The organism is uncultured Sphingomonas sp. (genome assembly GCF_964235535.1).
Classification (GTDB): Bacteria; Pseudomonadota; Alphaproteobacteria; order Sphingomonadales; family Sphingomonadaceae; genus Sphingomonas.
On sequence record NZ_CAXSBH010000009.1, the window covers coordinates 1 to 57017 of the forward strand.

At 69.0% G+C, this 57017-nt stretch carries 50 protein-coding genes and 1 pseudogene (1 of these 51 running past the window's edge); 24 read left to right on the plus strand and 27 right to left on the minus strand.

The annotated features are described in order from the left end of the window. Positions 1-183: 183 nt before the first annotated feature. The 5 genes from ACFE7F_RS04645 to ACFE7F_RS04665 all read right to left on the minus strand — a co-directional run bounded on the left by ACFE7F_RS04645 (position 184) and on the right by ACFE7F_RS04665 (position 4191). Positions 184-432, minus strand: coding sequence for a hypothetical protein (locus ACFE7F_RS04645; protein ID WP_375402674.1), 249 nt, complete (start codon positions 430-432; stop codon positions 184-186). 121 nt (positions 433-553) lie between these two features. Then, a complete protein-coding gene (locus ACFE7F_RS04650; RefSeq protein ID WP_375402675.1) occupies positions 554-814 on the minus strand; it encodes a hypothetical protein in 261 nt (86 codons plus the stop codon). After that, entirely contained in the window at positions 811-1236 is a 426-nt protein-coding gene (locus ACFE7F_RS04655) for a hypothetical protein (RefSeq protein ID WP_375402676.1), read from the minus strand. Before ACFE7F_RS04655 ends, ACFE7F_RS04650 begins: the two co-directional genes overlap by 4 nt. Further along, the gene (locus ACFE7F_RS04660) at positions 1233-2636 is read right to left on the minus strand and encodes a DNA/RNA non-specific endonuclease (protein WP_375402677.1); all 1404 of its coding nucleotides are present in this window, start codon (positions 2634-2636) and stop codon (positions 1233-1235) included. Before ACFE7F_RS04660 ends, ACFE7F_RS04655 begins: the two co-directional genes overlap by 4 nt. Positions 2637-2781: 145 nt before the next feature. Then, the gene (locus ACFE7F_RS04665; RefSeq protein ID WP_375402678.1) at positions 2782-4191 is read right to left on the minus strand and encodes an MATE family efflux transporter; all 1410 of its coding nucleotides are present in this window, start codon (positions 4189-4191) and stop codon (positions 2782-2784) included. A gap of 167 nt (positions 4192-4358) precedes the next feature. Here ACFE7F_RS04665 and sppA point away from each other — a divergent pair, with 167 nt between their 5' ends. The 3 genes from sppA (at position 4359) to ACFE7F_RS04680 (ending at position 7204) form a co-directional block, all read left to right on the plus strand. Further along, positions 4359-6242 carry a signal peptide peptidase SppA gene (sppA, locus tag ACFE7F_RS04670; protein WP_375402679.1) on the plus strand — a complete coding sequence of 628 codons (1884 nt, stop codon included), beginning with the start codon at positions 4359-4361 and terminating at the stop codon, positions 6240-6242. Between the two features lie 16 nt (positions 6243-6258). Then, positions 6259-6762, plus strand: coding sequence for an arsinothricin resistance N-acetyltransferase ArsN1 family B (locus ACFE7F_RS04675; RefSeq protein WP_375402680.1), 504 nt, complete (start codon positions 6259-6261; stop codon positions 6760-6762). A 136-nt stretch (positions 6763-6898) separates the two neighbouring features. Further along, positions 6899-7204 (plus strand): glycine zipper 2TM domain-containing protein, encoded by a 306-nt coding sequence (locus tag ACFE7F_RS04680; RefSeq protein WP_375402681.1) that lies wholly within the window; start codon positions 6899-6901, stop codon positions 7202-7204. Between the two features lie 58 nt (positions 7205-7262). Here ACFE7F_RS04680 and ACFE7F_RS04685 read toward each other — a convergent pair whose 3' ends face one another. Further along, positions 7263-7484 carry a hypothetical protein gene (locus ACFE7F_RS04685; protein WP_375402682.1) on the minus strand — a complete coding sequence of 74 codons (222 nt, stop codon included), beginning with the start codon at positions 7482-7484 and terminating at the stop codon, positions 7263-7265. A 96-nt stretch (positions 7485-7580) separates the two neighbouring features. On the opposite strand from ACFE7F_RS04685, the gene ACFE7F_RS04690 reads away from it, so the two are divergent. The 3 genes from ACFE7F_RS04690 (at position 7581) to ACFE7F_RS04700 (ending at position 9836) form a co-directional block, all read left to right on the plus strand. Next, positions 7581-8309, plus strand: coding sequence for a hypothetical protein (locus ACFE7F_RS04690; RefSeq protein ID WP_375402683.1), 729 nt, complete (start codon positions 7581-7583; stop codon positions 8307-8309). A 67-nt stretch (positions 8310-8376) separates the two neighbouring features. Continuing rightward, complete coding sequence (locus ACFE7F_RS04695) at positions 8377-8748, plus strand: CrcB family protein (protein WP_375402684.1); 372 nt, start codon at positions 8377-8379, stop codon at positions 8746-8748. Beyond that, on the plus strand, positions 8745-9836 hold the full coding sequence (locus tag ACFE7F_RS04700; RefSeq protein WP_375402685.1) for an RluA family pseudouridine synthase: 1092 nt from the start codon (positions 8745-8747) through the stop codon (positions 9834-9836). Before ACFE7F_RS04695 ends, ACFE7F_RS04700 begins: the two co-directional genes overlap by 4 nt. Here the strand turns inward: ACFE7F_RS04700 and ACFE7F_RS04705 are convergent. Continuing rightward, positions 9833-10084, minus strand: coding sequence for a DUF6894 family protein (locus tag ACFE7F_RS04705; RefSeq protein ID WP_375402686.1), 252 nt, complete (start codon positions 10082-10084; stop codon positions 9833-9835). The two genes, ACFE7F_RS04700 and ACFE7F_RS04705, sit on opposite strands and share 4 nt — an antisense overlap. 171 nt (positions 10085-10255) lie before the next feature. Between ACFE7F_RS04705 and ACFE7F_RS04710 the strand changes: the two genes are divergently transcribed. From ACFE7F_RS04710 to ACFE7F_RS04720, 3 genes are read left to right on the plus strand one after another with little or no spacing between them, the layout of a single operon-like run. After that, positions 10256-10936 carry an HAD-IA family hydrolase gene (locus tag ACFE7F_RS04710; RefSeq protein ID WP_375402687.1) on the plus strand — a complete coding sequence of 227 codons (681 nt, stop codon included), beginning with the start codon at positions 10256-10258 and terminating at the stop codon, positions 10934-10936. Further along, positions 10933-11169, plus strand: coding sequence for a hypothetical protein (locus ACFE7F_RS04715; protein ID WP_375402688.1), 237 nt, complete (start codon positions 10933-10935; stop codon positions 11167-11169). The genes ACFE7F_RS04710 and ACFE7F_RS04715 overlap by 4 nt, the downstream gene beginning before the upstream one ends. Further along, positions 11166-11861: an ATP12 family chaperone protein gene (locus ACFE7F_RS04720; protein WP_375402689.1), complete on the plus strand. Its 696-nt coding sequence runs from the start codon at positions 11166-11168 to the stop codon at positions 11859-11861. The genes ACFE7F_RS04715 and ACFE7F_RS04720 overlap by 4 nt, the downstream gene beginning before the upstream one ends. Positions 11862-11872: 11 nt before the next feature. Here ACFE7F_RS04720 and gmk read toward each other — a convergent pair whose 3' ends face one another. Continuing rightward, positions 11873-12538: a guanylate kinase gene (gene gmk / locus ACFE7F_RS04725; RefSeq protein ID WP_375402690.1), complete on the minus strand. Its 666-nt coding sequence runs from the start codon at positions 12536-12538 to the stop codon at positions 11873-11875. A 95-nt stretch (positions 12539-12633) separates the two neighbouring features. On the opposite strand from gmk, the gene ACFE7F_RS04730 reads away from it, so the two are divergent. Beyond that, entirely contained in the window at positions 12634-14361 is a 1728-nt protein-coding gene (locus ACFE7F_RS04730; RefSeq protein WP_375402691.1) for a DEAD/DEAH box helicase, read from the plus strand. Next, on the plus strand, positions 14358-14840 hold the full coding sequence (locus tag ACFE7F_RS04735) for a YaiI/YqxD family protein (RefSeq protein WP_375402742.1): 483 nt from the start codon (positions 14358-14360) through the stop codon (positions 14838-14840). Before ACFE7F_RS04730 ends, ACFE7F_RS04735 begins: the two co-directional genes overlap by 4 nt. Positions 14841-14899: 59 nt before the next feature. On the opposite strand, the gene ACFE7F_RS04740 is transcribed toward ACFE7F_RS04735, so the two are convergent. Next, a complete protein-coding gene (locus tag ACFE7F_RS04740; RefSeq protein ID WP_375402692.1) occupies positions 14900-15181 on the minus strand; it encodes a type II toxin-antitoxin system YafQ family toxin in 282 nt (93 codons plus the stop codon). Beyond that, positions 15168-15431, minus strand: coding sequence for a type II toxin-antitoxin system RelB/DinJ family antitoxin (locus ACFE7F_RS04745; RefSeq protein ID WP_375402693.1), 264 nt, complete (start codon positions 15429-15431; stop codon positions 15168-15170). Before ACFE7F_RS04745 ends, ACFE7F_RS04740 begins: the two co-directional genes overlap by 14 nt. Positions 15432-15613: 182 nt before the next feature. Between ACFE7F_RS04745 and ACFE7F_RS04750 the strand changes: the two genes are divergently transcribed. After that, positions 15614-16633: an alpha/beta fold hydrolase gene (locus tag ACFE7F_RS04750; protein ID WP_375402694.1), complete on the plus strand. Its 1020-nt coding sequence runs from the start codon at positions 15614-15616 to the stop codon at positions 16631-16633. Between the two features lie 62 nt (positions 16634-16695). Here the strand turns inward: ACFE7F_RS04750 and glf are convergent, their stop codons facing one another. After that, positions 16696-19074 carry a UDP-galactopyranose mutase gene (gene glf / locus ACFE7F_RS04755; RefSeq protein WP_375402695.1) on the minus strand — a complete coding sequence of 793 codons (2379 nt, stop codon included), beginning with the start codon at positions 19072-19074 and terminating at the stop codon, positions 16696-16698. A 129-nt stretch (positions 19075-19203) separates the two neighbouring features. Here glf and ACFE7F_RS04760 point away from each other — a divergent pair, with 129 nt between their 5' ends. The 4 genes from ACFE7F_RS04760 (at position 19204) to ACFE7F_RS04775 (ending at position 27655) form a co-directional block, all read left to right on the plus strand. Then, positions 19204-21288, plus strand: a complete 2085-nt coding sequence (locus ACFE7F_RS04760; protein WP_375402696.1) for a family 1 glycosylhydrolase — start codon at positions 19204-19206, stop codon at positions 21286-21288. Between the two features lie 118 nt (positions 21289-21406). Continuing rightward, positions 21407-24562 carry a S8 family peptidase gene (locus tag ACFE7F_RS04765; RefSeq protein ID WP_375402697.1) on the plus strand — a complete coding sequence of 1052 codons (3156 nt, stop codon included), beginning with the start codon at positions 21407-21409 and terminating at the stop codon, positions 24560-24562. Positions 24563-24658: 96 nt separating this feature from the next. After that, entirely contained in the window at positions 24659-27178 is a 2520-nt protein-coding gene (locus ACFE7F_RS04770) for an ATP-binding protein (protein WP_375402698.1), read from the plus strand. Between the two features lie 81 nt (positions 27179-27259). Continuing rightward, the gene (locus ACFE7F_RS04775) at positions 27260-27655 is read left to right on the plus strand and encodes a response regulator (protein ID WP_375402699.1); all 396 of its coding nucleotides are present in this window, start codon (positions 27260-27262) and stop codon (positions 27653-27655) included. On the opposite strand, the gene ACFE7F_RS04780 is transcribed toward ACFE7F_RS04775, so the two are convergent. The 5 genes from ACFE7F_RS04780 to ACFE7F_RS04800 all read right to left on the minus strand — a co-directional run bounded on the left by ACFE7F_RS04780 (position 27652) and on the right by ACFE7F_RS04800 (position 34844). After that, a complete protein-coding gene (locus tag ACFE7F_RS04780; RefSeq protein WP_375402700.1) occupies positions 27652-28854 on the minus strand; it encodes a cation:proton antiporter in 1203 nt (400 codons plus the stop codon). The genes ACFE7F_RS04775 and ACFE7F_RS04780 overlap by 4 nt on opposite strands. 93 nt (positions 28855-28947) lie before the next feature. Then, the gene (locus tag ACFE7F_RS04785) at positions 28948-29247 is read right to left on the minus strand and encodes a hypothetical protein (protein ID WP_375402701.1); all 300 of its coding nucleotides are present in this window, start codon (positions 29245-29247) and stop codon (positions 28948-28950) included. 11 nt (positions 29248-29258) lie between these two features. After that, positions 29259-32099, minus strand: a complete 2841-nt coding sequence (locus tag ACFE7F_RS04790; RefSeq protein WP_375402702.1) for a M16 family metallopeptidase — start codon at positions 32097-32099, stop codon at positions 29259-29261. Positions 32100-32193: 94 nt separating this feature from the next. Beyond that, on the minus strand, positions 32194-33681 hold the full coding sequence (locus tag ACFE7F_RS04795; RefSeq protein ID WP_375402703.1) for a glycosyltransferase family 39 protein: 1488 nt from the start codon (positions 33679-33681) through the stop codon (positions 32194-32196). Continuing rightward, positions 33678-34844, minus strand: coding sequence for a glycosyltransferase (locus ACFE7F_RS04800; protein WP_375402704.1), 1167 nt, complete (start codon positions 34842-34844; stop codon positions 33678-33680). The genes ACFE7F_RS04795 and ACFE7F_RS04800 overlap by 4 nt, the downstream gene beginning before the upstream one ends. A 175-nt stretch (positions 34845-35019) precedes the next feature. On the opposite strand from ACFE7F_RS04800, the gene clpB reads away from it, so the two are divergent. Beyond that, complete coding sequence (clpB, locus tag ACFE7F_RS04805; RefSeq protein ID WP_375402705.1) at positions 35020-37641, plus strand: ATP-dependent chaperone ClpB; 2622 nt, start codon at positions 35020-35022, stop codon at positions 37639-37641. An 11-nt stretch (positions 37642-37652) separates the two neighbouring features. Here clpB and ACFE7F_RS04810 read toward each other — a convergent pair whose 3' ends face one another. Further along, positions 37653-40694 carry a TonB-dependent receptor plug domain-containing protein gene (locus tag ACFE7F_RS04810; protein ID WP_375402706.1) on the minus strand — a complete coding sequence of 1014 codons (3042 nt, stop codon included), beginning with the start codon at positions 40692-40694 and terminating at the stop codon, positions 37653-37655. A 244-nt stretch (positions 40695-40938) separates the two neighbouring features. Between ACFE7F_RS04810 and ACFE7F_RS04815 the strand changes: the two are divergent. Then, positions 40939-41106, plus strand: a pseudogene (locus tag ACFE7F_RS04815) (hypothetical protein); the annotation flags it as partial. Position 41107: 1 nt separating this feature from the next. On the opposite strand, the gene ACFE7F_RS04820 reads toward ACFE7F_RS04815, so the two are convergent. Together ACFE7F_RS04820 and ACFE7F_RS04825 are read right to left on the minus strand one after the other, a co-directional pair. Then, positions 41108-42406 carry an aspartyl/asparaginyl beta-hydroxylase domain-containing protein gene (locus tag ACFE7F_RS04820; RefSeq protein WP_375402707.1) on the minus strand — a complete coding sequence of 433 codons (1299 nt, stop codon included), beginning with the start codon at positions 42404-42406 and terminating at the stop codon, positions 41108-41110. Positions 42407-42422: 16 nt separating this feature from the next. Further along, the gene (locus ACFE7F_RS04825) at positions 42423-42677 is read right to left on the minus strand and encodes a hypothetical protein (RefSeq protein WP_375402708.1); all 255 of its coding nucleotides are present in this window, start codon (positions 42675-42677) and stop codon (positions 42423-42425) included. 118 nt (positions 42678-42795) lie between these two features. Between ACFE7F_RS04825 and ACFE7F_RS04830 the strand changes: the two genes are divergently transcribed. Continuing rightward, positions 42796-43827 (plus strand): hypothetical protein, encoded by a 1032-nt coding sequence (locus tag ACFE7F_RS04830; protein WP_375402709.1) that lies wholly within the window; start codon positions 42796-42798, stop codon positions 43825-43827. A 64-nt stretch (positions 43828-43891) separates the two neighbouring features. Here the strand turns inward: ACFE7F_RS04830 and ACFE7F_RS04835 are convergent, their stop codons facing one another. Continuing rightward, entirely contained in the window at positions 43892-46984 is a 3093-nt protein-coding gene (locus ACFE7F_RS04835; RefSeq protein WP_375402710.1) for a TonB-dependent receptor domain-containing protein, read from the minus strand. 228 nt (positions 46985-47212) lie between these two features. Between ACFE7F_RS04835 and ACFE7F_RS04840 the strand changes: the two genes are divergently transcribed. Continuing rightward, the gene (locus ACFE7F_RS04840; protein ID WP_375402711.1) at positions 47213-47716 is read left to right on the plus strand and encodes a hypothetical protein; all 504 of its coding nucleotides are present in this window, start codon (positions 47213-47215) and stop codon (positions 47714-47716) included. Here the strand turns inward: ACFE7F_RS04840 and ACFE7F_RS04845 are convergent. The 3 genes from ACFE7F_RS04845 to xseA are packed head-to-tail and all read right to left on the minus strand — an operon-like array spanning position 47713 to position 50146. Continuing rightward, the gene (locus ACFE7F_RS04845; protein WP_375402712.1) at positions 47713-48549 is read right to left on the minus strand and encodes a M23 family metallopeptidase; all 837 of its coding nucleotides are present in this window, start codon (positions 48547-48549) and stop codon (positions 47713-47715) included. The genes ACFE7F_RS04840 and ACFE7F_RS04845 overlap by 4 nt on opposite strands. Beyond that, positions 48546-48746 (minus strand): DUF2093 domain-containing protein, encoded by a 201-nt coding sequence (locus ACFE7F_RS04850; protein WP_375402713.1) that lies wholly within the window; start codon positions 48744-48746, stop codon positions 48546-48548. The genes ACFE7F_RS04845 and ACFE7F_RS04850 overlap by 4 nt, the downstream gene beginning before the upstream one ends. 17 nt (positions 48747-48763) lie before the next feature. Beyond that, the gene (gene xseA / locus ACFE7F_RS04855; protein ID WP_375402714.1) at positions 48764-50146 is read right to left on the minus strand and encodes an exodeoxyribonuclease VII large subunit; all 1383 of its coding nucleotides are present in this window, start codon (positions 50144-50146) and stop codon (positions 48764-48766) included. Between xseA and purD the strand changes: the two genes are divergently transcribed. Together purD and ACFE7F_RS04865 are read left to right on the plus strand one after the other, a co-directional pair. Beyond that, on the plus strand, positions 50145-51431 hold the full coding sequence (gene purD, locus ACFE7F_RS04860; protein ID WP_375402715.1) for a phosphoribosylamine--glycine ligase: 1287 nt from the start codon (positions 50145-50147) through the stop codon (positions 51429-51431). The genes xseA and purD overlap by 2 nt on opposite strands. 85 nt (positions 51432-51516) lie before the next feature. Then, entirely contained in the window at positions 51517-52161 is a 645-nt protein-coding gene (locus ACFE7F_RS04865; RefSeq protein WP_375402716.1) for a hypothetical protein, read from the plus strand. A gap of 174 nt (positions 52162-52335) precedes the next feature. On the opposite strand, the gene ACFE7F_RS04870 is transcribed toward ACFE7F_RS04865, so the two are convergent. Next, complete coding sequence (locus tag ACFE7F_RS04870; protein WP_375402717.1) at positions 52336-53274, minus strand: alpha/beta fold hydrolase; 939 nt, start codon at positions 53272-53274, stop codon at positions 52336-52338. Positions 53275-53405: 131 nt separating this feature from the next. Then, entirely contained in the window at positions 53406-54710 is a 1305-nt protein-coding gene (locus tag ACFE7F_RS04875; protein ID WP_375402718.1) for a hemolysin family protein, read from the minus strand. Between the two features lie 140 nt (positions 54711-54850). Between ACFE7F_RS04875 and ACFE7F_RS04880 the strand changes: the two genes are divergently transcribed. Then, a complete protein-coding gene (locus tag ACFE7F_RS04880) occupies positions 54851-55531 on the plus strand; it encodes an OmpA family protein (protein ID WP_375402719.1) in 681 nt (226 codons plus the stop codon). A gap of 143 nt (positions 55532-55674) precedes the next feature. On the opposite strand, the gene ACFE7F_RS04885 is transcribed toward ACFE7F_RS04880, so the two are convergent. Continuing rightward, positions 55675-56103 (minus strand): nucleoside deaminase, encoded by a 429-nt coding sequence (locus ACFE7F_RS04885; RefSeq protein WP_375402743.1) that lies wholly within the window; start codon positions 56101-56103, stop codon positions 55675-55677. A 131-nt stretch (positions 56104-56234) separates the two neighbouring features. Between ACFE7F_RS04885 and rpmB the strand changes: the two genes are divergently transcribed. Next, on the plus strand, positions 56235-56531 hold the full coding sequence (rpmB, locus tag ACFE7F_RS04890) for a 50S ribosomal protein L28 (RefSeq protein WP_375402720.1): 297 nt from the start codon (positions 56235-56237) through the stop codon (positions 56529-56531). 75 nt (positions 56532-56606) lie between these two features. On the opposite strand, the gene ACFE7F_RS04895 is transcribed toward rpmB, so the two are convergent. Continuing rightward, positions 56607-57017, minus strand: partial view of an esterase-like activity of phytase family protein gene (locus tag ACFE7F_RS04895; RefSeq protein ID WP_375402721.1) — the final stretch only. The gene runs 648 nt beyond the window's last position; the window shows 411 of its 1059 coding nt (coding positions 649-1059); its start codon lies beyond the right edge, outside the window — the gene reads right to left on this strand; its stop codon occupies positions 56607-56609.

Here is a 57017-nt window from a genome sequence, read left to right on the forward strand (position 1 = left end):
CTTCGGCTTCGACGCGGCGAACGAGGACGCGGTCGTGCAACGGACGAAAGTTCATAGCGCTGCCCTTTCCTGATGGATTGTGAAGGTTTCTTGGCACTCCCGGATCAGGAGTGCCAACGCCGCGCATATGTGCCCCGAAACCTCACGCGTCAACGGGCCTGAGCGCGTTTTATGAACGGATCGTCAGGTGGGTGGGTGGTTGCGGCTGGCCCATGCTCGCTGCCAGGAACGCAGGATCGGTTTAAATGCGTCGTAGCTGATCCGCTCCTCGAAATCCTCCTTGGAAAGGGAGATTTCCGCCACGACGCAATCCGACTCGAAATACAGGCTGGCGACATCCACGCCCGCGATGAAGCCGAGCGTATCACCCGTTGAGCGCTGCCGACCGAAAGCCAAGATCACCTCACCCGGATCACCGATCGCTTCGATCACGCAAACGAGGGGTTCATACGGCGCTGCCGGTCCAGTACGTCAAGCCGCGATCCGACCAGCCTCAAACACGACACCGATGTAGGGTGAAGCTGTCATCGAGGCCAATGCTAATGGCTGAAGATCAAACCTCGCGTATCCTGACAAATGCGATGACGTCCAGCGATCCGTCGATCAGTTGATCGGCCTCGTCGTTCGATATCTCGAACCACTTCTTCCTGCCGGCCAACTCACCTGATATAAACTCGAAGATGAGCTGATCGCCTCGCCGATGAATCGACCACCAATCGCCTCGGAATATTTCGTCAGCAGCTAACGGTGGAGGCGAGAATGGCTTGGGCTCGACTAACCGGATGTACGGATTATCGCTGAATATATCGCTCATCGATCGCGAAGGCTGAAAGCGAACGCAGCAGGATCGGACATTGTCGGCGTCCAACTGTTACCATTATAGTCGAAATCAATGTCGATTTCACCCGTCGCGCGGGTAATACGGATGCGGCATTTTTTCCAAGCATCACTGCCCGGCACTCGCATCGACTCTCGTAGATCGGCGGCGAGCCGCAATGCGCCAAGCCCGTCCGGGGTCGCCCCTTGCCATTCCGTCGGCTCCCAGAACACATATCCAAACATGCTCTTTTCGCCATCCAGCGTCACGACCACTACGATGTGGGTCCACGGCTTCGCCTGAAATTTGGACCCCCGTACAATTTCACCGCCAAGTTCTTGTGTGATCTCATCAGCGGATCGCTGATTAAACTGAACCGACTGCATCGCGATCTCCATCGGCGCGAGGAATGGGCTCACTGGCCCATTCGCTGCTTGATCTCCAGGGTTGATAACCGACTGAACTTCTGGTCGCTAGCATTTTCGAAGGCGTGGACTTTGTCGAAGACTTGCCGTCCAGACGCGTCGAAAACCTCGTACGATACGGCGACCTCCGCTGGCCGGTTGGGCGTGCCGCCGCTCAGCTCCACACGAGTCTTGACCGTGCCGCCATGCTCGATCCAGCCGGCCCATTCGTTCTCCATCGTCTTGTAAGCGGAGCGGTTGAAGTTGAAGTTCTGCGGGAACATGTTGCCCGCGCCCTGGTCACCCATGAAGCGGTGGCCGATGACGTGGCCCGCATCGTCGTCGGCGATCCCGCGCCCGCGCACCGCATCCTGCGCCGAGAGTTCGTCCGTCCCGCGCGCGGTGCCCTTGGGCTGGAGTTCGGACAAGGTGGCGGTGACGCTCGTCGGGCGGCCTTGCGCGTCGACCTTCCACTCGGCGACGTTGCGGCCGACGGTGGCGGTTCGCGTCACGAGCGCCCCCGCCTCGTCCGCGCCGCGTGCGGCTCCGCCCGTCGCCTCGTCGCCGTGCTTGGCGACCTGCTCGGCGACTTCCGCGCCCGCTTCGGCGACCTTGCCGCCGCCGCGTAGGGCCGCCTTGGCCGCGTCGCCGACGCCGGGGACGATGCCGATCATCGCGGTCCCGAGGCCGAACCAGCCGCCCGGCTTGCCCTCGCCTATGTTGTGGATGTTCGCGCCGATGTCGCGGAGGTCGGCGATCTGGCCCGCGATCGGCACGAAGCCCATCGCGACCTGGCCGCCGACCTTGGACCAGCTGCTATTGTCGCTCAGGTCACCCGCCAACGCGCCCTCGAAGAACGCGCCGACACCTTCCTGGTTCGCCGGACCGGCGGCGAGCGTGGGTGGGGTTGGGCGGGGCGTCGGGAAGGGCTGGATCGAAGGGGTGGCGATCGAGGCGACCTGCGCCGGGCGCGGGCCAAACAGCGCGGCCTCGGCCGCCGGGATGCTGCCGTAGGTGGCGATCACCGAGCGGAAGACCGCGCGCTCCTTGGGATCGGCGCTGTCGCGGTAGGCGGCGAGGGTCTTGGCGTTCGCGCTGCTGGCGTCGCGGTCGGCGACGACCACCCCGCCGTCCTTCAGCCGGACGCTCACATCGGCGGTGGCGCGGTCGAGCGCGGCGGCGAGGCGGCCGCGATCGACGGGCGTAAGCGCCGCATTCACCGCCGCACGGACGGGGGCGGTCGCCGGGTCGCGGGGATCGAGCGCGGCGACGCGCGCGGCGAGCTTGCCGGTGTCGAGGCCCGACGGGCCGCGGCTGGCGGCGATCAGCGCGGCGGCGACCTTGGCGGGCGGCTCGGGCGGGGGTGCCGGACGTGCCGAGGACGCCAGTACCGCCGAGATCATGCCGATCGCCATCCGAGATCCTCCAGGTCGAACGGGCGCGTCATCGGCCCGTCGGACGGCTCTTTAGCGAGTTGCGAACAGACGCGCTCTCCGCGAAACGATGAGGCTTTCATGTCACTCCCCTCCTACGACGAGGGTCTGCGCCTCCGCGAAACGCTTAGGCCGGGGTGGGGAGCAGCCCGAGCCGCTCGCGGGCGGTCCAGCGCCAGCCGAGCAGCACGGAGACGACCGCCAGCCCGACCGCGAGGCCGGTCCAGATGCCGACCCCGCCCCACCCCGCGCCGAAGCCGAGCAGCACCGCGACCCCGAACCCGGCGGCCCAATAGCCAACCAGCGCGATCAGCATGGGGACGCGCGTGTCCTGCAGGCCGCGCAGCACCCCCGCCGCGACCGCCTGCGCGCCGTCGAACAGCTGGAACATTGCAGCGAGCACCAGGAACTGTAGCGCGAGCGCCACGGCGCGGGCGTTGGCGGGGTCGTCCACATCGAGATAGACCGACACGAACGGGCGCGGCGCGAGCAGGATCAGCCCCGACGTGACGGCCATGAAGCCGGTCCCCACGGCCAGCGCCGTCCAGCCGGCGCGCGCGATCCAGGCGCGGTCCGCCGCGCCGTAGGCCATGCCGACGCGGATGGTGGCCGCCTGCCCGACCCCCAACGGGATCTGGAATGCGACGGCGGCGATGTTGAGCGCGACCGCGTGCGCCGCGACCTCCGTGACGCCGATCAGCCCCATCAGCAGCCCCGCCCCGCCGAACAACGCGCCCTCGAAAGTGATGGTGGCGGCGATCGGCAGGCCGAGCCGGACGATCTCGGCCAAGCGCGCGCCCTCGGGACGCCACCAGCGGCCGAACAGACGGTAGCGGCGGAGTTTGGGGTCGAGCAGCAGGACCGCAAGGTAGGCGACCATCATCAGGGCGCTGGTGGCGAGGCTGGCGAGCGCAGCGCCCTCCAGCCCCAGCGCGGGCACCGGCCCCGCGCCGAACACCAGCAGCCAGTTGGCGAGTACCGCCACGCCGACCGCGACGCCCGCGATCGCGAGCGCGTAGCCCGGCCGGCCGAGCGCGGCGGCGAGCGTGCGCATCACGCCCGTCGCGACCGCCGGGATCAGCGCCCAGAGCAGGATGTCGAGGAACGCGTCGGCGCGGGCCGCGACGCGCGGGTCCTGCCCCGCCGCGCCGAGCAGCCACTCGCCCTGCGCCAGCAGCAACAGGAACGGCGCGCCCGCGAGCGCCGCCAGCCACAATCCCATGCGGAACGAGCGTCGGACCTCGCGCACGGCGTGGCGGCGCTGGCCGAGTTCGGCGGCGACGATCGGCGCGACCGCCCCCGTCAGGCCGGTCAACGCCCACAGAACCAACCCGTATAGATAGACGCCGAGCGTCGCGGCGGCGAACTCGACCTCGCCCAGGCGCGCGACGAAGACGACGTCGACCGCGTACACCGCCATCTGGAGCAGGTTCGCGCCGACCAGGGGTCCGGCGAGACGACCCAGCGCGCGCAGCTCCTCGCGCCAAGTCGCGGATGCGGCGGTGTCGTCGGCGGGGAGGATCGCGGCGGCGGACATGGCGCGCGCGGCCTAGCGGAGGGGGAGCGGGTTGGACAGGAGCGCGTCAGGTCTCCCCCTTCCTATCCAGGAAGGCGGAGTAAATTAGTGAGTTGCTCCTGTACGACACTTCGGCTTAAGCTGCTGCGGGTACGGCCGGCCCTCGCCCGCCTACGGAGAACACGCACGTGAAGCTCGTACGCGGCGCCTGGCGGTTGTTGGTGGGGATCAAGGACGGGCTCGTCCTTCTCGCCATGCTGCTGTTCTTCGGCCTGCTTTTCGCCGCGCTTGCCGCGCGCCCGGGCGGCAAGGCCGTCGGCGAGGGGGCGTTGCTCCTCGACCTGAACGGGCCGATCGTCGAACAGCCGTCCGAACCCGCCGCCTTCGCCGCGCTGTCGGGCCAGACCGTCCCCGTCCAGTACCGGCTACGCGACGTGATCCGGGCGATCGACGCGGCGCGCACGGACGCGCGGGTCAAGGCGGTGGTGCTCGATCTGGACGGGTTCGGCGGCGGCTATCCCGCCACGCTATCCGAGGTCGCCGACGCGCTGATCCGCGTGCGGGGCGCGGGCAAGCCCGTCCTCACCTATGCCACCGGCTATACGGACGCGAGCTACCGCCTGGCCGCCGCGTCGAGCGAGGTCTGGGTCAACCCGATGGGCGGCACCATCTTCACCGGTCCCGGCGGCACGCAGCCGTACCTGAAGGGTCTGCTCGACCGGCTGGGCGTGAACGCGCACATCTACCGCGTCGGGCGGTACAAGGCGGCGGTCGAGCCGCTGCTGCTGACCGGCCAGTCGCCTGAATCCCGCCAAGCCAGCGAGGCCCTGTACGGATCGCTGTTCGGGCAATGGCGCGACGCCATTCGCCGCGCGCGGCCCCGGGCGGCGATCGACGCGTTCCTGACGCAGCCCGACCGGGTGATCGTCGCGGCGGGCGGCGACATCGCGCGCGCCAACCTGCAGGCCGGCATCGTCGATAAGCTCGGCGACCGGATCGCCTTCGGCCGGCGCGTGGCGCAGCTGGCGGGGACGGACGCGAGCAAGGGTGCGGGCTGGTTCAGGCGGATCGGCTACGACCAGTGGCTCGCCGCCAACCCCATGGGCACCAGCGGCGATGCGGTCGGCATCGTCACGGTGGCGGGCAACATCGTCGATGGCCAGGCGGGCCCCGGCACGGCGGCGGGCGACACCATCGCCAAGGCGGTGCTGGACGGGCTGGCGACCAAGAACCTGAAGGCGCTCGTGGTGCGCGTCGACTCGCCGGGCGGCTCCGCGCTGGCAAGCGAGCGGATCAGGCTGGCGATCCGCGAGGCCAAGCGGCGCGGGCTGCCGGTCGTGGTGTCGATGGGCGGGCTGGCGGCGTCGGGCGGCTATTGGGTCGCGACGGCGGGCGACACGATCTTCGCCGAGCCGAACACGATCACCGGATCGATCGGCATCTTCGGCGTCATCCCGACTTTCGAGCGGTCGCTCGCCAAGATCGGCGTGACCGCGGACGGCGTGCGGACGACGCCGCTGTCCGGCCAGCCGGATGTGCTGGCGGGCACCAACGCGGCGGTCGATACGGTGCTGCAATCGTCGATCGAGAACGGCTACCGCCAGTTCATCGCCCGCGTCGCGACCGCGCGCAAGCTGACGCCGCAGCGCGTTGACGAGATCGCCCAGGGCCGCGTCTGGGACGGCGGCACCGCGCGGCAGATCGGGCTGGTCGACCGGTTCGGCGGGTTGTCGGACGCGGTCGCCGAGGCCGCGCGCCGCGCCAAGCTCGACCCGAAGGCGGTGCGTACGGTGTATCTGGAAAAGGAGCCGGGTTGGGCGACGCAGCTCGCCTCGTCCTTCCGCTCCGATCCCGAGGAGGCGGCCGGCGGCGCGCCGACGGGCGACGCATTCGGGCGGATCGCGGCGGAGCGGCGGTTGTTGCTGGCGCGCGCGGTGGCGGACGCGCGGATGCTCGCGACCGGCGGATCGGTGCAGGCGCGCTGCATCGAATGCGCCGGCCTTGGGCCGGTGACGGCGGAGGCGATCGATGTGAAGCTGCTCGACCTCATCCTCGCGCGGCTGGGTTGGTGATCCGACCGGTTCGGTAATGCTCGTCCGGCCCGCGCGACCGGACGACGCCGCCGCCGCGATCGCGGCGGTGTATGCGCCCTACGTGACCGACGGGGTGATCTCGTTCGAGCTCGACCCGCCCGACGCGGTCGAGATGGCGCGGCGGATGGCGGCGGGGGAAACGCGCCACCCCTGGCTGGTTGCGGAGGAGGCCGGGGCGGTGGTCGGCTACGCCTATGCGTCGGCGTTCCGCGCGCGCGCGGCATACGACCGGGCGGTCGAGACGACGGTGTATGTCGCGGCCGATGCGCACGGTCGCGGGGTCGGTCGCGCCTTGTACGACGCGCTGCTCGCGCGGCTGACGGAGGCGGGCTTCACGCAGGCGGTCGCGGTGATCGCGCTGCCGAACGACGCTTCGGTGCGGCTGCATGAGCGGCTCGGCTTCGTTCCCATCGGGGTCAATCCGGCGGTCGGGTATAAGTTCGGGCGATGGATCGATGTGGGCGTATGGCAGCGCGCGCTGGCGGTCGCGGACGCGTAGGATCTCGGCATCCGATGACGGCGCGGTGGTGTGGAACGCCTTACGGAAACCCTACGACGTTGTTGTTTTTCGTTAATGCAACCGTCGCTATGCCGCCCTCGTTACGTCCCCGTCCTGTTCAAACAAGGAGTGTTCCATGCGTAAGATCCTGCTCGCCCTGGGCTGCACCGCGATGGTCGTGCCCGCGCTGACCGTGCCCGACGTCGCCGACGCGCAGCGCCGCTACAAGTACCGCGAATACCGCGACGACCGCGGTCGCCTGCGCTGCCGCAAGCCCGACGGCACGACCGGTCTGGTCGTCGGCGGCGTCGCGGGCGCTCTGCTCGGCCGCACGGTCGACACGCGCGGCGACCGCACGATCGGTACGCTGGGCGGCGCCGCCGCGGGCGCGCTAGCCGGCCGCGCGATCGACCGGGGCACGAGCAACCGCCGCTGCCGCTAAGGCCTCTGGCGGTCGAGAAACGGGGCGTCGCGGCCGGGTCGCGGCGCCCCTCTTCGCGTCAGACGATTCCGCCGCCGAGCATCAGCCGCAAACCGAAGATCACGATCAATATGAGATTGAAATTGCGGCCGGCGTTGCTCGAGGAAAGCGCACCTACGCCCGCGCCGGCGATGCCGATCGGGATCACCAGCCAATTGAGCCAGCCGAGGAACGGCACGAAGGCGACGAAGCCCGCCGCCAGGGTCACGAGACCGATGAGGATCGAGACGATGTTGAGCATGGCGCGAAGATGGCATCCGCGCCTCCTGCTCGCAAGCCGATGTCATGCACGCTCGCGAATGCTTCCTTAACGCTTCGTCTTGCACGGTCCGTTCCGATGCGCATGACCGCCCTGCTCCTCTTGTCCGTCGCGCTGCTCGGTTGCGACCGCGCCGCGCGGGAACCGGACGAGTTGGCGCGGCTCGACCGGGAACTCGCCGAAGCGGGCGACCTCGCGCGCGATCCGGTCGCGGCGGCGGCGCTCGGCGACCAGATCATGGTCGACCCCCAGCTGACCCAGCAATCCAACGCCGACGCGATCCGTCCGCCCAACCGCCCGGACGGCGGCGCGGTCGCCCCTGTCGACATCGCCGCACGTCCCGAGAGCGCGCCGCCGCCGGGCCTGACGCCCGCGCCCGCGACGAAGGCCGACTGCCCCGAATGCCGCGCGCGCGACGGCGCGCTGACGCTGGGCGCGCTCGCCGAACGCCAGCGCGACGCGCGCACGCGGAACTGCGCGCCGCGGATCGCCTATTCGGCCGCCTGGGCGAACCGCCTGCCCGCGGCGGCCGCGCTCTATCCGGACGCGCGCGTGATCGAGGCGGCGGGGGTCGACGAGCCCGGCTGCCGATTGCGCGTCGTCACCTTCCGCAGCTCCGCCCCGCTCCAGCGCGTCGCCGACTGGTACGGTACGACGGGCCGCCGCGCGGGCTACGCCGCCGAGCACAGGGTCGACGGCGCGGTGCATGTCGTGGGCGGCACGCGCGGCGATGCGGCCTATCTCGCTTATCTGCGCGCGCGTTCCGACGGCGGCACCGACGTCGACGTGATCGCCGGCGGGGGCTGACGGACGCTTCGGAAACGCCGGAACGCTGCACCTCGCTCCCATGCCCGAATCAGGCTAACGGGCGCTCATGTCCTTGTTTCTCGTCATGGCCGGCGGAGCGATCGGGTCGGGAGCGCGCTTTCTGAGCGGGCGAGCGGCCGTCGCGATCGTCGGGCCCGGTTATCCTTACGCCACGCTTTTCGTGAATTTGCTCGGCGGCTTGCTGATGGGGGTCCTTGCGGGACTGCTCGCTCGCGGGGCGCTCGTCGAAGGCTGGCGCGAGTTTGCGGGGGTGGGACTGCTCGGCGGTTTCACGACTTTCTCCGCTTTCTCGCTCGACGTTGTTGAAATGGCCGAGCGGGGCGCGACGGGCATGGCTGCCGCCTATGTGCTCCTGTCGGTACTAGGTTCGATCGCCGCGCTGATGGCGGGTCTCCAGCTCGCAAGGACGATCGCATGACCGACACCGTTCGCCAGTACCCCATCGGTTACGATGACGACGGGATCCGCGTCGACCGCTGGTTCAAGCGGCATCTGCCCGACACCAGCTTCACCGCCGTCGCCAAATGGGCGCGCACGGGCCAGCTCCGCCTGGACGGCGCGCGGGTGGGCCCGGGCGACCGGATCGCCGCGGGCCAAGTGCTGCGCGTGCCCCCGCCCGAGCCGGTGCGCGTGGGCGAGAAGCCCGTCCGCGAGCGTACGCCGCTGACCGACGACCAGATCGGGTATGTCAGCGAGATGGTGATCCACCGCGACGCCGCCGCTCTGGTGCTCAACAAACCGCCCGGCCTTGCGACGCAGGGCGGGACCAAGACGACCGAGCATGTCGACGGGCTGCTCGACGCCTTCGCGGAAGGGGACGCGCGGCCCAAGCTCGTCCACCGGCTCGATAAGGACACGTCCGGCGCGCTGCTCGTGGCGCGGACGGCGCGCGCGGCGGGGTTCTTCGCCAAGGCCTTCTCCAGCCGCACCGCGCGCAAGACCTATTGGGCGCTGGTCATCGACGTGCCCTCGATCGACGACGGCATGGTCGAGCTCGCCTTGGCCAAGCAGCCGGGCACCGGCGGCGAGAAGATGCATGTCGACGAGGCGGAGGGTCTGGCCGCGCGGACCCGCTACCGCGTGATCGAGCGCGCGGGCAACCGCACCGCCTGGGTCGAGCTGCTGCCCTTCACCGGCCGTACGCACCAGCTGCGCGCGCACATGGCCGCGATCGGCCATCCGATCGTCGGCGACGGCAAGTATGGCGGCCAGGCCGCGTTCCTGACCGGCGGGATCAGCCGCAAGATGCATCTGCATGCCCGCCGCATCCGCGTCGACCACCCCGACGGCGGCGCGATCGACGTCACCGCCGAACTGCCCACCCACTTCGCCGAGTCGCTGGCTCTGCTGGGTTTCGAGGAGATGAGCGGCAATTTCCTTCCCGACGACAGCGAAAAGGCGCCGCCGTCAAAGGAAGTGATCAAGACGCGGGCCAAGGCGCACGCGAAGTCGGTGCGCAAGGAACGGAGGGGTGAGCGGCGTGGGCGCGGCGAGCGGACGAACTAGTCGCGCAAACCGGCGTCGATCTTCACCGTTTCCTTGATGGGGACGGTTGCGAAAGTCTTACCGGCGATATTGGTGATGTCGACGCGGCAACCCACGCATAACTCACCTGATTCCAGTTCCGCACCGATGACCGCGCTCGCCGAGCAGATGGCCTGTTGCCTTGCTGCATCCAAGTCGATCAGCTCGATGCCGTCATGGTCCTCGAAGGTCGGTCCGCGTTCGAGAAGGTGAAAATAGAAGCGTGCCATGACCCCACTTCCGATCTGATCTATTAAAAATCTATATTGCCGATCCGATTCACCTTCCATCAAGCATGTTAGTCACTTTGACAAATTTCTCATTGATTACTACCGAAGCGGCGCATTTACTCCGCAGGCATCCAAAGCCTTAACCGGTTTGCGTGGGCGCGGCGCTCGCCTATGACCTTGGCTATGTCCGACCGCGTCCGCTTAGCCATCTTCGACTGCGACGGAACGCTCGTGGACAGCCAGGCGAACATCTGCCGGGCGATGGAGGAGGCGTTCGCGCGACACGGGGTCGAACCGCCGCCGCGTGCCGCGATCCGGCGGATCGTTGGTTTGAGCCTGGTCGAGGCGGTGCGGACATTGAGCCCGGAGCGGGACGATGCGCTCCACCGGCGACTCGCGGGGGAATACAAACAGATATTCCGCGCGATGCGGGCGGACGCCCGGCTGGATGACGAACCCTTGTTCGCGGGTATGGCGGATGCGCTCGACGGCTTGCGCGATCGCGGGTGGGTTCTGGGCGTGGCAACGGGGAAATCGGACCGCGGGCTCGCGCATGTGCTGGCCGCGCACGGGATCGCCGACCGTTTCGCGACGCTCCAGACCGCGGACCGGCATCCGTCCAAGCCCGATCCGGCGATGGCGGTCGCCGCGATGGCCGAGATCGGGGCCGCGCCCGGCGATTGCGTCATGATCGGCGATACCAGCTTCGACATGGCGATGGGTCGCGCAGCCGGCGTGCGCGCGGTCGGCGTCGCGTGGGGCTATTACGCCGCCTCCGAATTGATCGCAGCCGGGGCCGATATGGTGGCGACCGAGCCCTCCGCGCTGCCGCATCTGCTGGAGGCGGGATGACCGACCCCGACGACCTGCTGGCCCGCCGGCGCTATTACGCGATGATGTCGGTCGAGCTTGCGGGAGTCGCGGGCGCGGTGTTCGGGCTGGTGCTGATCGGGCGGAGCGTCGGCACGATCCCGCGCGTGATCGGCGCGGCGATCGTGATATCAGCGTTGTTGATGATCGCGTCGGTGCCGCGCGCGATGGCCAGGCGATGGCGGACGCCGCCGGAAAACGATCACCGTCGGTGAAGCGCTTCTGGACCGAGGTGACCGTCGGCCCCGATCGCGCCGTCGCGCTCGACGGACGGCCGGTGCGGACGCCCGGCCGCGTAGCGCTCGCGCTTCCGACCGAGGCGCTGGCGGCGGCGGTAGCGGGCGAATGGCGCGCGGTCGGCGAGACCGTGGACCCGCGGGCGATGCCGCTGACCGGGCTTGCCAACGCCGCGATCGACCGGGTCGCCCCCGACCCCGCCGCCTTTGCCGCCGGGCTTGCGCGTTACGGCGAGAGCGACCTGCTCTGCTACCGGGCCGCCGCGCCGGAGCCGCTGGTGGAGCGACAGGCCGCGGCATGGGACCCGCCGCTCGCCTGGGCGCGCGGGCGATACGACGTGCATCTCGCGGTCGCCAGCGGGGTCATGCACGTCGCGCAGCCGCCGATGGCGATCCAGCGGCTGGGCGAGGCAATCGCGGCGCGGGACGCCTGGACGCTAGCCGCGCTATCGCCGGTCGTGACGATCACCGGCTCGCTCGTGCTCGCGCTGGCGCTCGCGGAGGGTGCGATGACGGCGGAGGAGGCGTGGGCCGCATCGATCGTCGACGAGGAGTGGCAGGCCGAGCTGTGGGGCGAGGACGCGCTCGCGACGGAGGCCCGCGCCGCGCGACGGGCGGAGTTCGATGCGGGGGTGGGGTTCCTGCAAGCCGTGTGCCCCCCCCTTGGATAGGAAGCGGAGGATCAGGCCGCCTTTGTCAGATGCCGGATGAAGCCGATCAGTCCGGTCTGGCGCGACCGTTTAAGCCGCTCGGCCGCCAGGATCGTGCGGACGCGCTCGAAACATCCCTCCACGTCGTCGTTGACCAGCACGTAATCGTACCCGTCCCAGTGGCTGACCTCGCTCGCGGCGCGCGCCATGCGGGCGTCGATCACCTCGGCCGCGTCGGTGGCGCGGCGCAGCAGCCGGTCGTGCAGCTCTTCCATCGAGGGCGGCAGGATGAAGACGCGCACCACGTCGCCGCCCGCGATTTGATGAAGCTGCTGCGCCCCCTGCCAGTCGATGTCGAACAGCACGTCGCGTCCCGACGCCAGCACCTCGTCGACCGGCGCGCGCGGGGTGCCGTAGCGCTGGCCGAATACGTGCGCCCATTCCAGGAACTCGTGGTCCGCGACCATGCGGCGGAACCGGTCGAGATCGACGAAGTGATAGTCGCGCCCGTCCTCCTCGCCCGGCCGGATCGCGCGAGTGGTGGCGGACACGGATATCGCCAGCTCGGGCTCGGCGGCCAGCAGCTTGCGCGCGATCGTCGACTTGCCCGCGCCCGACGGCGAGGACAGCACGAACAAGACGCCCCGGCGCTGCATGCCGTGCGGGTCGCCAGCGGGACGGGGCGTGGAGCGGCTCATGCGCGCCCTTGGCGGCAGCGCGCCGCACTCGTCAAGGGAGGCGCACGGTCCGGCCCCTTGCCCCGGCCGCGGTAAAGCGCCATTTGCGATGACATATGACATTCCCCGAACTACCCGCCCCGCTCGCCGCGGCTCTTTCCGCGCGCGGCTACGCCGACCCCACCCCCGTCCAGGCGGCGGTGTTGGATGGGGCGGCGCGCGGGCGCGACCTGCTCGTCTCGGCCCAGACGGGATCGGGCAAAACGGTCGCTTTCGGGCTTGCTTTCGCCGACGAGCTGCTCGACGCGGACGGCAAGCTGCCGCCCGCCGCCAAGCCGCTGGCGCTCGCCATCGCGCCGACGCGCGAGCTGGCGCTGCAGGTCGCGACCGAGCTCAACTGGCTGTATGAGGGCGCGCGCGGGCGTGTCGTCACCTGCGTGGGCGGCATGGACGCGTCAAAGGAGCGGCGGTCGCTGAACCACGGCGCACATATCGTCGTCGGCACGCCCGGGCGCCTGCGCGACCATCTGGAGCGCGGCAGCCTGGACCTGTCCGCCCTGCGTGCCGCCGTGCTCGACGAGGCGGACGAGATGCTCGATATGGGATTCCGCGAGGACCTGGAGCAGATCCTAGATGCGACCCCGGCCGAGCGCCGCACCCTCCTGTTCTCCGCGACCATCCCGCGCCCGATCGTGGCGCTGGCGCGCACCTACCAGCGCGACGCGCACCGAATCGAGACGACGGCGGGCGAGCGCGGGCACGGCGACATCGCGTATCAGGCGGTGACCTGCGCGCCCGCCGACATCGAGAACGTCGTCGTCAATCTGCTGCGCCTGCATGAGGCGGAAACGGCGATCCTGTTCTGCGCCACGCGCGACAACGTTCGCCACCTGCACGCATCGCTCAACGAGCGCGGCTTCGGCGCGGTCGCCTTGTCGGGCGAGCACAGCCAGTCGGAGCGCAACCACGCGCTGCAAGCCTTGCGCGACGGCCGCGCGCGCGTGTGCGTCGCGACCGACGTGGCCGCGCGCGGGATCGACCTGCCCGGCCTGTCGCTGGTCGTTCATGTCGAGGTGCCGCGCGACGCGGAGGTGCTCCAGCACCGGTCGGGCCGCACCGGCCGCGCGGGCGCGAAGGGCACGGCCGTCATCATCGTTCCCTATCCCCGCCGCCGCCGCGTCGAGGGCATGCTGCGCGGCGCACGCATCGAGGCGAGCTGGATCCAGCCGCCGACCCCCGAGGCGATCCGCGCCGCCGACCGCGACCGGCTGCTCGTCAAGCTGCTCGCCCCGGTCGAGGTGGACGCGGAGGATCAGGCGCTGGCCGAGCGCCTGCTGAGCGAGAAGACCCCCGCCGAGATCGCCGCCGCGCTGGTCCATGCGCACCGCTCCGCGCTGCCGCCGCCCGAGGAGCTGATCGCCGCCGAGCAGCGCGCGGAGCGGCGCCCGCCGCGCGACGATTTTGGCCCATCCGCCTGGTTCCGGCTGGATGCGGGTCGCCGCCAGAACGCCGATCCGCGCTGGCTGCTGCCGCTCCTCTGCCGGCGTGGGCACGTGTCCAAGGACGAGATCGGCGCGATCCGCATCGGCCCGAACGAGACCCAGTTCGAGGTGCGCGGCGACGTCGCGGCCCGTTTCGCGCAGGCGCTCGGCCGGACGGCGGAGACGGACGATAGCGGCATCGCGATAGAGCAAATCGACGGCGCGCCGTCGGGCCCGCCCCCGCGCTCGAACGACGGCCCGCGCCACCATGCGCGCCCGACGGGTCAGCGCCCGACCGGCCCGCGAGCCGGCCAACCGCACCGCGGTCAGCCCCGCAGCGCGCCCGGACGGGGCTCCCGCTGAGCGGCGACGCAGCCGCCAAGGGCCGGCGTATCCTGGTCGATGCCGACGCCTGCCCCGTCAAGGACGAGGTCTACCGCGTCGCGCTCCGCCACGGCGTTCCCGTCACGATCGTCAGCAACTCGCCGATCCGCGTCCCCGATCACCCGCTGATCGGGCGGATGGTGGTCGGCGAAGCGTTCGACGCCGCCGACGACTGGATCGCCGAGCGCGCGGGCCCCGGCGCGGTGGTGGTCACCGGCGACATCCTCCTGGCCGACCGCGCGCTGAAGGCGGGCGCGGCCGCGCTGTCGCCGACGGGCAAGCCGTTCACCATCAGCTCGATCGGCGGCGCGATCGCCACCCGCGCGATCATGGCCGACCTGCGCGCCGGCGGCGACGTCGTGGGCGGCCCGGCGCCGTTCGGGAAGGCCGACCGGTCCCGCTTTCTGCAGGCACTGGACGAGATGCTGGTGCGGTTGGGGCGGGCAGATACCGCGTAAGGTGACCGACGCGGCGGCCTTCCACGAACCTCCATTTGCGGATGACGGCGACCATCCGCCTACCCGAACACCTCGCTGTGTGAGCCCAATCGGGCAAGTCTGAGCGTAAGGCCGTCAGACTTGGCGTAGATCAGCACGAGGTCGGGCTCGACATGGCAATCACGATAGGTCGCCCAATCGCCGCTCAAGCCGTGATCTTGGTACTTCGTGTCGAGCGGCGCGTCGGATGCGAGCGCGACCAGCAGGGTCATCAGCTCCGCATCGAGCGTCGCCTGATGCCGTCCCTTCAGCTCCCGCCTGTAATCGCGCTTGAACCTCGTCGACCGTTCAATCGTCCGCACGGAGGTTCGCCATCAGCGCCCTCACGTCGTCGAAGCGGGCTCCCTCACCGACCTCCAACTCGCCGATTGCCTCGCGCGTGGCGGCGTTGGGACTACGGACATCGAAAGGCAGCGTCTTCTCTCGCGCCGTACGGATGAGCATCAGCCGTACCGCGTCAGACACGGTGAGCCCCATCTCCTTGAGCACGGCGGCCGCCTCGTCCTTCACCGCCCCGTCGATCCGGGTCTGCACTAGCGAGTTCGTCGCCATGATGTCGCTCTCCCATCTGTATGACGATGTAATGCGGAATGAGGCATAGAGCAATCTGCTCCTGATCTACCTCTGCGGGTTAGTTCCGATACCGCGATAGCCACTCGCGCGATCATGACTCCGTTGGTGGCTCCGGACTTTGGGCGCGGACGAGTCTGTTGGCTTAACCGAGGAAAAGCCGCTTGTCCTTTTCCGCCTTTTTCAGGCAAACGGGCGTCAGCATGGACGATGTGGAGGTCGGTGCAATGTTAAGTCGTCGGACGCTCTTTCTACTTTTTGGTGCTATCCTGGCGATGACATCCTCGGCCGGCCGAGCGGACGCCCAAAAGCAAATATTGGCGAAACCGACCATGCCGACCCGTTTTACGGTCACGGAGGAGGGTACCGCAGGCAAACCTGACATCGTGCTGCTTCCGGGTCTAACCAGTAGTAGAAGGGTATGGGCTGCCGAGGCGGCGAGGCTCGCGCCGAGTTACCAACTACACTTGGTGCAAATCAACGGCTTTGCGGGTCAGCCCGCAGGCGTGAACGCTACGAGCGAAAAGCTGTTGTCGGCAATCGTCGAAGAACTGCATGGCTATATAGCATCGCGTAAGATCCGTCCGGTCGTAATTGGCCATTCGCTCGGCGGCCTACTGACGCTGATGCTAGCGAGAAGATATCCAGGCGACCTATCTAAAATGGTGATCGTCGACGCGCTGCCGTTCTACGGTCTGATGTTCGGGCCGCAAGCGACGGTCGAGAGCGTCAGGCCAACGGCCACGGCCATGCGTAACGGCGCGATGGCGCAGACTTCGGCACAGCGGGCGGTCAGTGCGAAACAGACCGCGGATTTCCTGGTCCTGAACGCCAAAGGTCGCGAATTAGTGGCGGCGGATAGCTTTTCCAGTGATCCCGGCGTGTTTGCACGTATGATGTATGAAGATCTGCAAACCGATCTTCGTCCCGAACTAGCCACTATTAAAATGTCTGCGTTGGCCCTGTACGCTTTCGACCCGACGCTGACTTTTCCGAACGGGGTCAAACCGACACGAGAGATGGCGGACTCGATAACCTCGGCTGCGTATGAGACCATGCCGAATGCCGAGCTGGTACGAGTGGATTATTCTCGCCACTTCATCATGTTTGATCAGCCGGGGCGACTTCATAATCTCATACGAGAATTCGTCAGCAGGCCCAATGGCGGTGGACCCGTACCTTAAAACCAACATCCTATCCTCGTCCGACGACGCTACAAAGCCGCGTCGTCGGGCTTGGGCGAGCTCTACGCCACCTGCAGCGCCAAGCGTCCCGCGCCCTTGTTCAGCAGCTTCGCCTCCAGCTTGCGGTGCGTCGCCAGCGCCTGACCGACCACCTGGTCCATGTTGTAATAGCGGTATGTCGCGAGCCGCCCCACGAACGTCACGTCGCCTTCGGCCACCGCCAGCGCCTCGTACCGCTTGAAGAGCGCCTGGTTCTCGTCGCGCGGGATGGGGTAATAGGGATCGCCCTCCGCCGACGGGATCTCGTAGGTGATGCTCGTTTTGGGATGTACCTGGCCCGTCAGGTACTTGTACTCGGTGATGCGGGTGTGGGGTGTCGACTCGGCGGGGTAGTTCACCACCGCGACGGGCTGGAACACCTCGACATCGTGCGTCTCATGGACGAACCGGAGCGAGCGGTAGGGAAGCTTGCCGTAGCGGTGTCCGAAATACTCATCGATCGGCCCGGTGAAGACGAGGTGGTCGTGCGCGTACGCCTCGCGCACGTCCTCGTAATCGACGCCGAGCAGCACGTCGATGTTCGGGTGGTCAAGCATCCGCTCGAACATCCGGGTGTAGCCCTCCAGCGGCATCGCCTGGAACTGGTCGGTGAAATACCGGTCGTCCGTGTCGGTGCGCGTTGGCACGCGGCTCGTGACCGACTTGTCGAGCTCGGAGGGATCCATGCCCCACTGCTTGCGGGTATAGCCCTGGAAAAACGTCTCATAGAGCTCGCGCCCGACCTTCGAGACCACGACGTCGGCGCTCGTCCTGATCACCGCGACGGGCTCGGCGCGGCTCTCCAGATAGGCCTCGGCTTCGGCATCGGTCTTGAGGTCGAGATCGTAAAGCACGTTCAGCGTCGTGCGGTTGATCGGCATCGGCACCAGCTTGCCGTCGATGTCGGCCAGTACGCGGTGCTCGTACGGTCGCCACTGAGTGAAGTTCGAGAGGTATCCGAACACGTCGGCCGAATTGGTGTGGAAGATGTGCGGGCCGTACTGATGGATCAGCACGCCCGCCGCGTCGAGATGGTCGAAGGCGTTGCCCGCTATGTGCGGCCGCCGGTCGACGACGAGTACGCGCAAGTCGGATTGGGTGGCCAGCCGCTCGGCCATCACCGATCCCGCGAAGCCGGCGCCGACGATCAGCACGTCGTACTGATTCCCGCGGTCGGGCCAGCCGGTCGGACTGACCACCGTCTCCAGCTTGCCGTGCGCGGCGACCGCGCTGCCGATCAGCTTGGACATGTCGGCGAAGGTCCGGTCCCACGACCCGGTCGCGAGCTGCGCGTCGGCGCGGGCGAGCCAGCGGCCGTCGGCACCCGTCGCCATCGCGAGCGCCGCCTCGCACGCCCGCACGAAGGTCTCCGGCGTGTCGGCGAGGTGAACCGCGTCGAGTTCGCCGTAATGACGCACCACGTCGGTCACCGGCGTGGATACGACCGGACGACCGGCGGCCAGATATTCAGGAGTTTTGGTCGGGCTGATGAACCGGGTCGCGTCGTTGATCGCGAACGGCATCAGCGCGACGTCCCAGCCGCTCATATAGGCGGGCAGGTCGGCGTAATCGCGCCCGCCAAGATAATGGATGTTGGCGCGGCGCGGCAGTTCGGACTCGGCGATCTTGATCACCGGGCCGATCACGACGAGCGACCATTCGGGATGCGCGTCCGCCACCGCGGCCAGCGCGTCGAGGTCGAACCGCTCGTCGACCACTCCCGCCCAGCCGAGTTTGGGTCCGGGAATCGAGGCCTGATCGGCGGGTTCGGCCACCGTCGACCGTGCACGGGCGAAATGGGCGACGTCGACGCTCGATGGAAACGCATGGACGCTCGAATGCCGGTCGCGCTTGGCCTCGTACAGGCTGGTGCCGCCGGTGAAGACCAGATCGGCGACGCTGATCAGCCGCTGCTCCAGCTCCAGCGTCTCAGCCGACGCGCCCTTGAAATTGGCGAGCTCGTCCATGCAGTCGTACACGGTGCAGGCGGCGTCCAGATGCTCGGAGATCGGCAGCATCATCGGCGTATAGTACCAGCGCACCAACGCTCCCTCCGCCGGATTGGCGGCGAGCCATCCGTCCAACAGGTCGCGCAGCTGCTCGTGTTCCCACCGGCCGGGCGCGGCGAGTTCGGGGGTCAGCACGATCACGCCGGTCGCGGCGTCCACCGTCTCGCTCACGCGCGGTTCGGACAGGCCTGCCAGGTAGATCGGCTCCTCCCAGAACAGCACGCGGTGCGTCCGGGCGAAGCGGCTCATCAGATGTTGCGGCCGCTGGAACACGAAATTCCAGCGTAGATGCGACAGGCAGAGCAGGGTCGGGCTTCCGGTGGGCACCCGCGCATCGACGAGGTGCGGCTTGGAGCCTGGCTGACCCTGGTTTTTCTCTGCGTGTTTTTGCACGTGGTGTGGAACCTTGCTCATGGATGAACAGCTTGAACCATCAACCACGGCTCCTGTTCCCCAGACGCTCCCTTAAGCGGTTGAAACACAACATGGATCAGGTCGCATAGCCATCCCAAGGGTAAGCGGATGATCGATATCAACCGCGGCGTGACGAGGTGTATGATGACGATCAGCGACATGCGGCCGACGAGCGAGTTGGAAATGTGGGGCGGGGCCGAATGCACCGTCGCGCGCGTGGGCGACCGCTGGAGCGATCAGTCGCACCTGTCGGGCCATCACGACCGCGACAACGACCTCCGCCTGTTCGCCGATCTCGGCTTCCAGGCGATGCGATATCCCGTGTTGTGGGAGCGCGTCGCGCCAGACCGGCTGGAGGAGTGCGACTGGAGCTGGACCGACCGCAGGCTCGGCTCCTTGCGCGATCTGGGCGTCCGGCCGATCGCGGGGCTTCTCCATCACGGCAGCGGGCCGGACCGCACCAGCCTGCTCGACCCCGACTTTCCCGCCAAGCTCGGCGAATATGCGGGGCGGGTAGCGCGGCGCTATCCGTGGATCGCCGACTATACCCCCGTCAACGAGCCGCTCACCACCGCCCGGTTTTCCGCGCTATACGGTCATTGGTACCCGCACCACCGTGATGAGGGATCGTTCTGGACCGCGCTCGTCAACCAGGTCGACGGGGTCGCCCACGCGATGCGCGCGGTCCGGGAAGTGACGCCGGGCGCGCGGCTGATCCAGACCGACGACCTCGGCCGCACCTACGCCACCGCGCCGCTGTTCCACCAGGCGGCGTTCGACAATACGCGCCGCTGGGCCGGGTGGGACCTGCTGTTCGGGCGTATCGTGCCGGGTCACCCCTTGTGGGATCGTCTCGCGAGCTTCGGCCTGGCCGGGCGGATGGAGGCGCTCGCGGCCGCGCCCTGCCCGCCCGACATCATCGGCGTGAACCATTACCTCACCAGCGATCGCTTCCTCGACCACCGGTTCCAGCGTTACCCGGCGCAGACGCATGGCGCGAACTACGACGGCCGCTACGCCGATGTGGAGGCCGTCCGCGTGCTCGAACCCGCGCCGGGGGGGCTGGCCGGCGCGTTGCGCGAGGCGTGGGAGCGCTACCGCACCCCGCTTGCGATCACGGAGGTGCATCTGGGCTGTACGCGCGAGGAGCAGCTGCGGTGGGTCGGCGATGCGTGGGACACCGCGCGCGCGCTCCGTGCCGAGGGAGTCGACCTACGCGCCGTCACCGCCTGGGCGGTGCTGGGCAGCTGCGGCTGGAACACGCTGCTGACCGCGGATGGCTTGTACGAGCCCGGGCTGTTCGACGTGGGCGGAGTCGGGGGCGGCGAGCAGCCCCGGCCGACCGCGCTCGCGCACGTCTGGCGCGGACTGCCCGGCGACGCGGAGCGCCACCCGGTCGCGCGCACGCCGGGTTGGTGGCGGCGACCTGCGCGGCTGGTCCACCCACCCGTGCGCCGCCCCGCGCGGTTCGAGCGCGGCGCACCCACTCTGCCCACCTCCGCCGCCGCCCCGCCGCTCCTCATCCACGGCGGCGCGACCGCGCTCGGCCGGACGATCGCGCAACACTGCGACGCGCGCGACATCGCCTATGTCCTCGCCGAGCGCGGCCGGCCCGGTGAGGACGACGCCGCCGCGACGTTCGACCGGCTTGCCCCCTGGGCGGTGATCGACGCCGGCGATCGGGCCGACGGGAGCGCCGCGCTCGCCCGCGCCGCCGGCGAACGCGGAGTGCCGCTGCTTCGGTTCGGGGGCGACCCGCTCCCGCCGACCGGCCCGCGGCTCCTCATCCGTGCGGACGCGGTATTCGGCCCGGAGGACGATGACGGCCTCGCGCTCGACGCGGCGCGCACGCTTGCGGCGGGGCGGCGTTTCCGGCCGGTCGACGGCCACCTGTTCGCCCCGGCTTTCCGCGTCGGGCTGGTCGAGGCCGCGCTCGACCTGCTGATCGACGGGGCGGACGGTGAGTGGCGGGCGACGCACGGCGCGCCGCTGACCCCAGCCGAGTTCGCGCGCCGCGTCGCGTGCGCCTGCGACCTCGATCCGTCGCTCGTGGACGACGCCCCGGCAACGGCGACGGCACCCGCCGCCGTCATCGCCCGAGAAGTTCGGTTGGGCGATCTCGACGAGGCGCTCGGCCAGTTCGCCCTGGGCTGGGCACGGCGGGCGGAGGCCCGACGCACGCGGGCTGCCTGACCCGTCCGATGGACGCGGTTCACCTGTTCTTAACCGGGCCTCTTCGCTCCCGGGTCATGATTGGAGCCCTACCTGCCCCCAATCCCGCCGCGCTTGGCGGGCGAGACAGGGGACCCCCATGCCTTTCGACGACAGGAACCTACTCACGGTCAGCGCGCTCGTGCTGTCGTGCGCGCTAGCGGCGCCCGCCGCGGCGCAGGTGGCCGGCCCGCCGGCCGACGCACCGGAAACGCCGCCCGCCATCCACGCCGACGAGGCGCAGGCGCCCGCGCGCTTGGAGGCAATGAGCGCCGGCGGGCGGGGGATCATCCGCCCGCTCAGCGGACCGATCGGCCTCAATTCCGGCCGGACCACCACCTTCGCCGGCGACGTCGTCGGCACCGCCAGCCGCATCCGCGCGATGGAGGACAAGGTGGGCGCGTCGGCCAGCCGTATCCGCGCCATGGCCGGCGAGCTCAGCGGCTTCGCCAGCCGCATCCGCGCCATGTCGACCGATCCGGTGATCGGCGCCTACACCTACAACTTGACCGGGAACACCTTCTGGGGTTCGCAATACGGCTCTCAGGGCGCATTGATGGCGAGCGCGAGCCGCATCCGCGCGATGGACGGCACCGTCGAGTCCTTTGCCAGCCGAATCCGCGCGATGGCCAGCCGCATTCGCGCGATGGACGGCACGCTGCTCTCCTTCGACTCCGCGCCGAGTGATTATCAGGGGATCCACCGCGAGATCACCGGGCTGGTCGCCACCACCAAGGGCGTCTGGGGATCGGCCGTCCAGACGCAGACCGGCAAGTCCTTCGAGGACGGCTTCTCTAACCGGATGCTCGGGAAATGGGGTGTCAACCTCGGCGACGCACGCTCGATAGCGGGCATGAACGAGGTCGACATGGAGTTGTTCCTGCTCGACTGGCGCGACAACGTCCTGCTCTTTTCGGGCGTGGACTCGGTCGACCATTGGATGAAGGCGGTCAACTGGACGCCCGCCATGTCGCAGCAGCTCGGCTCCGGGCTGAACGGCGACAAGAACCAGTTAAAGGTCAGGGTCGGCCTGCTCGACTTCGCGGTCACCGCCGATCCCAAGGCGAACGTCGCGGGTGCCGGCGGTGTCTCGCAGGTGGCGGGCGCACACGGCAACGCGGTCGCCAGCCTGATCGTCGGTGCGCATGACGGACGCGGCGTGATGGGCCTCGCGCCCAAGGCCGATCTCTACAGCTACGTGCCGTTCGACCGCACTCAAACGGCATCTTGGGAGGACATCACCAAGGGGCTGCATTGGCTGGGCGACGAGCTGGAGAAGGACGTCCACGTCATCAACCTGTCGCTCGGCGTGCCCGGCTACACCTTTCACCACAATTGGCGAAACGTGCTGGGCGACAGCGACGTCAAGTCGGACATCCAGGACGCCGTGTTCGTGATCGCCGCGGGTAATGACGGGATCACCCAGACGGAACACGTCAACATGGCGGGCGCGCTGGACAGCACCTTCCTCGTGGTCGGCTCCGTCAACCCCGACAACGCGATCTCCGGCTTCTCGAACCGGCCCGGCGTCGTCTGCCTCACCGACAACGGCGTCTGCAAGAACACGCTGCGCTGGAGCGCGACGGAACAGCGCTTCGACGGCAAGTCCGATTATCTGAAGGAGAGCGGGCTCCTGATGAACCGGTTTCTGGTCGCCCCCGGCGAATTCATGCTGGTGGACGATGGCACCGGCGACTTCTCGGCCGGCGTGAAGAGCGGCGTCACGCGCATGTCGGGCACGTCGTTCGCGGCGCCGCTAGTGTCGGGCACGGTGGCGTTGATCGCCGAGCGTTGGCCGTGGCTGACCGAAAAGCCTATCGACGTAGCGCACATCATCCTGAGTTCGGCCACCGACCTCGGCGAGCGCGGGACCGATCCGATCTACGGCCGCGGGATGCTGAACGTCGAGGCCGCAATGGCCCCGCTCGACTGGAACAAGGTGGAGTTCAAGCAGAGTACCAACGGCGGCGGGCTCGTCAGCACCTCGTTCGCGACGCTCCGCGCGACCAGCGCCTATACGCGTTCCACCTGGGAGGCGAACCGGGCCTATTTCTACGTGTTCGAGAAGACGACCAGCTCGCACCGCGACTTCTACATCCCGATGTCGTCCAAACTGGTCGGCCAGACGGTGGGGTCGAACCGCGACCAGATGAACGCCTATCTCCAGAGCCGCTTCCAAACGGCGCTGGGGACGCCCACCCGCTTTGCGGGCGACACCGGGCCCAGCTTCGGCCCGGCTAGGCTCACCGCGCCGACGGCCGGCTTCGGCGAGATCAGCGCGACCGTCACCATGTCGCCGCGGGCCTGGCGTCCGGGTCTGCGACAGGGCACGACGCCGTTCGACACGGGGATGGCGTTCAGCAGCCCTGACGGACGGATCGCGATGCGCTTTGGCAGCGGTTCGGGCGGTGCGGATATCGACGGCCGGGCAGGCTTCGGCTTCCAGTCCGACTATGATCTCCAGACCGGCGGCGCGAATCCGTTTTTGGGGCTCGCTTCCGGCTCGGGATATGTCGCGACGGACGTGGCATTGACCGACCGGCTCACCGTATCGGCAGGCGCATCGACCCAGACCGCCCGGCGTGACCTGGACCAGCTGTCGCAGGCCGACCGGATGGCGCTCGGCCGGCTGGAGCCGTACCGCGCGAACGCCAGCCTGTTGTCGGTCCGCTACCGCGCCGCCGGTTGGCTGAACGCCACGGCGAGCTACACGATGCTCGGTGAGGATACGGGCCTACTCGGCGTCCAGTCGCTCGACCGGTTCGACCTCCGGCAGGGTACGACCACGGACGCCGCCACCTTCGGCACGGACGTGACTCCCGGCCACGGGCTGGCGGTGTCGATGTCGGGCACGGTCGGCCGGACCCGGGCGACGGACCTGAGCCGTCAGAATATGGGCGTCGCGGCGGGCGGTCTCGTCAGCAGCGCGTTCCAGGTCGCGGTAGCCAAGGTCGGGCTATTCGACGAGCGGGACCGGGCGCGGATCACCCTCGCCCAACCGCTCCATGTCGAGAGCGGGTCGATCGCGGTGAACCAGTTCAAGGTGATCAACCGCAGGACCGGCGCGCTGGGAACGGAGATCGAGACTTTCGCGCTCCAGAGCGGTGAGCGCCGCTTCGTCGCGGAAGCCATGTACGGCCGGTCGGTGCTGGGCGGTCAGGCCGATCTGAGCCTGTTCGGCCGCGCCAACCTGCGCGGCGACGCGGCCGACCAGTCGGCGGTGACGCTGGGCGGGAGCTTCCGCCTAGGCTTCTGATCGAACGATCCCCTGCTCGGAAGGGCCGTCGCCGGCGAGGCGGCGGCCCATCCGCCTTGAGAGGACCTTAACCGGTCGGCTTTATAGTCTGAGGCCATGTCTATCCTCTCGCTGTTCCAGGCATTGCCGCTCGCGCTCCTGCTGGCGGGCGCGGCCGTCCCCGCCGCCGCCGCGGACGACCAGCGCTTCAGGGCGATAGAGGGGCGCGTCGCGCAGATCCGCCAGGCGTTGATGCGCGATCCGAGCGACGCGCTGCTCTCGGCCATGGACATGCGGGCGGCGGCCGGGCGTCTTCCCGACAGCGCTCGCAAGGAGGTCGCGGTCGCGACCGCGCTAATGCTGGAGGGCGAGGCGCAGCTGTTCCTGAATCATGCGGACGAGGCCGTTTCCCCCATCGACCGGGCGCTCGCCACCGTTATGCGGACGGCGCCCAACACCAAGCTCCATGGCGACGTGCTCCGGTCGCGCGGATCGATCGCCGCGATGACCGGGCGGCCGCTCGACGCGCTGCGCGACTACCAGAGCGCGCATGACGTGTTCCGGAGGGTCGGCGACGCACGCGCCCGCGCGCTGACGTTGCAGGATATTGGACTGATTTATTTCGATGCAAATGATTACGAGCGGGTGTTGGACTATTCGCGTCAGGCGGAGGCTGCCTATCCCAAGGACGCGATGCTGAGCCTGACGCTCCGTAACAACCGGGCGGAAGTGTATCGCAAGCAGCGCCGCCACGCGATGGCCGCGGAGGAATATCGGGGAGCGCTGGTCCATGCGCGCAAATTGGGCGCGCGGTTGCTGCAGGCGCGCATCAACGCCAACTTGGCCGAATCGGAGGCCGAGGCGGGGCGGCTCGGGCGCGCGCAGGCCGCCGTCGACGAGGCGATGCGCCTGACCGCCAGGGGCGAAGCGGCCGAATGGCGGCGTTCGGTCTATGGCTCAGCCGCCATGGTGGCGATCGCGCGCCAGGATTTCGATCGGGCGGCGACGCTCATGGACCAGACCTTCGCGGGCGTCGATCTCGAAAGCTCGGACGCCCTGTTCCGCGACCATCATCACGCGGCGGCGCTGGTCTATGAGAAGCGCGGCGACATCGCGCTCGCGCTGCGGCATCTGAAAGCCTTCGAACGGCTGGACAAGGAAGCGCAGACGCTGACTGCGACCACCGCGTCGCAGCTGATGGCCGCGCGGTTCGACTTCGCCAATCAGGATCTTCAGATCTCCAAACTGAAGCAGGAACAGCTCGCCCGCGACATCGCGGTGGAGCGCGACAAGAGCCGCGCGGGCAACATCCTGTTCGGCAGCCTGGCGGCAGCCGGCGCGGTGATCCTGTGCGTGCTGTTGTTCGGCTTCTTCGCCGTCCGCCGCAGCCGCGACGCGGTGGCGGCCGCGAACACCTCGCTGACCGACGTCAACGGCGCTTTGGAGAAGGCGCTGACCGCCAAGACCGAGTTCCTGGCGACCACCAGCCATGAGATCCGCACGCCGCTCAACGGCATCCTGGGGATGACGCAGGTGCTGCTCGCCGACCGCGGCATCGACGCGGCCGTCCGCGAGCGGATCGAGGTGGTCCACGGCGCGGGCGAGACGATGAAGGCGCTCGTCGACGACATCCTCGACGTCGCCAAGATGGAGTCGGGCGAGCTGACCGTCGCGTCGGAGCCGACCGATCTGGCCGCGATCCTCGACGACGCCGCGCGGCTGTGGGGCGGGCACGCGCAGGCCAAGGGGCTGGAGCTGGTGCTCGATATGAACGCCCTTCCCAGGCGGATCGTGTCGGACGGGGGGCGGCTGCGCCAGATCGTGTTCAACCTGATGTCCAACGCGCTGAAATTCACCAGCGTCGGGCGCGTGACGCTGTTTGCGGGCGTCGAGACCTCGGAAGATGGAACGGAAATGCTGGCGATCCGCGTGATCGACACGGGCATCGGCATCCCGCTCGACCAGCAGGCGGCGGTCTTCGAGGCGTTCAAGCAGGTCGACGGCGGCACCACCCGCCAGTTCGGCGGCACCGGCCTAGGGCTTGCCATCTGCAAGAAGCTGGCGATCGCGCTGGGCGGCGACATTGCCGTATCGAGCATACTCGGCCAGGGTACGACCTTCGAGGCGCTGCTGCCGCTCATCCGCGCCGAGGTCGAGAAGGCGTCGACCGCCGAACCCGAGCACGACCGGACGCTTGGGCAGGCGCGCATGCTGATCCTCGACCGCAATCCCCTGAACCAAGGCGTGATGCGCGTGCTGCTGGGCGCGGAGGCGGGGCATGTCGCGGTCGCCGACACCGTCGCCGACGCACTCGCCGCGCTCGCCGCGCTCGCCGGATCGGACGCGCCGACGCACATCGTGATCGATGTCGGCTCGATCGCCGGGGAGGGTATCGATCTCATCTCCACCTTGCGCGACCTGACGGGCGCCGCGCGCGCCGCGGACGCGCATTGCAGCCTGCTGCTCGCGCCCGCGGCGGCGGGCCTGACCATCGCCGAGGCGATGGCGGTGGGGGGCGAGCAGCTGATCGTGAAGCCGATCGGCGCGGCCGACCTGATGGCCGCGTTCAAATCGCTCTATGGCGACGATCCCGACAGCCTGGTCGCCCCCGACCTGCTCGGCGCGCGCGCGGCGTGAGGTCGTCCGCCCGAATCGGTAACGGGCTGTTTACCGATCGGGCGCTAGTTCCTGACTTCGAAGTACAAAAGGCGTAACCGCATGCAGGTCCTGTTCGTTGAAGACGACGCGATGAACCGACGGGTGGTCAAGGACATGCTGAGCGTGGTCGGCGCGCAGATGTCGGAGGCCGCCGACGCCGAGACCGGCCTGAAGATGATCGACGACGGGCAATATTCGATCATCCTGATGGACCTGCGCATGCCCGGCATGGACGGGCTGACCGCTATCCGCCATCTGCGCGCGCGCACCGACGCCAAGGCGCAGCTGCCCGTGATCGTCGTCACCGCCGACACCGCGGTCGACCTGCGCGAACGCTGCATGGCCCAAGGCGCGGACGACGTGATCCTGAAGCCCGTGGCGATGGGCAAATTGCTGAAGGCCATGAGCAGCATGCTCGCCAAGGCGGCGGGCGCGAACGCGGTGGTGTTGAGCTAACTCTTCTTTATCAGCGCCGCACCCGCTCGGCGCAGCTTGGGCGTCACCACCGGCACGGTCAGCATCGTGCTCGCCACCGCCATCAGCAGCAGCGCGGTGAAGGTCACGTTGGTGATGACTTGTCGGTCGAGCAGGATATTGGCGAAGATGATCATGATCAGCGCCTTGGTCTGAAGCAGCCACCCGATCAGCGACGCCTCCCCGGGCCGCCATTTCAGGACGCGTCCCGCCAGGTGGACGCCCGCCAGCTTGCCTCCCACCGACGCCGCGAGCAGCAACGCCGCCGCGCCGAACACGGCGACGCCGCCCAGGTCCCAACGGGTCCGCAGGCCCGTGCTGAGGAAGAACACCGGCATCACCGCAAGCAGGATCGCATTCCGGAAGAAGTCCAGCCGCTCCCGGTTGAACCAATCCGCGTCGAGCACCGCGCCCGCCAGGAACGCGCCCACCATATAGTGCAGTCCCGCCCAATCGGAGGCGAAGCCGGCCGCCGCCAGCCAGATCAGCCCCACATACCAGCGATCATCCTCCGCGATACGCGCCATCAGCCGGCGCACCGCCCAGGCGGCGATCGCAAAGGCGACGAGGAACGCGACCTGCCGCCCGACCCGCTCCCAGTCGAGCAGGATCAACGCCAGCACGCCCCAGATCGCGACGTCGTCCATGCTGGCGTAACGGAGCGTCCGCTGGCCCAGCGGCTCGCGCAGAATGGCGAGTTTCTCCATCAGAAGTACCAGGATCGGCAGCGCGGTGACCGCGCACGCCATGCCGATCCCGAGCACGGCCTGCCACTCCCGCGCGGCGGGTCCCGCCCAACCCGGCGACCGCAGGAGCACCCAGGCGGCCGCGCTGCCGAACAGGAGCGGCACGCCCAGCGCCAGCCCGGCGGTCACCCCGGTCTCCCCGCGCTTGGCCCACGCTTGCCTCAGATCGAGCTCGATCCCGGCCAGCCAGACGAAGATCATCACCGCCCACCAGGCGATGCCGTTCAACGGCGCGATGACCTCCGGCCGGAATACGAACACGTAATAATCGGGAAACACGCGCCCGAGCACGCCTGGCCCGAGCAGGATGCCGCCGACGATCTGCACCACGACCAGCGGCGCCCAATAATCCGTGCGCCCCAGCCGCCAAACGAGGTAGGGCACGGAAAAGATCAGGATCATCGCGAGCAGGAACAGCTCGGTCGTCGTCGGCATGTGATCGTTCCCCCGGCCCCGACGCACCGCTAAACGAAACGCCCCGCCCTCCACAAGGAGGACGGGGCGTCGCAGCCGTCCGGGCGCGGCGGATCAGGCGGTACGCGTGCCCGTCATGGGGAAGCTGCCGAACGCGCCCGCGCCGACGGTGCCGGTGATCCCTGCGTCGGACACGGTGCCCTGGCAATCGAGCGACATGGGCATCGGCACCGTCATCTGCTGCTTCCAGCTTATCAGGTCGCCGCGCACCTCGCCGGTCACGTCGCTTCCGCCCATCGCGCCCGACACGGTGCCGGTGAACGAGTCGCCGTCGCTCTTGACGGTCAGCGTCATCTTCTGGTCGCCCAGCGGTGATTTGACCACGCAGTCGTAGGTGCCGTCCACTCCAGCCATGTCACTCTCCATCAGTTGGAGGCGGTACGCGCGGGCGCGGCCGCGCCCCCGGCGACCGCCGCCGCGGGGATCACCTCGACGGGCAGCCCCAGGCTGTCAAGCTGCGGCCGGACGACCTTGGCGTCCCCGACCACGACCCAGATCAGCTTGTTCGGGTCGATCACCCGCTTGATCGCCGCGTCGAGCTGGTCGCGCGTCATCACCCGGTAGCTTTGCGTGATCCGGGCGTAGTAATCGTCGGGCCGCCGGAACAAGTCGTTGCTCTGCATCGCACCCAGCACCGCGCCCGACGTCTCGAAATTGCCCGACAGCGCGCGTACCGCGCCCGTGATCGCCCGCTCGAACTCGACTTGCGTCAACGGCTTGGTCGTCACGAACTCGGCCACGTCGACCTTCAGCGAGGCGATCGACGGACCCGTCTTGTCCGCCTGGACGGGCGCCGACACGATATAGGGCGCGGCGTACTCGGCCTGTGCGAACGACCCGCGTGCACCGTAGGACCAGCCCCGCGTCTCGCGCAGGTCGGTGTTGATGCGCCCCAGGAAACTCCCGCCCAGCGCGTCGTTCGCCGTCTGCACCGCCAGCAGGTCGTCCGTACCCTTCAACGGCGTGGGCAGCGCCGCCAGGATCAGCGATTGCGGGCTGTCCGGCCGGTCGATCAGCACGATCTTCGGAGTCCCCGGCCGCGCCGCGCCGAAGTTCTTGACCCCTGCGACGCCGACCCCGCGCCAGTCGCCGAACCGCCGGTCGAGCGCGGGCAGCACTTCCTCCAGCGGCCGGTCGCTCGTCACGAACAGCTTGGCCTTGTCGGGCCGGAGCCAGGCGTCGCGGAACGCCACCAGGTCGGCCCGCGTCAGCGCCGCCACCGCGCGCGGATCGCCGCTGCCCTGCGCCTTGGCGTAGGGGCTGTCAGGCCCTGCGATCAGCGGCGGGAGCACGCGGCCCGCCAAGCCTTGCGGGCTGGTGAGCTCCTGCGCGATCCCGGCGAGCTGCTGCTGCTTGACGCGCTGCACCTCCGCGTCGGCGAAGGCGGGGTTGCGCGCCACGTCGGCGAACAGGTCGAGCGCGGGTTGCAGGTTCGCGCTCGGCACCTCGAGCGACAGGGTCGTGCGGTCGTTCGACGCGCCCGTGCCGATGTCCGCGCCCAGCCGCTCCTTGGCTTCGGCCAAGCGGATCGAGTCGAGCGTCGTCGTCCCCTCGTCCATCACCGCCAGCGTCAAGCCTTGCGTACCGAGCTTGCCCGGCACGTCCGCCGCGACGCCCGCATCGAAGCTCAGCACGGCTTGGGTGATAGGCACGGCGGTCCGTTGCGCATAGACCACCTCGATCCCGTTCTTGAGTTTCGCGCGTCGCACGGCGGGGAAGCTCAGCGACGCGACATCGCCTACAGCCGGCAATGCGCCGCGCGTGCCCTGGAACGGCGTGTCGGCCGCTTTGACCACGGCGGCGGCGGGAGTTGCGGCATTCTGGTACGCATCGCGCGCACCCAGCACGATCGCAAACGCATAGACCGGGCGAGTCAGCCAGCGGTTCATCGCCGCCTTGACCGTATCGGGCGTCTGGCGGCCGAGCGCCTGCAGCCGTTTCTTGTAGTAGCCCGGATCGTTCGAATAGAGCGCGCCCTCCGCCAGCGCCACCGCCTTGCCCCCGAACCCGCCGACCGACTCCAGCCCCGCGACCCGGTTGGCGACGACGCCCGTGACGTATCGGTTGACCTCGTCGGCGGTCGGCCCGGTGCGGACGAAGTCGGCCACGACCGCGTCCAGCCGCCGCTCGAGCAGCGCCTGGTCCACCCCCGGCGCGGCCACCGCGGTGACGGAGAACGAGCCGACCTCGGCGAACGCGCGGTTGCCCGCGCTAACCTGTACCGCCAGTTTCTCCTGCCGCACGAGCGCATTGTCGAGCCGCGACGAGCTCAGGCCCCCCAGCACCCCGCCCGCGACGTCGAGCGCGGCGGCGTCCGCCTCGTTCAGCCCGGGCACCGACCAGCTCCGCGTGACGAGTGGCGCCGCCACCCGGTCGCGCTGCGTCTCGTTCACCGCGGCCGGCAGCGCGGCGATCGGCGCGGGCCGCTTCACGCTCGCGCGTCCCCGCGGGATCGCGCCGAAATACTGCGTAACCTTGGCCCGCGCGGTCGCGACATCGACGTCGCCCGCCAGCACCAGCACCGCGTTATTGGGCGCGTAATTGTCGCGGAACCAGTTCTTCACGTCGTCCAGCGACGCCGCGTCGAGATCGGCCATCGAACCGATCGTCGTATGGTTGTACGGATGCCCGGCCGGGAACAGTCCGCCAGGCAGCTTGTACCGCAGCAACCCGTAGGGCTGGTTGTCGCCCTGGCGCTTCTCGTTCTGGACGACTCCGCGCTGCTCGTCGAGCTTGGCTTGGGTGATCGCGCCCAGCAGATACCCCATCCGATCGGATTCGAGGAACAGCGCCCGGTCGAGCGCGGCGGTCGGCACCGTCTCGAAATAGTTGGTCCGGTCGTAGCTCGTCGTGCCGTTGTAATCGGTCGCGCCGACCACCTTCAGCGGTTCGAAGAATTCGCCCGGCGCGTTCTCCGACCCGTTGAACATCAGATGCTCGAACAGATGCGCGAAGCCCGTCTTGCCTTGGGGCTCGTGCTTGGAGCCTACATCGTACCACACCGACACCGCGACCACCGGGGCCTTGCGGTCGGTATGGACGATGACGCGTAAGCCGTTGGGAAGCTTAAACTGCTGATAGGGGATATCGACCGAGCGGACGAGCTGCGACACGGGGGCCGGACCGACCGCCGCGGGCGTGGCCGCCTGAACTTGAGCGGACGGGACGAGCGCGGCCCCGGCAAGCGCCAAGTATTTCAGATGCATGGATGAGCGACCTTCCTGGATATCCCGTCCGAGTTAGACTTCCTGCTTGCCCCCGGCAACCACGCCTCGATGCCGGCGTGGCGTCCCTGCGGCTTCACCGCGCCAGCACGGCGTAACCGATACTCGCGCTCGGCGGGTACCGTACCAGCGGGCGCTCCTCGCGGACGCCCGTGCGCCCGACCGAACGGCCCGCGTCGAGATCGACCCAGGCTACCGTCGCGATCCGCCCCTCGCGCCGCAGCAGTTCGGGCACCGCGCGCTCGGCCAGCGGGCCGATCGCGGGGAAGCCCGAAGCCCAGCGGTCGGTCGCCGCGAACGGGATGGTGCGCACGCGCAACCGGCAGTCCGGCGGTCGGCAATAGCGCCTGATCGCAAAAGCCGGTCCCTTGCCGAGCGTGACGACCACGCCCGCCGGATCCGTCGCGGCGACGTCGCGCACCAGTGCGCGCCAGGGTTCGATCTCGCGGCGGGGCCACCAGGCCGCCAGCCCCGCGACCTGCGCCGCGACCAGCAGCGCCAGCACTCCCGCCCGCGCGGCGCGCCCGGGCAACGCGGCGACGCCCACCCCCGCCAGCACCGCGAACGCGCCCGCCGCGAAATAGACGGTGCGCGGCAGGAACACGGGCACCGCGCGGCTCAGCACGAACAGCAGCACGGGCGTCCCCGCCGCCAGCAGCGCGAGCATCAGCCCGCCGCGCGACCGAGCCGCCCATGCGCCCCACCCGGCGACGGCCGCGGCGACGGCGGCCGCGGGCAGCTGCAGCAGACCGAACCCCCAGGACGCGTAGCTCTCCAGCGTCATCCGCACGGCGTAGGGGAACGACGGCGGCGCGATCCAGCCGATGTTGGAGGCATTGCGCGCCTGCGCGACGGTAAGCGTGCCCCACCACGCCCATGCGAGCACGACCAGCGCGTTGGCCGCCACCCACTCGGCCGCCGCCGCCCCGAGCGGGCGGGCGCGGCGTGCGGCAAGGAAGCGCCAGGCCACATACGCATTCAGCAGGAGCGGCAGCAGCACCAACGTCGTATGACTGTAAAGCGCCGTGACGCATGCCGCAGCGTAGAGCATCAGCGCCCGCCGCCGCGCGACCGCCGGGCCGCTGTCTTCCGTCTCCCGCAGGAAAAGGAGTACGCCCAGGATCGCGGCGAGCGCGGCGGTGTGGGCCAGCACGTACCCGCGGACCTGCTGGCTGTAGAGGACGTGCTGCGCCGACAGCGCGAGCAGCGCCGCCGCGATCAGGCCCGCGCGCCGCCCCGCCATCGCCCGTCCGACCAGATAGGCGAACACGACGCCCGCCATCCCGATGACCACCGACAGCGACCGGGCCGCCGCGTCGCCGTCGCCGAACAAGGCGGTCCAACCCCCGAGCAAGCTGTAATAAAGCGGCGGATTGGTTTCGCGGATCATCCACCCGGACCAGAGCCGCCGCAGCGGCGTGCGCGCGAACTCCATCGACGCGATCTCGTCGTACCATAGCGAGTAGGACAGGCCGATCACGCGCACCGCGAGCGCAAGCGCCAGGATCGCGAGCAGCGGCAGCAGGCCGCCCGGGTCCGGCCGGTGCTGCGCGGCGGGGGTCAAGCTGCCGTGACCGTCGCCGATGGCCGCTTGCGCCGCCTGCCCCAGACGAAGCTGCTCGCCGCGCCGAAGTTGAACGCCGCGCCCATTACCGCGCCCGCGATCCCCGACAGCGACCAGTTTCCAGTCTGCTGGATCGCAAGGTCCGCCACGCCCACATTGGCGACCGCGCCGATGCTGCATACCACCATGAACAGCGGCAGCCCGACCAGGAAGCTCCGGCCCCGCAGCCGCTTGTCGCGGTAGGTGAACTCGTTGTTCACGACGTAGTTGAACACCATCGACCCAACGACGGCGTAGGACTGGGCGGGCAGGAAGCTCAGGCCCAATGCGCCGCCGACCGACAGCAGCGCCAGATGGACGCCCAACCCGAGCCCGCCCACGATCGCGAACAGGACGAAGCGCGGCGGGATCAGCCCGCGCGATAGCTTGTCGATCAGCAGGAACGCGAACTCGGCGAGCACCATCAGGCTGATCTTGCTCTCGCCCGCGCGCCGCGTCCGGAATACGTACGGCATCTCCTCGATCTTCAGCGGCACGGGTGCCGACGAGATCAGGTCGATTAGGATCTTGTAGCCCTGCTGCGACAGGTCATAGATCGCCGACGCGAAGGCCGCGCGCCGGACCGTGAAGAAGCCGCTCATCGGATCGCTCGTCTGGTGGCCGACGAGCATGCGGCTGATCCGGGTCGCAAGGTCGCTCATCCGCGCGCGGCGTTCGTCCCACTCGCCGACCCCGCCTCCGCCGGCATAGCGCGTGCCGACGACCAGGTCGGCCCCCGTGTTCCGCAGCCGGTCGTACATCGGACGCAGCAGCGTCTCGTCATGCTGGAAGTCGCCGTCGATCACCGCCACGACCTCGGCGTTGGCGACCAGTACGCCCTCGATCACCGCCGACGACAGGCCGCGCCGCCCGATCCGGCGCAGGCAGCGCACGCGCGGCTCCCCCTTCGCGATCTCGGCCACCTCCGCCCACGTACGGTCGGGGCTGTCGTCGTCCACGACGATCATCTCCCATGGCAGGTCGCCCAGCGCCTCCCCGACCGCCGCCACGAATGCGCGCATGTTGTCGCGCTCGTTGAAGGTGGGCACGACGACCGACAGGGCGGGCGCGCGGTGGGGGACTGCGCGGACCGCCTGGAGCTCCGCCTCGCCGGTCACGATCATGCCAATCCCCTTCGTCTCGCCCCGCCGTTGCTGCGCGAGCTAGCGACGCGATGCAAGCCGCGCGATCGGCGAACCGCCCGGATCGGCACACCGCCGGCATGGGCTCATACGCCGTTCGCCGCCCTTGTGCCGCTTTCGCCGGACTTTATCTCACGAAGCGAGCACAAGGACCCACATGAACCTCGAAAAATTCACCGACCGCGCCAAGGGCTTCCTGCAGTCGGCGCAAACCGTCGCGATCCGCATGAACCATCAGCGGATCTCGCCCGAGCACATCCTGAAGGCCTTGCTCGAGGACGAGCAGGGCATGGCCGCCGGACTGATCGGCGCGGCCGGCGGCGACGCCAAGCGCGCGGTTGCCGAGACCGACGCGCTGCTCGCCAAAGTGCCCGCCGTCAGCGGCGGCGGTGCGCAACAGACGCCCGGCCTCGACAACGACGCGGTGCGCCTGCTCGACCAGGCCGAACAGATCGCCGCCAAGGCGGGCGACGGTTTCGTGACCGTCGAACGTCTGTTGCTGTCCGTGTCTATGTCGTCGAACCCGGCCGGCCGCGCGCTCGCGGCGGCGGGGGTCAAGCCGGACGCGCTGAACACCGCGGTCAACCAGCTCCGTCAGGGCCGTACCGCCGACACGGCGAGCGCTGAGGACCGCTACGACGCGCTCAAGAAATTCGCCCGCGACCTCACGCAGGCCGCGCGCGACGGCAAACTCGATCCCGTCATCGGCCGCGACGAGGAGATCAGACGGACGATCCAGATCCTCGCGCGCCGGACCAAGAACAACCCCGCGCTGATCGGCGAGCCCGGCGTCGGCAAGACCGCGATCGCCGAAGGGCTGGCGCTGCGCATCGCCAACGGTGACGTGCCTGACACGTTGAAAGGTCGCCGCCTCATGTCGCTCGATCTGGGCGCGCTGATCGCCGGGGCCAAATACCGCGGCGAGTTCGAGGAACGGCTCAAGGGCGTGCTCGACGAGGTCAAGGCGGCCGAGGGCGACATCGTCCTGTTCATCGACGAGATGCACCAGCTGATCGGCGCGGGTAAGTCGGAGGGCGCGATGGACGCGGGCAACCTGCTCAAGCCCGCGCTCGCCCGCGGTGAGCTCCACTGCGTCGGCGCGACCACGCTCGACGAATACCGCAAGCATGTCGAGAAGGATCCCGCGCTCCAACGCCGCTTCCAGCCCGTCTTCGTCGGCGAGCCGACCGTCGAGGACACCGTCTCGATCCTGCGCGGGCTGAAGGAGAAGTACGAGCTCCATCACGGCGTCCGCATCACCGACGCGGCGATCGTCGCCGCCTCGACCCTGTCGAACCGTTACATCACCGACCGCTTCCTCCCCGACAAGGCGATCGACCTGATGGACGAGGCCGCCAGCCGCATCCGCATGGAGGTGGAGTCGAAGCCCGAGGAGATCGAGACGCTCGACCGCCGCATCCTTCGCCTAAGAATCGAGCGCGAGGCGCTCCGCCGCGAGAGCGACGACGCCTCGCGCGACCGGCTAGGGGCGTTGGAGCGCGATCTGGCCGGGCTGGAGGAGCAGTCGGCCGCGCTCACCGCGCGCTGGCAGGGCGAAAAGGACAAGATCGGCGCGGAGGCTAAGCTCAAGGAGCAGCTCGACGCCGCGCGCATCGCGCTCGACCAGGCGCAGCGCACCGGCGACCTCGCGCGCGCGGGCGAGCTTTCCTACGGCACGATCCCGGCGCTCGAGCGCCAGCTCGCCGAGGCCGGCGTCGCGACCGAGGGCGCGATGCTGCGCGAGGAGGTGACGGCCGACGACATAGCGGGCGTCGTCAGCCGCTGGACCGGCGTCCCCGTCGAACGCATGCTGGAGGGCGAGCGCGACAAGCTCCTGAAGATGGAAGAGGCGATCGGCCGCCGCGTCATCGGCCAGGCGCACGCCGTCCACGCCGTATCCACCGCCGTCCGCCGAGCGCGCGCGGGATTGCAGGACCCCAACCGCCCGCTCGGCTCGTTCCTGTTCCTCGGCCCCACCGGCGTCGGCAAGACCGAGCTGACCAAGGCGCTGGCCGAGTTCCTGTTCGACGACCCCGCCGCGATGGTCCGCATCGACATGTCGGAGTTCATGGAGAAGCACGCCGTCTCCCGCCTGATCGGCGCGCCCCCGGGCTATGTCGGCTACGAGGAGGGCGGCGTTCTGACCGAGGCCGTCCGCCGCCGCCCGTATCAGGTGATCCTGTTCGACGAGGTGGAGAAAGCGCACGGCGACGTGTTCAACATCCTCCTTCAGGTGCTCGATGACGGCCGCCTCACTGACGGCCAGGGCCGCACGGTCGACTTCACCAACACGCTCATCATCCTGACGAGCAATCTCGGCTCGCAATATCTGACGACGCTCGCCGACGATCAGGATGTCGACACCGTCGAGCCGCAAGTGATGGAGATCATCCGCGCCCATTTCCGGCCCGAGTTCCTCAACCGCCTCGACGAAGTGATCCTGTTCCACCGGCTCGGCCAGGCGCACATGGCCCCGATCGTCGATATCCAGGTCGCGCGCGTCGGCAAGCTACTGGCCGACCGCAAGGTAACGCTCGACCTCACCGACGCCGCGCGCGCCTGGCTAGGCCGCGTCGGCTACGACCCCGTCTATGGCGCGCGGCCGCTTAAGCGCGCGGTCCAGCGCCACCTCCAGGATCCGCTCGCCGACCTGATCCTACGCGGGGCGGTCAAGGACGGCCAGACGATCCGCGTCGACGAGGGCGAGGGCAAGCTGGCGCTCGGGGTGGCGCAAAACACGATAGGGAGTGACATCCGACCGGACACCACTCCTCCTTAAGCAGATCGGTTCTACAAACCGACGCGTATGCCCGCGCGGAATGATCGACCATAGATTCCTGTGCCGCCCTGAACGGGATTATACAGGTGGGCACCATAGGTCACCACGTCGATTGGCGGCAAGTCGTCGAGGATGTTGAGCACGTTGACGTAGAAGGTGAACTGATCGTTGACCTTGAAGCTGCCCGTTACGTCCACCGTCGTATAAGAAGGCACGTCCGGATCGACATATTCCGGGGCTAGCCCACCATCTCCTTGAGTACCCGGACCGGTCTGGTCCTCGGCGGAGAGATTATACCCGTCGAAGTAATTAGCCGTCCCGCTTAGGATGAAGTCGCCCAAGTCGAGCGTATTTTGCCACGAGATACGCCATTCGGGCGTGCCTGATCCGGCGGTAAGGTTGAAGTTGCCGAGAGTGCCCTCGTAGCGCTCTTTCGTCCCATCGGGAAATGTCGTGGAGAGTTCCAGAATCAGGCTGGCGTCGGCGGACGAGGTGAAGCGAAATCCATCGCCGAACGGAAAGCTTGCCGTCGCGGAGAAGTCGATGCCCTCCGACTTGATCGTGTTGGCGTTGACGAAGCCCGACTCGATAAAGCCGATGCGCGGTCGCGCGTTCGGAAAAGCGGAGTCCGTCACGTCCGCAATGACGTTGTAACCGTCCGGAGTCGCCGCATTCGCATAGTAGGCCGCCAGCGCCGGCGAGGCGTTCGCGGTCGTGATCGCGTTGGTCTTCTTGATGTTGAAATAATCAATCGTAATCGCGACCCCGCGGATCGGTTCGAGAATCACACCGCCGGTAAAGCTGCGTGACTTTTCCGGCTCGAGATCCTCGGTGCCAAGCGAGGTCAAACCGTACGTCGCAGTGCGGATGTAGGTCGGGCACGTCGAAAAGGTCGCCTGCGTGCAATTATACTGAGCTAGGAAGGCGTCCGGATAGATGCTCGACGACGCGGTCACGAAACCGGTGGTCGGTAGCGCGTTAGCCTCGGCGAAGCTGGGAATGCGGAACCCGCGCGAATAGGTTCCTCGGATCGCGACCTGCCGGATCGGCGTGAACTTGGCGCCGATCTTGGGCGAGAACGCGTCTTGGCCGCTCGAGTATTTATCATATCGGCCCGACGCATTGACCGTGAACTGGTCCACGATCGGTGCATCGAGTTCGGCGAAAGCCGAATAGACCTCGCGACTTCCCGAAGATCCGAACGCGTTGATCGTGAAATAGCGGTTCGTCGGCCCGTTGGAGTCGGGATTGGCGCTAGGCGAGTCGACGGACTCGTAGCGGAACGCCACGCCGACGCCGAGCTGAAGCGGACCGCCCGGCAGGTCGAACAGTTTCTTACCTGCTGAAAACTGAGCTTGATATAAATCCGATTCTGAGCCGGTGATGTTTACTGGGGTCAGAAAGTCGAGCGTCGCTTGGCTATTCGCCGACGGATTGGCAAAATTATATGACCCATTGCCGATCGCAGTCAGCAGATTGGAGATAAAGACAAATCCGTCCTGCGTTCGGCGAAGGTCATTGTGCATCGCGGTCAAATCGAAACTATAGTCCAAGTCGTCGAACACGGTGCCGTTGACGCCCGCCGCCGCGCGATAAACACGGCTGCGCGTCTCGTTGAAGGTCTGTTCATTGGGCAATCGGCCGATCAGGCGCGCGACTTGGCCCTGCGCGGCGAACGGATTGTTTGGATTGAGACGGCGGTCCGTCGCCGTGTCGCAGTTAGTCGCCGCGGCGCATACGAACACCGGAAGCGCGAGCACGCCGGAGCCGGCCGCGAAGATCGGCCCGCTCGTCTGCGTGGAGAATCGGGGAAAGAGGATGCCGGCCGGCGCGTTCGCTCGGATAAACGGCGTACCCCCGGTATAGTTCACCCTGCTTTGCTGAAAGTTTACTTGGAGGTATGCCTCCGAACTGTCGCCGACCTTGGCCGTGGCACGTGCCGAGCCGCCGAACCGCTCGATGTTGGGCGAGATCACGCCGAACTGGTTGGTCAGGTCCTCTTGGCAAACCGTACCCGGTGCGGTCGGATTGGCGGCAAGGTCCGCCCCGGTTAGCGTATACTGGGATCCTCGTACGCAGCCGAGAGCCGGATTCAGCTGCTGGTATCGACCCAACGCCGCAGTGTTGGCCGCATTCGCGGGGCGGACGTAAAAGGTGCTCAACGCGCCCGACCCGGTGTTCGCGTCGGAGAAGCCCTGAAACGCGCCGTTCGCATCCAGCCCGTTGATGATGTTGTTCGGACCGCCGGTGCCGATCCCTCGCTGGTCATCCGTGTTGAACGGGTATGGCCGGTCGTGATTGAATAGCGCCTCTTGCCGGAGGTAGAACCCGCTCGCGTAGACGTTGAACCGGTCTTCGTCGAGATCGCCGGTTCCAAGCGTCAACGATAGTCGCTGATTGGCCCCATCGCCGCGCTCCGTGATGCCGGCCTCGACGCGCGCGCCGATACCGACGAATTGGCGCTTGGTGATGATGTTGACCACGCCCGCGATCGCGTCCGCGCCGTAGGTCGAAGATGCGCCGTCGCGCAAAACTTCGATCCGGTCGACGATATCGTCGGGTATGGTGTTCAGGTCGACGAAGTTGCGGCTACCGTCGTCCGCCAAGGGATAATACGCCGCGCGCAAGCCGTCGAACAACACCAAAGTCGAGTTGGTCGACAGACCGCGCAGCGAAACCGACGACGCGCCGGCCGCGAACGCGCCGTTGGACGTGAACGAGTTCGTCAGCGCGGGCCCGTTATTAAAGGTGAGCTGCTGGATCCCTTCCTGAACGGTATTGATCCCGCGCTGGTCGAGGGCTTCAGCCGTGACGGTGGTGAGGGGCGAGGGCGTCTCGATGTCGGTGCGGCGGAAGATCGAGCCGGTCACGACGACATCCTCGCCCTCAGCGGGCGCGTCCGCTTCCTGCGGTCCCTGGGTCGCGACGGTGTTAGGAACCGGTGCAGGCGTTTCGTCGCTCGACTGGGTGCTCTGGGCATAAGCCGGCGAAGCCATCACGGCGACAGCGAACAGAAGCGTCGTCGACAGCAGTCGCGTCCGGACGATCCTCATCTCATAAACCCCTTCAAATTTTCGACCGGCTGACGTCTGATCTGCACCCGCTACCGGCCTCGATATTTGATAACTTTAATGTCGAAGAATGGTCGTCGGCAATGTGGTTCGAACCCGGGCGCGCCACGTGACAAGCTTTTAGAACGAAGTGTTGCAATTCCGATACATTCGCCATGCTCTGCAGGTTACGGAGGAGCTAGGCATCTTGGACGACGATTGAAGAGCAACACCGGGGTTGATCCAAGGCCGCGTCGGCTACGACCCCGTCTACGGCGCCAGGCCAATGAAGCGCGCGGTCCAGCGCCACCTCCAGGATCCCCTCGCCGACCTGATCCTGCGCGGGGCGGTCAAGGACGGCCAGACGGTGCGGGTGGACGAGGGCGAGGGCAAGCTCGCGCTGGCGGTGGGGTGAGCTAGTCGGCGACCGCGCCCATCCCCGCGGGCGCGTCCTCCAGCGCGCCGAGCGTGCGGAACAGCGCGCGCAGCATGTCGCGCTCGGCGGCGGAAAGGTGCGGGTTCCACACGTCGAGGATGAGCACCGCGCGGACCGCGTCCGAGCCGTTCCACGCCTCATGCTCGATCGTGTCGTCGAACGCGAACGCCTCGCCCTCGACCCACGCCCGCGTCTCGCCCCCGACCCGGAAACCGCACCCCGGCGGCACGATCAGCGGCAGATGGACGATCGCGCGGACGTTGCTCACCCCCGTATGCGCGGGGAGGCGGGTGTCGGGTTTCAGCACGGAGAAGAAGGCGGTTGGTCCCCTCCCCGGCATATCGGCGAGCGGGACGCGGGCGAGCGCGGCCGCCGTCGCCGGACAGCGTTCGCACACGTCCGCCTGCCGCTCGCCATATTTCCAGAGATAGCGCGCGCTCCACGCGTCCGACCGGTCGAGCGGGGACCATTTGTTCACCGGCGAGCCCGGAGTCATGTCGACATACGGCGCGAAGCCGCTGTCGGGCGCGGCGAGCAGCGCCTCCAGCTCGTCCCGGATCGCGGGCGCGGCCGCCTCCAGCTCGGCCATCCAGGGGAACAGCGCCCGGTCGAAGAACTCGTCGGCGGGCAGGAACGGGAAATGCAGCCCGTGCGGCTCGTTATGGAACACCCGCCGCCGCCCCAGCATCGCATCGACGCACGCATCGAACCGCCGCCGCGCGGCGGGGTCGACCCCGCCGCGGGCTGTCTCGAGCTGCGCGTCCACCTCCCCCCCGAACCGCACGCCGCGGTCGGCCACCCGCGCGCGGGCGTGGGCGAGAAGATCGTCCAGCGCGGCCGGGCGCGGCGCCGTCGCCTCGACGACGCTGACCACCCCGCCCCACCGGAATGCCGCCTGGTTCGGCTCGCCCACCCGCTCATGCAGCTCGGCCATCCGCACGTTGGCCATCAAATGCCGCTGATCGACCGCCAGCGCCCCCTCCAGCGCCGCGCGCTCGCCCGGATCGTCCCCCAACCGCCGCCGCGCGGTCGCCAGGTTCATCCATAATGGCGCGGCGTTCGGATCGGCCGCGGCGGCGCGCGCGAACAGCGCCTCAGCCTCGCGAGGGTCGGTCGCCAGCGACTGCATGCCAAGCGCATTCAGCGCCTCCGCATGATCCGGCGCGCGTTCTACGACCTGATGCAGGGCCGCCGCGAACGCTGCCGGATCGCCCCGACCGCTCGCCTGCGACGCGGCCTGCATCAGGCGCGCGACGGTGGGATCGTTTGAACCCGCCAAGTCCGACCGCTCGGTTCTACGTGCCGCCGGGGCGGGTCATCTGTCGGTCAATCTCGTACTGGCCGCCCATCCGCGCCGCCTCCGCGATGCGGTCCCAATCCACCCGCGTCCGGCATTCGCGGCGCCTGGCGACCAGCGATCCGGTATCGGCGGATCGTTTACAGATCATCTTGGGCTTCACCGGACCAGGCACTGGAGCTTGCCCCGCCGGGGCGACCGCCGCCGAACCGAGCCCCAACGCCGCCGCCGTCAACACCGCCGATCGCATCATGTCACCGCCCTTTCCGCTTCGTTTCAACCGCGAACATGCACGGTTTTGGCATCGCCGGAAAGAGGGCGCGCGAGACGAGGGGTGACGACCGGCACAGGCTCGTGGCACCAAGCATTGCATGACGAACGCTCAAACCGCCAATGCCGCGTTGATCGCCGAGCCGGACTGGTTCGCGCATCGGTTCGATCCCGAGCGCGACCTGTTCCACCTCATCCCGGCGACGCGCGCGGAGCTATGCGCCGCGACGTTTTTGACCGACGAGAACCTGCCCGGCGCGGCCCGTGCGGTGCCGGCCGCGCGCGCGGCGACGGTGGCCGGGGCGGCGCGGCGCGCGCCCGTCCACTTCCTTTTCCACTCGGCCTTCTGCTGCTCAACGTTGCTCGCCCGGGCGCTCGATATCGACGGCGTGGCCGCGGCGCTGAAGGAGCCCGTGATCCTGAACGACCTGATCGGCTGGCGCGGTCGCGGCGGCGCGCCGGCGCTCGTCGCCAGGGCGCTCGACGAGGTGTTGCTCCTGCTCGAACAGACCGCCCGGCCGGGCGAGGCCGTGCTGATCAAGCCGTCCAACCTCGTCAATCCACTCGCCCCCGCCGCGCTGGCGCTACGCACGGACGCGCGCGCGATCCTGCTTCACGCGCCGCTCCGGACCTTCATCGCGTCCGTCGCCTCCAAGGGGCTGGAGGGCCGCCTATGGGTGCGCGACCTGTGGGCCAAGCTGCTGGCGGGCGGCGCGGACCCGTTCGGCTTCACGCCCGAGGAGCTGTTCCGCCATTCCGACCTTCAGGTCGCCGCGCTCGGCTGGCTCGCCCAACACCGTGAGTTCGCCGCTCTGGCGGCGCGCTTCGGTCCGAGGGTGGCGACCCTGTCGAGCGTCGACCTGCTGACGAACCCGGCGCGAGCGCTCGGAGCGGCTGCCCTCCATTACGGGTTGGCGCTGGACCGCACGGCGGCGGCCGCGATTGCGGCGGGGCCGATCTTCACCCGCCACGCCAAGACCGGCGGTGCATTCGACGCCGCCGCCCGCGACGTGTTGCACCGAGCCGCGTCCGACGCCCACCGCGAGGAGATCCAGCTCGTGGAACGCTGGGCGGTAACGGTCGCCGAGAGGGCCGGGATCGCCTTACGACTGGCCCGACCTCTCCTGGCCTGAAGCGTCCAAACGAAAAAGGGCGAGCCTCGCGGCCCGCCCCCAGACTTCCCCGAAACGCTTCCGCTCAGAAGCGGACGCGGCCCGTGACGGTGAACCGGCGACCGAGCGGGTCGTAGGTCGACGGATAGGTGTTGCCGCCGTTGAAAGTGGTGTTGCCGACCGTATTGCCCACCAGCGGCGCGTCCTTGTCGAGCAGGTTCTGCACCAGCGCGATCAGCGTAAAGTTTTCCGACACGCCGATCCGCGCCGACAAATCGAAGTAATCACGCGCCTTGATTCGGTTGAAGTCTACGGTCCGCCCGGTTAGCGCACCGAGCCCACCACCAAGCGTCCCCGAGAACGCCGCGTCCTCCGGATCGTTCGCGAACTCGTAATCGACGCGGTCGAGATGCCGCCATAGCAGCGAGATGTCGACGTCCCCGAAGCCGATGGTGGTGCGCTGATTCCAGCTGAATTCCGGCTGGATCGATCCGGTGAGGCTGCAGTTCGTGCTGTATAGACCGACGCAGTCCCGGTTGACCGAGTTCGGCGTCGCCTGGAACTTGCTGCTGTTGGTCCAGTTGCCGTTGAAGCTCAAGCCGAGCTTGGCCTCGCCAATATCCTGAGTGTAGTTCAGCACTACGTCGATACCGTCGGTCTTCAGCGTCCCCAAGTTGGACAGGGTCAGCGGAAGCCCCAACGTCGTCGTGGCGTCGCCTGACAGCGACCCGTCGATCGGGTTGCGCCGAATTCCCAGGCACGCCGGGTTCGTGACGCTGAGAGCACCAAAACAGGCGGCGATCGCATCGGCCGGTGCCGGCTGCGTGATCGCGTCCTTGATCTTGATGTTGTAGTAGTCGACCGAGGCCGAGAAGCCGGGCAGGAAGCTCGGCGTGAACACGCCGCCTACCGTATAGCTGTTCGACTTTTCGGCGGTCAGATCGAGATTGCCGCCGCCGGTCGACTGAGCCTGACCCGCCGTTGGGACGGCGATCGACCCTATGACGCCCGCCGGAGCTCCCTGGGCGATGCAGACGTCGCGGAGCACGCCCGTCGGGACCGCGCGCCCGGGGATCTGCGAACCATTGTCACGCAGGTTGGCGCACGGATCGTCTGCCAGATTCGTCAGCGTCGTGTTCACCGGGTTGAACAGCTCGGCGATATTGGGCGCGCGCACCGCGCGGGCATAGTTGCCGCGGATCTTCACGCCGTCAAACGGCTCCCAGCTGCCTGCGCCCTTATACGTCGTGGTGCTGAACGACCGCTCGTTCGCCGCCAGAACGGTGTAGTCCGAATAACGGATGCCGCCCTCGATCTGCAGGCTCTTGAAGAAAGGCCGATCGACGATCAGCGGCACGATCAGCTCGCCGATCGCCTCGTACACTTCATATCCGCCGTTGATCAGAGGCGCCGCACCGCCCGAGCCGCCGAGATCGCCCGACTGCGAAAGCGTGTCGGAGAACTGCGAAGCGCGGTACTTGCGGTATTCGCCGCCGACCGCGAAGCCGATCGCCTCGGTCGCGAGCGGGCTGACCAGCCCGAAATCGCCCGAGATCGTACCGCGCGCCTGCGCCAGCGAAACCTCTACCGAGATCTGGCTCGAACCCTGGAGGAAGGCGAGCTGATTGGACGTCAGCGAGCCTTCCGGACCGAAGAAGTTAGTAGGGACACAGCCGTTGGCAGGATTTTGGCAGCTTACCGTGCCCGGCGTGTTGCCGTTCACCAACAGCGACTGCTGCACGCGGGAGTTGAGCGTGTAGCCCGACTGAGTCTGGACGTTCTCCGACTCGCCATATGCGCCGAACACGTCATAATTGATATTGCCGACGATCGGTCCACGCAGGCCCAGGCGATAGTCGAAGATGGTCGTTTGGAAGTCCGACACGCGCGGCCCGAGCTCGGTCGCGCGGCGGAACACCGCCGTGGCGACCTCGCGGTAGTTCGGGTCGGTGCGACTGGTCGCCGTTGCGGCCAGGTCGCACTGCGCCTGCGACAGGCTCCGGGTGATGCCGACCCCGGAATTGGTGTCGAACGCGCAGAAAGCGTTGCGCTGCGCGGTAGTCAGGAACGGGTTGTTGAGGCTGACCGTGACCGGAGTGCCGAACGCGCCCGACGGCGCGATCAGCGTCGACACGGTGTTCTTGGAGAACAAGCCGCGCGTGTAGACCTCGACCGCGTCCGACAGCTCGTAATTCGCCGCGCCGTACATGTTGAACCGCTCGAACGGGGTCTGGAAGACGTTCAGCGGATTGAAGTTGAAGGGGTCGAACGCCGCGCCGGGGCGGAATGCCGTGCCGTCCGCATTGATCTGGCGCGTGCCCTGCACCGCGTTCACACCCGCGATCGAATCAGCCCCGGTCGGGTTGACGTTGGAGAAGCGCGTGGGGACGGACGTGCCCGAGCCGCCGACCGCGCCGGAGAACGAGTCGACCTGGAACCGCGATACGTCCCGGTCGCCCTGGAATACTTCGTCCACTTCCTGATAGCCGATCGAGAACACCACATTGCCGCGGCCGTCCTCCAGATTTGCGCCGATCGTCGCATCCACGCGGAAGATGTTGCCGTCGCCGCGCTCAGTGATCTGGTTCGACACATTCAGGTCGATGCCCGAAAAGTCGGACCGCGTGATGAAGTTGATCACGCCCGTGACCGCGTCCGCGCCGTAGGTGGTCGACGCGCCGCCCGTCAGCACGTCCGCGCGCTGGACCAGCGCAAGCGGGATGTTGTTCAGGTCGACGCGGCCCTGGAGCTCGGCGGGAACGATCCGCACGCCGTCGAGCAGCACGAGGTTGCGGTTCGAACCCAAACCGCGAAGGTTGGCGAACGACGCGCCGCCGTTGCCGTTATTGACCGCCGAACCGATCGACGGGACCACGCCCGGCAACTCGCGCAGCAGCGCCTCGGCCGTGTTGCTCTGGCGAAGCTCGATCTCCTGCTCGGAAACCACCGTGACCGGGTTGGAGGCGACCAGGTTCGGGTTCTGGATCAGCGACCCGGTGACGACGACTTCGCCGCCCTCGACGACCTGATCGTCGTCGGCCGCAGTCTGCGGCGTCTGCGACGCGGACGGGTTCTCGACCGCACCTTCCTGCGGCAGGATCTGCGCCTGGGCGGGAACGGCGAGGATCGCGGCCCCCACCAGCAGCGTCGACGCCAGCAGGCGTGCGCGAGCGTTCATCATAATAGAGCCCCTCGTAGCGGCAGCGGGCCGCGTTTTGTTTCATGGACCGAATTGTTTCAGTCTTGATGCGCAGCGTAGAGGGAAGGTGTGCCGCACTGCAACGCCGTTCGGTTCCGCGACCGGGGCGCATGACTGTTTTGCACGCGAGTGTTGCAAATCCGATACACGGGGCGGCCACGCACCGCGCTAGACGCGCGTTCTCGCCGTCAAACTCCAGGACATCCGATGCTCCCGATCGTCATCGCCCTTTTCGCTCCCATCGTCGCGCAAGGATCGGCGGACGTGTCCCGTACCGTCGACCGGCTCACCGAATGCCGCGCGATCGCGGCCGACGGCGACCGCCTCGCCTGCTTCGACCGCCTGGCCGCGCGCATCGCCGCCGCGCGCACGAGCGGCGACCTGCTCGTCCTCGACCGTCGGCAGGTCGTCGAACGCAAGCGCCAACGCTTCGGCCTCGCCAATCCGCCGAGCGACGTGTTCGGCGGCGGCGAGGCGGACCGGGCGACGGAGGTCAGCCGGTTGGACACCACCATCCGCATGGCCAAGCCCGCAGGGCCATATGGCCGGTGGAACCTGGAACTGGCCAACGGGTCGGTGTGGCAAAGCGTCGATACGCTGCCCTTCCCGCCCAAGGCGAGCGCCCCGATCGCGCTCAGGACCGCGACGCTCGGCGGCTTCCGTGCCTCCATCGCCGGCGGACGCACCTTCCTGGTCAAGCGTCTGCGCTAGGGCATCGGCCCCGCGACCGCCGCGGGATCGAGCCGCGCGTCGCGCCAGCGCAGGCCCCAATGCAGATGCGGCCCCGTCGCGCGGCCGGTAGCGCCGACCGCGCCGATACGCTGGCCCGCCGCCACCCGCTCACCGAGCCTCACATCGATGCGCGACAGATGCAGGAACGCGCTCGACAACCCTGCGCCGTGATCGACGATCAGCAGGTTGCCCTCCAGCGTGAACGGCCGCGCCGGGTCGGCCGCGAGCACCACCACGCCGCCCGCGGGCGCGACCACGGGCGCGCCCGTCGGAAGCGCTATGTCCGCGCCCGAGTGAAAGGAGCCGGGTACGCCCCGGTAGACCCGCTGTGCCCCGAACGCCCCCGACACTCGCCCGGTCGCGGGCCAGCGCATCGGCTCGCGCCAGCCGGTCGCGCCCGTGTCGACCGCGCGCGCGGCGGCGATCCGCGCGAGCTCGCCCGGGCGGACCGTGTCGAACTTGGCGGTCGTGCGGCCCGCGCGGAGCGGCGCGTCGACCCGCTGGATCGACCAGGCGCGCAGGCCGACGCTCAAGCTTCGGCGGACCTCGCGCCCGTCGGCCAGCACAGCGACCAGCTCCGCGGTGGATGGCGCGTCACGGTCGAACCCGGCGATGAACCGCCCCTCAACCAGCGTCAGCGGCGCGGGCGGCGCGCCGGGCGTGCGCAGCTCGGCGGACACCGACCCCGCCGGGGCCTCGCCGGCGATGAGGCCGCCCTTCGTCGGGGTCCCCGTGAGCCGGAACGCCTCTGTTGCAGTCTGCGCGACCACCGGCGCGGCGAACATGAACGCCGCCAGCGCGACCGCCCTCATCGCGGGCGGAGCGCCTCGCTCGCCAGCGCGGCGGTGGCGAACGCCCGCTGCCCCTGGACGCTCCAGTATCGCAGGTCGCCCAGCGCGATCCGCGCGCCCGACACCGCGCATAGCACATGGTCGCCGGGTGCGAGCACACGGAAGCCGTTGGCCATGTAATGCAGCCGCGCGGGGCGGTCGGTGTTGGACATCAGCATGCGCGGGTTCCGTCCGGTCAGAGCAGCGAGGGCTGTTCGGGTCGGCTAACAGGATAGGGCCGCCCGCCCCCACGCTCAAGCCGCCCGCCGATCTGCGCCTCCACCGCGCCGTCGTGGAAATGCAGCGTCACCGCCCCGGCCGCGCGCGCCGCGCCCGCGTCCACCAACGTCTCGCCGCCCCGCGCCGTCACGCGGGCATAGCCGCGCTCCAGCACCCGCTGCGGGCTGAGCGATCCGACCAGCCGCCAGGTCGCGTCGAGCGCCGACCGCGCACCCTCGATGCGTCGCTCGAGCACCGCCGGACGCAGCGCGCCGCCCGCCCTGTCGAGCACGCCGCGCGCGAGCGCCACCCGCCGCTCGAGCCCCCGGTCGAGCCTGAGCCCCAACTCGTCCGCGCGCTGGCGCTGCGGCCCGAGCAGCGCGTCGCGCCTGGGCATCACCCGCGCGAGCGCCTCCAGCCGCTCGCGCCCGCGCTCGACATACCGCCGGGCGCACCGCTCGGTCCGCCCGCCATGGCTCGCGATGGTGAGGCGCAGGTCGGCGAGCACGGGCACCGCGATCTCGGCGGCGGCGGTCGGGGTCGGCGCGCGCAGGTCGGCGGCGTGGTCGCACAAGGTGGTGTCGGTCTCGTGCCCCACCGCCGAGATGACGGGGATGCGGCACTCGGCGACCGCGCGCACGACGACCTCCTCGTTGAACGACCAGAGGTCCTCGACCGACCCGCCCCCGCGCGCGACGATGAGGAGGTCGGGACGCGGCACCGGCCCGCCCTCCCCTAAAGCGTCGAACCCCCGCACCGCCGCCGCGATCTCGGCCGCCGATCCCTCGCCCTGCACCTTGACCGGCCAGACCACGACGTGCGTCGGGCAGCGGTCCTCCAGCCGGTGGAGGATGTCGCGGATCACCGCCCCCGTCGGCGAGGTCACGACCCCGATCACGCGCGGCAGGTAAGGCAGCGGCTTCTTGGCCGCGCGGTCGAACAGCCCCTCGCCCGCCAGCTTCACGCGCAATTTGTCGAGCAGCGCCATCAGCGCGCCCGCCCCCGCCAGCTCCATCCGCTCGATGACGATCTGGTATTTGGAGCGCCCCGGATAGGTGGTGAGCTTGCCGGTCGCGATCACCTCCACGCCGTCCTGCGGCTGGAACGCGAGGCCCAACGCCTGCCCCTTCCAGATCACCCCGTCGATCACCGCGCTCTCGTCCTTGAGCGCCAGATACGCGTGCCCCGACGCGACGCGCTTATAGCCGGATATCTCGCCGCGCAGCCGCACATGGCCGAACTCGCCCTCGACCACGCGCCTCAGCTTGCCCGCCAACTCGCCCACGGTCAGCGTCAGCGCGTTGTCGCCGGGAACGGGCTCGGCTACCAGCCGGGACGCATCGGGATAGGGGGAAGCCATGAACGTCCTGCTCTTGGGATCGGGAGGCCGCGAGCACGCGCTCGCCTGGAAGCTCGCCCGGTCGCCGAGCTTAGGTACGCTCTACGCCGCGCCAGGCAACCCCGGGATTGCGCGTCATGCCCGACTGGTCGCGCTCGACGCCGCCGACCATGTCGCCGTCGTCGGTTTCGCGCGCGATCACGGAGTCGGCCTGGTGGTCATCGGCCCCGAAGCCCCGCTCGTGGACGGCCTGGCCGACTCCTTGCGCGCGGCCGACATCCCGGTTTTCGGACCGTCGGCGGGGGCGGCCCAGCTCGAAGGGTCGAAGGGTTTCACCAAGGACCTGTGCGCGCGCGCCGGCATCCCCACCGCGGGCTACCTGCGCGTCCGCACCCGCGCCGAAGCGGACGCCGCGCTCGCCACCACCTTTTCGCTTCCCGTCGTCATCAAGGCCGACGGGCTCGCGGCGGGCAAGGGCGTGACGATCGCCTACACCCCCACCGAAGCCGCCGCCGCGCTCGACATCCTGTTCGACGGACCGGGTGAGGCGGTGATCGAGGAGTTCCTCGACGGCGAGGAGGCGAGCCTTTTCGTCCTGACCGACGGGACCGCGACCATGCCCTTCGGCTCGGCGCAGGACCACAAGCGCGTCGGCGAGGGCGACACCGGCCCCAACACCGGCGGCATGGGCGCCTACAGCCCCGCGCGCGTGCTCACCCCCGAGCTCCAGGCCCGCGCGCTCGCCGAGATCGTCGAGCCCACGCTTGCCGCGATGCGCGACGCGGGCACGCCCTTCTCCGGCGTGCTCTATGCCGGGCTGATGCTCACGCCGGCAGGCCCCAAGCTCATCGAGTACAACGCGCGGTACGGCGATCCGGAGGCGCAAGCGGTCCTGCCCCGCTTCGACGGCGACCTGCTGGTGGTGATGCTCGCCACGGCAGAGGGCCGCCTGGGCGAGCTGCCGCCCGCCCGCTTCATCCCCGAAACCGCGCTGACGGTCGTCGTCGCCGCCCGGGGCTATCCAGCAACGCCCGTAACCGGCGGCCGGATCGACGGGATCGAGCGCGCGGAGGCGACGGGCGCGCTCGTCTTCCACGCCGGCACGAGCGCCGAGGGGGAAGCGCTGGTCGCCTCCGGCGGTCGCGTCCTCGCCATCACCACGCTGGGCGACGGCGCGGCGCAGGCGCAGGCGCAGGCCTACCGAGCGGTCGACGCGATCGACTTTCCGGGCGGCTTCCATCGCCGCGACATCGGCTGGCGCGAGGTCGCGCGCGAACGCGGCCAAGTCGGTGGTCGCTTAAGCTGACGCGCCCGGCGCAACCGGCGCGGCGGACGGGGGTTGATGCGGAATGCGGATACGGGCCGAAGGCTCGCCGCCTGAAGGAACCTCGATGGCCATCACCCCGCCCGGCGCCGGCGCGTTCACCACCTTCCACTTCGTCATCCTGGCGCTCCTCATCCTCGCCACGCTGGCGCTGATCGCGGTCGGCATCGCCCGCTCGCGCGCCCGCCGCGCGGCCGAGCGGCGCGCAGAGGCCGAGGCGGATGCTGCGGGAGCCTTCGAGGCGACCGAAGCGCCGCCGCCATCCGATCCGGCGCCGCCGCTCGCCCGCCCCGTCCCGCCGGAGCCCGCGCCCCTAACTTCCCCGATACGCCCGGAAGCGTTCAAGCCGACCGAGCCCCATCCGATCCCCCTCGCCCGCGAACGCATCGTCGCACCCGCATCGATCGAGGCGATCCCCGCGACACCCGCCGACCCGGTACCTGCGGCGCCGTCGCCCGCGGTTCCCTCACCCACGGACGGCGCGGTCACGCAGCTGAAGGGGCTAGGCCCCAAGGTCGCGACGCGGCTGGCCGAGCTGGGACTGTCGTCGGTCGGCCAGATCGCCGCACTCGACGCCGACGAGGCGGCGGCGGTGGATGCGCAGCTCGGGCCGTTCTCGGGGAGGCTGCACAGGGACCGGTGGGTGGAGCAGGCCCGCTTCCTGGCGGCGGGCGATACCAAAGGCTTCGAGGCCGTTTTCGGACGTCTTTGACGGCACCGGCCCAGCCACATTCAAACCCTCTCCCGCTTTCGCGGGAGAGGGACAGGCGCGGTACGCGCCAGGGTGAGGGTCGGACCTCTCGCCGTGCAGGCCCGCCCCTCACCCTCGCCACGCTGCGCGTGTCTTTCCCTCTCCCGCAAAGGCGGGAGAGGGTCGAGTGCAAGCCTAAATCGACCGAAGCCACGCCGCGACATCGGCCGCCGATCGATCGGGCGCTTCCTCCATCGAGAGGTGGCCGATGCCCGGATATACGATCAGCCGCGAGCCGGGGATCGTCCGCGCGAACCAGCGCCCGGCAGACACCGGGATCAGCTTGTCCTCCGCGCCCCACAGGATCAGCGTCGGCACCCGCAGCCTGCCGAGCGCGTCGGGATCGGCCACGTTGCGCGCCGTCGCGCCGCGCCGTGCGGTCGCGTCCCGGTTGCCCGGATAGAGCAGAAGCTCGTGGTAGCGATCGATCATCGCATCGTCGATCACGGCCTGGTTGCTCACCGACTGGCGGACGCTCCTCTCGACCAGACCGCGCGGCGTGATCACCCGCGCCAGCCTGTTGATCCCCGGCGTCCGGGCGATGCGAAACCCGATGGGCAGCGCGGTCGGCTCGGCGTCGGGCGGGCCGCTGGCATCGACGAGGATCAGCGCCGAGAGCTTGTCCGGATGCGCGAGCGCGTAGTTCCATGCCACCCAGCCGCCCATCGAATTGCCCGCCAGGGCGAAGCGGGCGACGCCCATCCGGGTCAGCGCCTTGTCGAGCGTTCCGACGAAGGCCGCGCTCGAGTAATCGGCCGCGGGGTTCGGCCCGGTGAGGCCATGCCCGATCTGGTCGACGTTGATGATGCGATAGGTGCCGCCGAGCCGCTCCGCCCACGGCTCCCAGGTGTGGAGCGACGAGTTGGAACCGTGAAGCAGCACCGGGCCGTCGCGCTTGCCCTCATTGCGGACGTGCATCGCCAAGCCGCCGCCGACATCCACGAACCTAGAGGCTGCGTTCATGTATTTGGCGCGCAACGACGCCGCATCGCCGTCGGGAGCGTAGCCCCAGGCGAACAGCAGCGCGACCGCCAGGATGACGAGGAGCGCCAGTCCCTTGAGAACGCGTTTCATATCCCGCTTCCCCGATCAATCGCGGCTTACTGATACTCTCCTCAGCTGACGCGGGAGTAAATCCCGCGTCATCGGTCGCGGCTTTCGGCCGCGCCGGCCGGGTGAGCGTGGAGGGCATGGCCGCTTCGCGGCTAACCTTCCACGCTCACCAGCAGCTTGTCGATCCGCCGCCCATCCAGGTCAACCACCTCGAACCGCCAGCCCTGCAGCGCGAAGCTCTCTCCCTCGCCCGGCAGATGCTTGAACACCGACAGCGCCAGCCCCGCCACCGTCGCGTAATCCCGGTCCTCGGGCAGATGCAGCCCCAGCCGGTCCGCCAGCGTATCGGCCGCGGTCGTCCCCGCCACCAGCAGCGATCCATCGTCGCGCTCGACCACCGACGGCGCGTCGCCCGGGTCGGTGTCCGACAGGAAATCGCCCGCGATCGCCGCCAGCAGGTCGGCGGGCGTCACGATCCCCTCGAAATGCCCGTACTCGTCGTGGATCATCGCCATCGGCACCTCCGCGCGGCGGAGCGCATCGAGCACGTCCATCGCGTCGATCCGGTCGATCACCACCGGCGCCTTGCGCAGCAAGCGGTGTAGATCGAGCGTTTCGCCCCGGATCAGCGCGCCGACGATGTCGCGCGCCTGCACCACGCCCTCGACCGCGTCGATCGACCCGCGCGCCACCGGCAACCGCGTGTGCGGCGTCGCCAGCAGCGTGGCGCGGATCGCGTCCGGCCCTGCATCCAGATCGATCCAGTCGATCTCGGTACGCGGCGTCATCACCTCGCGCACCGGCCGGTCGGCGAGCCTGACCACCCCCGAGATGATCGATCGCTCATGCTCGTCGATCACCCCCGACTTCGACGCCTCGGCGACGACGTGGTGGATCTCCTCGGCGGTCACGTGCTCCTCCGCGTCGCGGTCCAAGCGGAGCAGGTGGAAGATCAACGCGCTGCTCCGGTCGAGCAACCATACCAGCGGCGCGGTGACGACCGCGAGATAGCGCATCGGCAAGGCAATGGCGCTCGCGATCCCCTCGGGCTTGCGGAGCGCGAACTGCTTGGGCACCAGCTCGCCGATCATCAGCGACGCATAGGTCGTCAGCGCGATCACCAGGACGTATCCGGCCGTCCCCGCCGCCTCTCGTGACAGCCCCAGCAACTCCAGCCGTGCCGCCGTCGGCCCGCCCAGGCTCGCCCCCGAATAGGCACCCGCGACGATGCCGATCAGCGTGATGCCGATCTGCACGGTGGACAGGAACTTCGACGGGTCCGCCGCCAGCGCCAGCGCCGCGCGCGGGCCGCGCTTGCCGCCGCGCGCCATTGCCTCCAGCCGGGCTTTGCGCGCCGACACGATCGCCAGCTCGCTCATCGCGAACACGCCATTCAGCGCGACCAGCGCCGCGATGATCAGGACGTCGATCCAGGGGAAAGGAGGAAGCGGTGCCATCGGCGGGAGAAGCCCCGTTTGGCCGCATCCGATCCGGCGCGCAACCGCCTTAGAACGATGCCCTGCCGAAACGATCGGGGCCGGAACGATCGGGGCCGCACCGGTGTTGTCGCGGCTCCATTCCCGTAGGAGCGTACCCCATGACCACCCCCTCCAAACTGCTGTCCGGCCTGTCCGCGCTCGCGCTGCTCGGCGCGACCGCCTGCACCACCGACCCGGAGACGGGCGAGCGGCGCATCTCGCGCGCGGCGATCGGCGGCATCGGCGGCGTGGTCGGCGGTTATCTGCTCGGCGACCTCGTCGGCGGCCGCCGCGACCGGACGGAGAAGATCGTGGGCGCGGGCATCGGCGGCCTCGCGGGCGCGGGCATCGGCGCGTATATGGACCGCCAGGAGCAGGAGCTGCGCCGCCGCACCGCGGGCACCGACGTCCAGGTCATTCGCCAGGGCGACGATCTGATCCTGAACATCCCGTCGGGCATCAACTTCGCCTACAATTCGGCCGACGTGCAGCCGCAGTTCCAGCGTACGCTCGACCAGGTCGCGGGCACCCTGTCCGAGTATAACCAGACCTATCTCGACGTGTACGGCCACACCGACGCGACGGGCACCGACGCGTACAACCAGACGCTGTCGCAGCGTCGCGCCGTCGCCGTCGCCGACTACCTGTCGTCGCGCGGCGTCCAGCCCGTCCGCCTGGGGACCCGCGGCTTCGGCGAAGGCCAGCCGATCGCCTCCAACGACACCGACGAAGGCCGCGCTGCCAACCGCCGCGTCGAGATCAAGATCGTCCCGGTCACCCAAAACGACGCGCGGGGGTGATCGCTAAAACCCTCTCCCGCCTTCGCGGGAGAGGGACAGGCGCGTAGCGCCAGGGTGAGGGTCGGACCTTCCCGAAGAAGTGCCCTCATCCGACTTCGCTACGCTCAGCCACCTTCTCCCGCAAAAGCGGGAGAAGGGTCGTCTCACCGCCTCCCCGCGAAGAAGCCCCTTAGCAGCGCCCCCGCCTCCCGCTCTCCCAGGCCGCCATACACCTCCGGCCGGTGGTGGCACGTCTCCCGCGCGAACACCCGCGCGCCATGCTCCACCCCGCCCCCCTTGGGATCGCCCGCCCCGTAATAGAGCCGCGCGATCCGCGACAGCGCGATCGCGCCCGCGCACATCGCGCACGGCTCCAGCGTCACCCACAGATCGCACCCCTCCAGCCGGTCGCTCCCGAGCAGCGCCGCGCCCTCACGGATCACCCGCATCTCGGCATGCGCGGTCGGATCGCGGAGCCGGCGCGGCGCGTTGCCCGCCGCCGCAATCACTTCGCCGTTCAGCATCAGCACCGCCCCGACGGGCACCTCCCCCGCATCCGCGGCGGCGCGCGCTTGGGCCAGCGCCAGGCGCATCGGTTCGGGGAGGGAGAACACGCCGCATCCGGTGGGCCGGTGCGACCGGGCACGTCAAGCGTGGTTGACCTCGCCCCCATGCAGGGCTACCCGCCCACGCTTTCCGATAAGATATACCCAGGACGAACATCATGTCGCGCATCTGCGAGCTGACCGGCAAGACCCGGATGGTGGGGAACAACGTATCCCATGCCAACAACAAGACCAAGCGCACCTTCCTGCCCAACCTGCAGAACGTGACGCTCCTGTCCGACTCGCTCGACCGCCCCGTGCGCCTGCGCGTCTCGGCGCACGGCCTGCGCTCGGTCGAGCATAATGGCGGCCTCGACAACTGGCTGGTCAAGACGTCGAACGAGAAGCTCTCGCTCCGCGCGCGCCGACTGAAGCGGGATGTCGTGAAGAAACTGGCCGTAGCCCAAGGCGCGTAAGCGAGCTTACGCGCCGGTGCGCGCCGATAGGCGCGCATGGGCCGGCCCGGCCGGCGGGTAGGCGGCGAAGCCGAACTAGCCCGTCCGACGTCTAGCGGCGACTTTGCCGTCGCCCTCTCGATCCAGCCGAAACTTCAGCAGCAACGTCCGCTGCACCGGCAGCTGATTGTCGTCGGATACCAGCCACACCACTATCGCCCCGCCTTCCTGCGCGACTGCGATCCCTTCGAAATTGTCGGTCAGCAGCGGCGGGACCAGCCGCGCGACCGTGCGCCCGCTCACCACCGCCCCCGCCCGCACCGCCCCCATTTCCCTCGCGCTGGGCGCGACCAGCGCCACCCGCGTCCGCCACCGGAACGGCAGGGCGAACCGCCGCTCGAGCACGAGCAGCCGCCCATCCGGCAGCTCGGCCATGTCGACGGGGTGGTGCCCCCGCTCGGGCCGGTAGCTGAAGCGGGCGATCCGCGTCGTCCGCCCCGTCGGATC

Coding starts and splice junctions, on each gene's coding strand:
- ACFE7F_RS04650 (WP_375402675.1), bottom strand. CDS start 814: ATGAGCGATATATTCAGCGATAATCCGTACATCCGGTTAGTCGAGCCC.
- ACFE7F_RS04660 (WP_375402677.1), bottom strand. CDS start 2,636: ATGGCGATCGGCATGATCTCGGCGGTACTGGCGTCCTCGGCACGTCCG.
- ACFE7F_RS04665 (WP_375402678.1), bottom strand. CDS start 4,191: ATGTCCGCCGCCGCGATCCTCCCCGCCGACGACACCGCCGCATCCGCG.
- ACFE7F_RS04675 (WP_375402680.1), top strand. CDS start 6,259: ATGCTCGTCCGGCCCGCGCGACCGGACGACGCCGCCGCCGCGATCGCG.
- ACFE7F_RS04680 (WP_375402681.1), top strand. CDS start 6,899: ATGCGTAAGATCCTGCTCGCCCTGGGCTGCACCGCGATGGTCGTGCCC.
- ACFE7F_RS04685 (WP_375402682.1), bottom strand. CDS start 7,484: ATGCTCAACATCGTCTCGATCCTCATCGGTCTCGTGACCCTGGCGGCG.
- ACFE7F_RS04690 (WP_375402683.1), top strand. CDS start 7,581: ATGCGCATGACCGCCCTGCTCCTCTTGTCCGTCGCGCTGCTCGGTTGC.
- ACFE7F_RS04695 (WP_375402684.1), top strand. CDS start 8,377: ATGTCCTTGTTTCTCGTCATGGCCGGCGGAGCGATCGGGTCGGGAGCG.
- ACFE7F_RS04700 (WP_375402685.1), top strand. CDS start 8,745: ATGACCGACACCGTTCGCCAGTACCCCATCGGTTACGATGACGACGGG.
- ACFE7F_RS04705 (WP_375402686.1), bottom strand. CDS start 10,084: ATGGCACGCTTCTATTTTCACCTTCTCGAACGCGGACCGACCTTCGAG.
- ACFE7F_RS04710 (WP_375402687.1), top strand. CDS start 10,256: ATGACCTTGGCTATGTCCGACCGCGTCCGCTTAGCCATCTTCGACTGC.
- ACFE7F_RS04715 (WP_375402688.1), top strand. CDS start 10,933: ATGACCGACCCCGACGACCTGCTGGCCCGCCGGCGCTATTACGCGATG.
- gmk (WP_375402690.1), bottom strand. CDS start 12,538: ATGAGCCGCTCCACGCCCCGTCCCGCTGGCGACCCGCACGGCATGCAG.
- ACFE7F_RS04730 (WP_375402691.1), top strand. CDS start 12,634: ATGACATTCCCCGAACTACCCGCCCCGCTCGCCGCGGCTCTTTCCGCG.
- ACFE7F_RS04745 (WP_375402693.1), bottom strand. CDS start 15,431: ATGGCGACGAACTCGCTAGTGCAGACCCGGATCGACGGGGCGGTGAAG.
- ACFE7F_RS04760 (WP_375402696.1), top strand. CDS start 19,204: ATGATCGATATCAACCGCGGCGTGACGAGGTGTATGATGACGATCAGC.
- ACFE7F_RS04765 (WP_375402697.1), top strand. CDS start 21,407: ATGCCTTTCGACGACAGGAACCTACTCACGGTCAGCGCGCTCGTGCTG.
- ACFE7F_RS04770 (WP_375402698.1), top strand. CDS start 24,659: ATGTCTATCCTCTCGCTGTTCCAGGCATTGCCGCTCGCGCTCCTGCTG.
- ACFE7F_RS04775 (WP_375402699.1), top strand. CDS start 27,260: ATGCAGGTCCTGTTCGTTGAAGACGACGCGATGAACCGACGGGTGGTC.
- ACFE7F_RS04780 (WP_375402700.1), bottom strand. CDS start 28,854: ATGCCGACGACGACCGAGCTGTTCCTGCTCGCGATGATCCTGATCTTT.
- ACFE7F_RS04785 (WP_375402701.1), bottom strand. CDS start 29,247: ATGGCTGGAGTGGACGGCACCTACGACTGCGTGGTCAAATCACCGCTG.
- ACFE7F_RS04790 (WP_375402702.1), bottom strand. CDS start 32,099: ATGCATCTGAAATACTTGGCGCTTGCCGGGGCCGCGCTCGTCCCGTCC.
- ACFE7F_RS04800 (WP_375402704.1), bottom strand. CDS start 34,844: ATGATCGTGACCGGCGAGGCGGAGCTCCAGGCGGTCCGCGCAGTCCCC.
- clpB (WP_375402705.1), top strand. CDS start 35,020: ATGAACCTCGAAAAATTCACCGACCGCGCCAAGGGCTTCCTGCAGTCG.
- ACFE7F_RS04810 (WP_375402706.1), bottom strand. CDS start 40,694: ATGAGGATCGTCCGGACGCGACTGCTGTCGACGACGCTTCTGTTCGCT.
- ACFE7F_RS04825 (WP_375402708.1), bottom strand. CDS start 42,677: ATGATGCGATCGGCGGTGTTGACGGCGGCGGCGTTGGGGCTCGGTTCG.
- ACFE7F_RS04830 (WP_375402709.1), top strand. CDS start 42,796: ATGACGAACGCTCAAACCGCCAATGCCGCGTTGATCGCCGAGCCGGAC.
- ACFE7F_RS04835 (WP_375402710.1), bottom strand. CDS start 46,984: ATGAACGCTCGCGCACGCCTGCTGGCGTCGACGCTGCTGGTGGGGGCC.
- ACFE7F_RS04840 (WP_375402711.1), top strand. CDS start 47,213: ATGCTCCCGATCGTCATCGCCCTTTTCGCTCCCATCGTCGCGCAAGGA.
- ACFE7F_RS04845 (WP_375402712.1), bottom strand. CDS start 48,549: ATGAGGGCGGTCGCGCTGGCGGCGTTCATGTTCGCCGCGCCGGTGGTC.
- ACFE7F_RS04850 (WP_375402713.1), bottom strand. CDS start 48,746: ATGCTGATGTCCAACACCGACCGCCCCGCGCGGCTGCATTACATGGCC.
- purD (WP_375402715.1), top strand. CDS start 50,145: ATGAACGTCCTGCTCTTGGGATCGGGAGGCCGCGAGCACGCGCTCGCC.
- xseA (WP_375402714.1), bottom strand. CDS start 50,146: ATGGCTTCCCCCTATCCCGATGCGTCCCGGCTGGTAGCCGAGCCCGTT.
- ACFE7F_RS04865 (WP_375402716.1), top strand. CDS start 51,517: ATGGCCATCACCCCGCCCGGCGCCGGCGCGTTCACCACCTTCCACTTC.
- ACFE7F_RS04870 (WP_375402717.1), bottom strand. CDS start 53,274: ATGAAACGCGTTCTCAAGGGACTGGCGCTCCTCGTCATCCTGGCGGTC.
- ACFE7F_RS04875 (WP_375402718.1), bottom strand. CDS start 54,710: ATGGCACCGCTTCCTCCTTTCCCCTGGATCGACGTCCTGATCATCGCG.
- ACFE7F_RS04880 (WP_375402719.1), top strand. CDS start 54,851: ATGACCACCCCCTCCAAACTGCTGTCCGGCCTGTCCGCGCTCGCGCTG.
- ACFE7F_RS04885 (WP_375402743.1), bottom strand. CDS start 56,103: ATGCGCCTGGCGCTGGCCCAAGCGCGCGCCGCCGCGGATGCGGGGGAG.
- rpmB (WP_375402720.1), top strand. CDS start 56,235: ATGTCGCGCATCTGCGAGCTGACCGGCAAGACCCGGATGGTGGGGAAC.